Raw genomic sequence first — 57,085 nt, forward strand, 5'->3', positions numbered from 1 at the left:
TCCCGAACTCGGTCGTGAAACGTTCCAGCGCCAATGGTACTTCGTCTTAAGACGCGGGAGAGTAGGTCGCTGCCAGGTCTGCAAAGCACACAAAAATAAAACATCTTCTCAAAACAAACAGAATAATCGCCAAAAGGCGATCCAATACGCATAAAAAGCGCAAAAAATACATAAATGGTGATTAAATACCATGTTCAGGGGCCGAGCAGCTCCCGTTCAACCAAAAACAGCAAAGCTGACGAGGATGAACAAAAACAAAAATAGGGCTGCTAGCCCAAAGCTCAACAATATATCGCGGGGTGGAGCAGCCCGGTAGCTCGTCAGGCTCATAACCTGAAGGCCGCAGGTTCAAATCCTGCCCCCGCAACCAAAACAAAAAATCTATATCAACTGCTTATGTAAAAGCCCCGCTCACAAGAGACGGGGCTTTTTGTGTTTGGGACATTGTGTTCATAGACAAGTTTAATGCTCACGCGGCATCAAGAAGCCAACAAGTGAGAAAGGCTGGGGGCGACGAAAGCGAAAAGTGAACCCAAATCAAGAAGCGCCGAAGCCATTAAGAGCTGTGCGCAGATCTCAATGCCGTTCACTCTTACGTCAGCACAACGCTGATAAACTTGTGCGAAGCCCTTGTAAACGGCGGCTGGGTAGGCATCAGTTTTGCTCACGGCCTGAGGCCTCGTTGCGTATGCTTTTGACAAGAATGATTGATGCGCTCGGCAGAGTTCGCATTACGTTTTGGGAATTGCGAGGTTGAGCGGGTCGATCTCGCGTTTCATCTCAGCCTTTAAGCCGCATGGAAGATTCTGGCCATGATCGTCGTTATAATGCGGTGAATTTGGCTCGCGATCTTTAACAGTTTCGTTTTCGACGCATCCTTGAACCACGTACCCAATTTCGCCCCAGTTCAAGATATTTATAGAAAAGACATTGCCGGCGGTTGAGTGAGGAAGCACAAAGTCTGCGGCATAAAGCGGAAGGAGAAGGTTCTTCTAAGGATTGGGATCCGGGCCATACTCCACGCCGAGTGCGGTTATTTTGATGTTATAAGATACGAAGCTCATCAGCTAATGGCATGGGTGCCTTATGCAAATAAGCAAGGTAAATGCCCGAAGGCGAGCAAATGACTTTGGGTAAGTTAGATGTTTTTCATTAAACTCTTAGTATAACTAGGAATTATGATTTATTATACATCGCTTAAATCGAAAAGAAGAAATCGTGCATGTATAAGATATAATATTGTAATAGGTTGAAAGTCGAACGATGATATCATATCAGAGATATATAAAGGGCGGGTAAAAAATGGGGCTTATTGATGCAATTTCTGCATTGTCGGATCGAAGAACGTAAGTATTACGTTTGGCCAGCCAGTTTTCTAACTGACCCTGACACGCTAAATATTTGCTTGCTTTCTCTGGAGATATAAATGCAGGAAACATCTTTATCTGCCCAAATTGACTGCCCGTATTGCACTGAACCCATTAACGCTAAATCCAAGAAATGTCGCCACTGCGGAGAAATACTTGATCCGCAAATGCGGGAATTGGAGTTATTGAAGTCACAGCGCAACAATCCGAACGTTTTCATGAATGCGGGCGGCGGTGGCGGTGGCGCTGCTGCAGCTTCTTCTTCCTCTTCATCTTCTTCATCGGGAAATGAAGCAGGTTTGTTGCGTAGATTTCCTCACTGGTTACACATTTTATTGACAATATTTACGGGCGGTCTTTGGCTGCCGGTCTACTTATTATTGTTTATATTTAGAAATAAACGATATTATTATTAAGCGATGTTTCTCCGCCACATGCGGAAGACAGAAACGGGCCGCATTTTCTTGATGTGGCCCATTATCCACTGGTACAAGTAAAAAGATGTGATGGTTAGCTTCGTGCTCCAGCGTTCCGCAAGGTGAGGCGGGGAAAGCTAGAAATTAGCTACATGAGCATGGCGCTATGTCTGGCGCAGCGCTTGACGGCTTCGAGGTGAAGTAAAAGAGATCGTTGATTTTGTTCCATTGGTTTGATGCACTAGAGCGCACGGGGATACAGCAGCCGCGAATGGACGAATATGCTTGGGCTGTTCTTTGCGTAAATACGTAAAAAGTTCGTAATGGTGCTTTGAAGGAAGATATTTCGCTCCGAAAAGCGGATTGAGACGATTGTCAAGGCAGATGCTGGTGACGCTACACGTTCTGAGAAGGGATGGAGTCCGGCCAAGCCCAGACGCGAAGAAGTTTAATGGCAAGGGCAAAAATGCTGTTCCCGCGGGCGAGGGGGCGGCCGGGAGAGCGCCAAAGAGAAGAATACGAGAATGGTGAGGTGGTGTAAAAGGTCCAGCGATTATTAATTGCCAGCTGGTATGTTTAAGTAATAACTTTGCCATAGGAGGGGGATGACATGGCAGAGGTTTTTCATTCGGCAGTTCACACGCGAAAGAAGCGGGTCAGCCCTTTCAAGAGCGGTAAGGATGGCTGCAATAATGCGGGATTGCGTTTCTGGCTGGCCGTGATCCGTTGGCGCTCAGCTGTTCCAAATTAAAATCAAGCTGGTGAAGGTTCCGGCACCGCAAATAAAATTTCGCCCACGTACCCTGCCTTCTGAGCAGGTAGAGGTAATGGACAATGCTGGTTCGATTTCAGCCGTGGGCTTCAACACATCTGACCTCTTCAACCGCGGATTCCATATGCCAGGATAAAATAGAAGCCTTGCCTGCTGAGGCGGGCAGGGTTTTCCACAGTTATGACAAAGGGAGAAAAATGCGGAAAAAGTCAATGAAATCAATGGTCATGGCGGAGAGAGAGGGATTCGAACCCTCGATACGGTTCCCCGTATACACACTTTCCAGGCGTGCGCCTTCAACCACTCGGCCACCTCTCCGTAAGTTTGCTGACATAAGACTGCAGTGATAGCAGGCAGAAAGCAAAGCGGTACTGCTTTTCAAAATACGCAATGGTCAGTTGCAACAAGCAGTCTCGGCGCGCAATATAGCCATAATACGCACAGGATCAACTGATATTTCGAAGTTTGCCGTCTATTTTTTTCGATAATAAAATCAACATTATTTTGTAGGAGTATTTCGTTGCTTTGATCGGATTTTAAGGTGCGAGAAAGAGTCTTCGCCGCGCCACCATTGTTAGATGAGTTTTGATAGAGTTGTTCCGGCGGGAATGCGGCGGTCGAATGGTTGTATGTCCAATTTAAGGTTCAATATTCATGATCCGTTTTGTTTTACGCGGTTTATCGATCATCTCTTTAGCGGTGGGCGTGATTTTCGCCGTTCTTGATGGCGCTCGGTCAGTGGGCGCTTCTGAATTTGTTGCGAAACCATTATTGGAAATATGGATGCAGGGTTCTGCGCAATCTCTAGACGATGCAAAACATTTTGCGGTGCACTATATAGGACTTAGTGGGTGGGAAAATGTGGTGGTGCCATTTTTGGATCTGCCGGGTTGGGTTGTTTTCGGTCTGATAGCCCTGATATTCTATGCTCTCTCATATAAGCGTGAACGCAAACTGGGACGGTTCGCTGCGCGGTAAGGAAATTAAGAGGTAAGTCATGAACCTGTTCGACACCTATCGCAAAAAAATACAAATGCCCGCGCCTCACGAGGCTCTCCCAGGGCGCGACACACCCATCCCGACCTCAGCGACGCATTTCGTGTCAGGTCGGCCGCTGCAGGGACCGTGGCCAGCCGGATATAAGAAAATTCTTTTTGGTATGGGATGCTTTTGGGGAGCTGAAAGATTGTTTTGGCAGCTACCAGGTGTGTATGTGACCGCGGTTGGATATGCTGGCGGGATCACTCCGAACCCGACCTATGAAGAAACTTGTACTGGCCTCACCGGACATGCGGAAGTTGTTCTCGTGGTTTACGATCCAGAGGCCATCGACCTTGCTACCTTGCTGAGCGTGTTTTGGGAAGAACATGACCCGACGCAAGGGATGCGACAGGGCAACGACATTGGAACCACCTATCGAAGCGTGATCTATACTTTTGATGACGCTGATCGTAAGGCGGTGGAGCAGAGCCGAGATATATATCAGGCTGCGTTGGAGAAGCATGGGCTGGGGCCGGTCACGACTGAAATTGCCGATGCACCGATATTCTATTATGCGGAACCCTATCATCAGCAATATTTGGCAAAAAATCCTGATGGTTATTGCGGACTGAAGGGTACTGGGGTGAGCTGCCCCACGCCATCAGTGCGAACGGTCTGAATAACAGATACGCGCCTTTAGGCTGCGTGTTGGCCATCAGACAGAGACTTGCGAAGAATGGTCATGCCAGCCTGATCGCCTTCAAGGGCTTCAAAATTTGACCAGCCGATTTGCTCGTAAAATGATGCGTGATAGGTGTAAAGGTAAATTTGCCCGTGTTTGAGCTCAAAAGCGACCTGCTCAATGGCTTTGACGAGCCGTCGACCTACACCCAAAGAACGAAACTCTGGCGCCACATAAAGGCTGGCAAGCCAAGGCGAAAGATGGGGATGGGTATCAAGATCGCTATGAATGAGCAGTACCATTCCGGCCGGCTTTCCGTTCATCAAGCCTATGCGAGCGGCTTGTCCCTGAGTATCTTGGGCAATCTGGCCTAGAGCTTCTGCAATTTGCGTTTCTGATTTTCCCGCGGTTCGTCCCCATTGTTGATAATTCCAGTGAGAGCAAACCGATAAGAGATCAAGGCGTTGTGCGAGGTTGACGATATCCAGCATATTACCAGTGAGGAGGTTTGGTTACGGGGATATCGGGCGCCGTTTGCTCTTCAAGAAGCAAAAAGCGATTGGTCAATGCGGTGAGTTTTTTTGAAAGCTGATCAATGGTTTTCCACTGATCAGCAACGACCGAGGAAAGTTCCTCAATCGTTTTTTCCTGTTCGGCTAAGCGAACTTCCAATTCGACAAATCGGTCTTCTGCAGACATTTGTTACCCCCTTCGTTCGCCGTAGCTCTATAATGCGCTAAAAGCCACGCCCGCAGTCAAGGGCGTGGCTTGGGCATTAGGGAATTATTTCGTGCCGTACATGCGATCACCGGCATCGCCGATGCCCGGCAGAATATAACCCTGTTCGTTTAATCCATCATCGACAGATGCGGTAAAGACTTCCACGTCAGGATGCGCTTTGGTGAACCGTTCCACGCCCTCGGGGGCGGCAATAAGACATAGAAAGCGGATGTTGGTTGCACCGCGCTCTTTTAGTTTGTCGATAGCCGCAACTGCCGAGTGGCCAGTAGCGAGCATCGGATCAACAACAATAATAAGCCGGTTGACGATATCTTCGGGTGCTTTGAAATAATATTCAATCGGTTGCAGCGTATCGTGATCACGATAAAGGCCGATATGTGCGACCCGCGCTGCTGGCACCAAATCCAGCATGCCTTCGAGTAAGCCGTTGCCAGCGCGCAAGATGGAGGCAAAGACCAGTTTTTTGCCTTCAAGTATCGGCGCTTCCATCGACTTCATCGGTGTATCGATTTGCATTGTGGTAAGTTCGAGATCACGCGTAACTTCATAACAAAGCAGCAGTGACGTTTCTTTCAGCAGCCTCCGAAAGCTGGCTGTGGAGGTCTCGCGCTTGCGCATAATGGTGAGCTTGTGCTGGACAAGCGGATGGCTGACGACTGTAACGCCCATGTTCTTTCCACTTTTTCTTGTTATCTCTGCGATCTTAGCGGCCAATCGCGCCGAAGAAAATGCGTGGCATACTCACACGCACAGTTTTATATCTCTTTGACGATTTTTGCGAACTTGTGCAAGCCGATGCTACAAAAAGGCTATCAGTATTCGGTCTGTGCTTGTATCGTCTGGTACAAGCTTTATATGCATCAGGCAGACGGAAAACGAAGATCGGCTTCGTTTCTCGATGAAACGGCAGGACGAATTATGAGCCAGCAAAATGGCAATGCAGGCCGCATAGGCGCACAAGGCGGTATGGAACATTCATTCGGCTTCAAGACAGTTGACGAAGAAGTTAAGCAAACTCTCGTCAATGATGTTTTCCATAAGGTTGCCAAGCGCTACGATGTGATGAACGATCTCATGTCGGGCGGACTGCATCGGGTCTGGAAAAATGCAATGATTGGTTGGCTTGCTCCATCCAAGCGGCCAGGCTGGAAATCGCTTGATGTAGCGGGTGGAACGGGGGACATTGCTTTCCGCATTGTCGAAGCCTCAGATCGTCAGGCCCATGTCACGATACTGGATATCAACGGATCAATGTTGGGTGTGGGGCGCGAGCGTGCCATCAAAAAGGGCCTCGCAGACAATCTGGAATTTGTCGAAGCGAATGCCGAAGAACTTCCCTTCGAGGATAATAGTTTTGATGCCTATACGATAGCATTTGGCATTCGGAATGTTCCCCATATTGATAAAGCAATCTCCGAGGCTTACCGCGTATTGAAGCCAGGCGGTCGTTTTCTCTGCCTTGAATTTTCCGAAGTGGATCTGCCGCTTCTCGATAAAGCCTATGACCAATGGTCATTTCAGGCCATTCCACGCATTGGCAAAATGATAACCGGTGATGCTGATTCCTATAGCTATCTTGTCGAATCAATTCGAAAATTCCCCCGGCAAGATGATTTTGCGGCCATGATCAGATCTGGCGGGTTTGAACGCGTAAGCTGGCGCAACTTTACTGGAGGAATCGCGGCCTTACATTCGGGCTGGAAACTTTAATCGTGGGTTTGGTGAAGGAGTATCCCGGGGCGGGCAAATATGAGTAACTTCCTTGCAGCTTTCCGGTTGATGCGTGCCGGCTGGATCATGACCCGCGAAGGGGTTATTAGCGCTCTGCCGGTCGATGATCTTTCTGGCCTCCCGGCGATTGGGCGTAAGGTTGCAGCCTTACTGGCACGAAGGCGTGCAAAGGTTACGGTTCGTTCCGAACGCATTTCTCGTGCTATGAACAAGCTCGGGCCTTCTTATGTGAAGCTGGGGCAGTTTTTGGCCACGCGCCCGGATATTGTCGGAAGCGATGTTGCTGATGATTTAGCACAATTACAGGACCGTCTTGATTTCTTTCCGCAGGTAGAGGCGGTCAAAGCGATTGAGGGCTCGCTTGGCCGCAAGATCGATGATCTTTTTATCAAATTGGACCCGCCTATTGCGGCTGCATCCATGGCGCAGGTTCATCCGGCGCAAATCATGCGAAATGGTGCGCCGCATAAAGTGGCGGTCAAGGTGATTCGTCCCGGAGTACGTCAGCGCTTTGCACGCGATCTTGAAAGTTTTTTCATGGTTGCCAGAATGCAGGAGCGCCATGTTCCTTTCACGCGCAGGCTTCGCCCCGTCCAAGTGGTTGAGACGTTGGCGCAGACAACGCGCGTTGAAATGGATTTACGCCTTGAAGCGGCGGCGCTTTCTGAAATCGCGGCAAATATTGCGGAAGATGAAGGGTTTCGCGTGCCCACTGTCGATTGGGAGCGTACGGGCCGTGACGTGCTCACGCTTGAATGGATCGACGGCATTAAAATGTCCGACATCGGAGCATTAGCGGAAGCTGGTTTCGATCTCAAAAAGCTTGCCGAGAACCTCATTCAATCCTTTTTACGCCACACGCTTCGCGATGGCTTTTTCCATGCGGATATGCATCCGGGCAATTTGTTTGTCGATCCGCAAGGTGTGATTGTTGCGGTCGATTTTGGCATTACCGGTCGGTTAAACAAGCAACAACGCCGTTTCCTCGCGGAAATTTTATATGGATTTATAACGCGTAATTATGCGCGGGTTGCGGAAGTTCATTTTGAGGCGGGTTATGTGCCGCATACGCACGATGTGTCGAGCTTTGCTCAGGCTATTCGTGCCATCGGAGAGCCAATCCACGGTCAACCGGCAGAAACCATTTCAATGGCTAAGCTGCTCACGCTGCTGTTCGAGGTGACTGAGCTTTTTGACATGGAGACGCGGCCGGAGCTGCTGATGCTTCAGAAGACTATGGTTGTGGTGGAAGGCGTATCGCGCACTCTTGATCCGCATTTCAATATGTGGAAGGCGGCGGAGCCGGTCGTTGGGGATTGGATTCGTAAAAATCTTGGGCCTCAAGGAATGTTGCTTGATGCCAAAGATAGTGCGCATGCGCTTATTCATTTCACCCGTAAAACGCCGGATTTACTGCGTCGGGTCGAGCGTATTTCGGTGGCCTTGGACGATATGGCAGAGAATGGCCTTCGTTTTGATGCCGCAACTGCCGAAGCGATCGGCAAAGCGGAGGCCAGACATTCACGATGGGGCCGGATTGCTCAGATCGTAATTGCAATCTCGCTGGCTGCTATCGCGATCAAGCTATATATCTAAATTTCGCTATATTTTCCGTGACATGCGCAGTTCAATATGATTGCATTGATTGCACTTACAATGAGTTGGTGCAATCACATGGCCAGTATAACCATTCGAAATCTCGACGATGCTATTAAGGAACGATTGCGGGTCCGGGCAGCTAAAAACGGGCGCTCCATGGAAGAAGAAGCGCGGGTTTTGCTGGGTGCAAGTGTTGCAGGCATTGAGCGTGATTTTAAACAAACAAGCGTAACTGCTGGTCTTGAGGGTAAGCGTATTTTGCTCATTATTGGTGGCGGAATAGCTGCTTATAAGACGGCGGATTTGATTAGACGTTTGCGTGAAAGAGGCGCGCATGTGCGACCGCTAATGACAAAGGCGGCGCAGCAATTCATAACACCTTTGACGATCGGTGCGGTTGCGGCAGATCATGTTTACACTGATCTCTTCTCGCGTGAAGACGAGCAAGACGTTGGTCATATTCGGCTTGCGCGGGATGCAGATTTGATTGTTATTGCGCCCGCAACCGCTGATCTTTTGGCCAAAATGGCTCATGGGCTGGCAGATGATTTGGCGAGTGCGGTGCTTTTAGCGCGTAAAATCCCGGTACTGCTCGCCCCAGCTATGAACCCAGCCATGTGGGACAATCCGGCCACGAAACGTAACTGTCAGACCTTGGAAAAGGACGGTGTGCATTTTGTTGGGCCGGAAACAGGCGAGATGGCAGAGAGCGGCGAGGCGGGAGTAGGGCGCATGAGTGAGCCGCTTTCCATCGTTTCCGCCATTGAGAATTTGCTTGCGCCCAAGGCACAGCCACTAATAGGCAAAAAGATCATCATAACGTCCGGCCCAACCCATGAGCCGATCGATCCCGTTCGCTATATTGCAAATCGTTCATCGGGTAAGCAGGGTCATGCCATTGCTGCTGCGCTGGCCAGACTTGGTGCAGATGTGCATCTTGTGTCGGGGCCGGTCACCATGGCTGATCCGCAAAGTGTCCACGTTATTCATGTGAAGACCGCGCGAGAAATGAGTGCGGAGGTTGAGAAGCTTTTGCCTGCGGATGCGGCTGTGATGGTGGCTGCGGTGGCCGATTGGAGAATAGCTAATTCTTCAGATCAGAAGCTCAAAAAACAGCCGGGTGAGAACGCGCTCACGCTGAACATGGTGCAAAATCCTGATATTCTTGCAGGGGTGGGGCATCATATTAACAGGCCGCAGCTTGTTATTGGGTTTGCGGCTGAAACGCAAAATGTGGCCGAGAATGCGCAAAAAAAGCTGGAAAAGAAGGGGGCGGACTGGATTGTCGCAAATGACGTTTCAGGTGATGTGATGGGCGGTGACAAAAACCGGGTCCGTATATTGAGCCGGGCGGGCGTCGAAGACTGGCCGGAAATGAGCAAAGAACGAGTAGCAGAAAAACTAGCGGAAAAAATCGCAGCAGAGCTTTTGCAAACAAAAAGCTAACTATTGACGTGAAATGTCACATCACATGATCTATCGTGCGATCTATCTGGTCCGCCATCCGCAGGAGTTAACACATCTGCGGATGGGCAATCCTTAAATCACGCTTTGTCGCGGACCTGATAGTCTTTGATCGCTTCAAAGCGGATATCTTTCCAGCGTTCGGCCTCATAATTGAGTGAAAAGTCGTTTTGAGCGAGGAATACAGGGTCATTGTCGAGATCATGCGCGATATCAGCACGATGCGCAGCAATGAAACGATCAAGTTCTGCCGGATTGTCTGCCGTAATCCAGCGGCAAATCGAAAAGCGCGACATTTCAAAGCCCACGGGCAAGGAATATTCGATCTTAAGCCGTTCGGTCAGAACGTCGATTTGCAGAGCGCCCACGACCCCAATAATCGCTGGTGAGCCATCATCGGGAATAAAAAGCTGCACTACGCCTTCTTCGGCCATTTGCTGCAATGCTTCGCGTAGTTTTTTAGCCTTCATTGCGTCATCCAGACGAACTCGTCGCAGGATTTCAGGCGCGAAATTGGGCACGCCTCGGAATAGAATATCTTCTCCTTCGGTCAATGTATCGCCGATGCGCAATGTTCCGTGGTTTGGAATTCCGACCACGTCGCCTGCGTAAGCTTCATCGGCAATTTGACGGGAGCGCGCAAAGAAAAACTGTGGAGCCGAAAGGCTCATAGATTTGCCGGTGCGCACTAGCTTTGCCTTCATGCCACGCGAAAGCTTGCCAGAACATACACGCAAAAATGCAATACGGTCGCGGTGGTTGGGGTCCATATTGGCTTGGATCTTGAAAACAAATCCGGTCATTTTTTCTTCAACCGGGTCGACCAAGCGTGAGTCAGCCGGCTGGCCTCGTGGTGCCGGACCGAAATCGCAGAAAGCTTCGATCAGGTCGCGGACACCAAAACTCTTAAGCGCCGAGCCAAAATAAACCGGGGTCATATGACCTTCACGGAAAGACTCTAAATTAAACGGTCTACAAATACCGCGGGCGAGTTCGACGCTTTCAATCCATGCTTCGCGCTCATTTTCAGGGAGCAATTTGGCGGCTTCTTCCGGCCCGCTTACAGGGGTCGGTTGTTCCTGCGCGTCTTTCTCCCGGATAGTGGAATTATGCAGGTCATAAGTTCCGGCAAAGCTTTTGCCCGACCCGATCGGCCAGGTAATGGGGGCAGTATCTAATGCCAGTTTTTCTTCAATTTCATCGAGAATTTCGAGCGGATCACGTGCTTCGCGGTCCATTTTATTGATGAAAGTGACAATCGGTATGTCGCGCATACGGCACACTTCAAACAGTTTCAGTGTGCGCGGTTCGATACCCTTGGCGGCATCGATGACCATAACTGCCGAATCTACCGCAGTGAGTGTACGATATGTATCATCGGCAAAGTCTTCGTGGCCGGGTGTATCCAGCAGATTGAAAATGCAATCTTTATACTCGAAGGTCATCACCGAGGTAACAACAGAAATTCCGCGGTCGCGTTCGATGTTCATCCAGTCAGATCGGGTTTGGATGCGATCTTTCTTGGCTTTGACCTCTCCTGCCAGTTGAATAGCGCCACCAAAAAGCAATAGTTTTTCAGTAAGTGTGGTCTTACCGGCATCGGGGTGGGCGATGATCGCAAAAGTGCGACGTTTGGAAACAGGATGATGTTGAGCGGACATGAAAGAACTCGTAATGGCAAAGGTACGGGCTACGCGATAGGCGCGCCGCGAAGTTGTTGCGCTGCATCTAGCAGCCCTTGGCCAAAAGGTCGAGTTTAAATGAAAAGGCGGACTGTCCGCGCCCGCCTTTCATTGCATCGAAATTAGCTTTTAAGGCGCTTGGCACCTAGTCCGAAAGCGATAAAAGCCCAGCCCTGGAAAATTAGGTCAATGGCGAGAAATAGCCCGAGAATAAACAGGCTGTCGACCGGCCAATGGAAGGCAACGACCAAGCCTGCGAGTGTTGTGATGACGCCCGTGGCAATGATCCAGCCCCAACCGGCCGCTGGTTTGGATTTGAAGCCCAGCCAGATGCGAAAAATACCGGATCCAACCAGAGCTGCTGCTAAAAACAGTGTAAGAACGCCAGCGGCAAGAATCGGGTTCACAAAAGCGATGATACCGGCTGCGGCATATAGTAAGCCGCTCAATAGCCAAAAGAAAAATGTGCTCCAAGCTTTAACGCTAAAAGCGTGGATGATTTCCGCTACACCTGCAAACAGCATCATCAAGCCGACGTAATAGACTGACACAACCGTGGCTGCCAATAAATTACCGAATGCGATGCCACCGAGGATCAGAAGCGCTACCCCAAGAGCTACAAACCAGCCCCATTTGCTGGCAAGTTGGGATGGAAGTTCGGATTGATTGAGATCTGAATGTGCTGTTGCCATGAGACCCTCCGAGGGTTCAACTATTCCAGCTTATTATAAAGCAGTTTAAGGATTTTGCTAGCAATGCGACAACGCGTATGTTGTGAATTAGCGTGCGGGATATAACTATGCAGTCGCGGATAATTTTCACTTAAGGTTGCTGGATGCTCGACAAAATTTCCCAATATTGGCCGCATATATTGGCCGCACTTTCAATTACATTTGGAGCTATTGCAGCCATTCACGCTACCATGACCAAGCAGGAAGTCCGAACGGCGCTCGGCTGGGTGGGGGTTATCGTCTTGTCGCCGTTTGTTGGGGCCTTCGTTTATGCGATTGCCGGTGTTAATCGTATTCGGCGCAACACTCTGTCTCATCAGCGCGCCAATATTGGTAATATTGCACTTTATCATCTTTCTCATTTTGACACGACCAATGATCTCGTTCGGGCTGCATTTGGCCGGCAATTTGGAGCGATGAAAATTCTTGGCGACGCAGTGAGTCGTTACGATTTCACCAGTGGCAACATTATTGAAGTTCTGGAAACAGGAGACGAAGCCTATACTGCTATGCTTGAAGCGATCAGCATGGCAGAGCGTAGCATTCTGCTAGAAACTTACATTTTTGATCGTGATGCCGTGGGCAAGCAGTTTGCCGATGCTCTTAGCGACGCCACAAAGAGGGGCGTTGAAGTTCGGGTGTTAGTTGATGCGGTTGGCGCACGATATTCTATCCCGAGCATTGTACGACTTTTGAAGGAAAAAGGTGTTCCGGTCGATGTATTTAACGGAAATATTATTATCGGCCTTCGGCTTCCCTACGCGAATTTACGTACGCACCGCAAAATCCTGATCATCGACGGCAAGGTTGCCTTTACGGGAGGCATGAATATTCGAGCCGGATTTTCTAGGGCAGTGATGGGGGATGCGGTTTCATTAGACACGCATTTTCGGTTAGAAGGTCCAGCCATTGCGGATCTTTTTCATCTCGCGTCTGAAGACTGGCGTTTTGCCACTGGCGAGTTGCTCGCGGGGGAGGCATGGACGATTGCGCCGCCCAAAGCGCCGCCGAGCACGGGGACGCTGGTGCGCGTGGTTGGTTCCGGTCCGGATAAAAATGTGGAAACGACACATCGAATGTTGATGGGGGCGTTTTCAATTGCTGAGCAGTATATTTTGATTATGACCCCTTATTTGTTGCCAGATCGGGAATTGATCAGCGCATTGGTTACCGCCGCGCGACGCGGGGTGTCGGTGGATATTGTTGTGCCGGGGAAAAACAATTTGAAGCTGGTCGATCGAGCGATGCGTGCGCAATTTGATCAATTGCTGCAAGGAGGCTGCAGGATTTGGCGCTCCGGAGGGAGTTTCAACCATTCCAAACTAATGACGATTGATGGCGCGTGGTCTTATGTGGGATCATCCAATCTTGATCCCCGATCACTGAGGTTGAATTTCGAGGTCGATCTAGAAATACTTGATCACGATATTGCGCGGCAAGTGGAGGAACGCTTTGGCGCAGTGATTGAAACAAGCCGGGAGGTGCATTTGGGTCGCCTTAAAAGCAGACCGTTTTTGGAACGTTTGGTCGATCGAATAATCTGGTTAGGGTCCCCATATCTCTAAGCGATCTTTAGACTGTGAGACCGCCATTCTACGAGCCGCGACTGGGCAATCAATTGATAGATTTTACCTTGTTATGTTCGTATTCAGCAGGGAGGGGCCGAAATTTTCGAGCGAGCGGAGAGCGGATTGCAAATCCACGTGTGCCTTGATTGGGAGGTGATCGGAGGCCATGCGGGCAAGAGGGGTATTATGGACCTCAATTGCGGAGACAAGATTGTGCGGCATCCCCAATACCCGATCCAGCGCTAATACGGGAAAACGGGATGGAAAACTCGGTACGGCAGTGGCCGCATGGTCAAATATTGGTTGCAGCGACGATAACGAAGAGCGTTTGCCGATGCGCCATTCATTCAGGTCTCCGATGAGAAGTGTCGGTAAAGTTTCAGATTCTTGGAGTGTCGTAAGGATGCTTTGCGCTTGTTGCTCTCGGGAACGCTTTAACAAGCCAAAGTGGGCGGCGATGATACGCAAAGGACCGGACGGAAACTGCAAGTCTGCAACAAGTGCGCCCCGCGGTTCAACGCCTGGTAATGTAAGCTGACGAACATTTCGCACAATCCCTTCACGGAAAAGCAAGACATTTCCGTGCCAGCCATGTCCTTCGGGTGCTGTCGCGGTAATTGGTACCGGAACAAGTCCATGACGTTGTTGCAGCAATCCTAGATCCAAAAGTCCCAACCGCTGACCAAAGCGTTGATCTGCTTCCTGCAAGGCGATGACGTCGGCATCAATCTCGCTAATCACATCGGCGGTCCGTTGTGGATTAAATACTTTATCCACACCGATGCATTTGTGAACATTATAGGAGGCAATAACGATGTCACCGCCCATAATATTGGCATGAGAAGGTCTAAAACCGCGCCTTTTATGGATCGCCGTGAGCACTTTCTTTGAAAGTTGTTCTCTGGCTTTCTTTTTTTGCAAGTCACTGCCTCATATAGCTGTCGATCAACGCAGTATATATAGGACTAAGATTTGAACAGGACCAATGCGGGTTTTATTTGACGATGATTCATGGGCCGAATTTCCGCTAGATGCTTCACCTATGAGAGTGGAACAATCCCATATTGAGAGCAGACGGGAAAAGAGAAGACAGGCCCATTAGCAAAATACTCATGATATGAAATATCGTAACATCATTTATGTGAGAGTACTTAACAGATACTGCGTTGCCGCTGCTGAAAGCGCCAAACCAAAATGCTGATGCATCTCTTGCCGGCGAGACAAGCGATAGGGCAGTTTGAAACCAATGCTTTAAACTTCAGACAAATAGAACGGGCGGTTTGGTCCCGACGGTCTAAAAAACAAAAGCCAGCATTCGGGTTTTTTGAGGCGCTTCTAGACCTTGGTAGTGGTCTGAAGACTAAGGAATGGTGCCCAGAAGAGGACTCGAACCTCCACGCCCTTGCGAGCGCCAGCACCTGAAGCTGGTGCGTCTACCAATTCCGCCATCTGGGCGACGAGGTCCATCTAAGGGGTCGCTGTGCTTGTGTCAATCGGGTTTTCGATTTCTACAAGCATTTTTCAGAAGATCCACCGTTTATTTGGGATAGACCGTCTTCAAAACATCGGCGCGACACTATTGTGCCGCGCCAAAACAACTAAGCGGACAGGATTTCCTTCGAGGCAATAGTTGAGTCTGCATTGAGCTTGTAGATCACCGGCACGCCAGTGTTGAGTTCCTGTTTGAGAATTTCTTCAGGTGTCAGACCATCGAGTGCCATGATCAGTGCGCGCAGTGAATTGCCATGAGCTGCAACCAGCACTGTTCCGCCGCGCAATACATGCGGTTGGATATTGTGCAGATAATATGGCCAGACGCGCGCGCCAGTATCCTTCAGGCTTTCTCCACCCGGAGGAGGTACATCGTAAGACCGGCGCCAGATATGCACCTGTTCTTCGCCCCATTTTGCGCGGGCATCATCTTTGTTCAGGCCAGAAAGATCGCCATAATCGCGTTCGTTCAACGCCTCATTTTTGATCGTTTCAAGATCTGGCTGCCCCAATTCATTGAGGATGTGCTCACAAGTGACCTGCGCACGGGAGAGAACGGAAGTGAAAGCGATATCAAACTTGAGACCAGCAGCCTTCAGACGTTCACCGGCGGCTTTCGCTTCTGCGTGGCCCTGCTCGGTCAGGCCCGGATCGCGCCAGCCGGTAAAAAGGTTTTTAAGGTTCCATTCGCTTTGTCCATGGCGGACCAGCACGAGAGTACGGGACATATTCAATGCTCCATAGTGAGTGTGAAATCAGTCGTTGAGCCCGAGTACATCAAGCATAGAATAAAGGCCGGGCTTTTTGCCATGCGCCCATAGCGCCGCCTTAACCGCACCGCGCGCAAAAATACCGCGATCTTCGGCATGATGGGAAAGGGTTATTCGTTCGCCAGGCCCGGCCAGAATAACGGAATGATCACCAATAACAGATCCGCCCCGTAATGTTGCAAAACCAATGGTTCCTTCCTCGCGGGGACCGGTGTGACCTTCCCGAGTATAGACGGCGTTTTCGGACAGGTTGATTGATCGGCCCGCTGCCGCTGCATCACCCAACAAAAGAGCTGTGCCAGAAGGCGCATCCACTTTGTGCTTATGATGCATTTCCAGCACTTCGATATCAAAATCTTCTGGTCCGAGCGCTTGGGCAGCCTTCTGAACCAAGACCGAAAGAAGGTTGACGCCAAGGCTCATATTGCCAGACTTAACAATGGTTGCATGTCGAGCGGCGGCACGGATTTTTTCGTCATCATCTGCTGAACAGCCGGTGGTGCCAATGACATGCACAATGCGCGCCTGAGCAGCAAGCGCTGCGTAAGCAACGGACGCAGCAGGGGTCGTAAAATCAAGCACGCCATGTGCTTTGGCAAAAACTGGCAGTGGGTCATCGGTAATGGAAATGCCTAAAGATCCCACTCCCGCTAATTCCCCCGCATCTTTACCCAGCGCAGGCGACTGAGGATGTTCAATCGCTCCGGCCAGGCGCACACCGTCAATTGCATGGATGGCGCGGATGAGTGCCTCACCCATGCGGCCGCTCGCGCCAACAACAACCAGTTCCAATTCAGTATTACTGATCATTGGTTATTTCCTTTTGATCCGAAACATCCAGCAATGTTTCTTCATTTCCGCTTTGTAGCTGATAGAAGCGAGCATAAACGCCGTTGGGAATATTGATGAGGTCTGCGTGTCGACCCTCTTCAACGACATGCCCAGCTTCCATGACGATGATCCGGTCGGCGTTGACGACCGTTGAAAGCCGGTGAGCAATCACAATTGTGGTACGGCCTTGCATGATTTCGTCAAGAGCAAGCTGCACGCGCTTTTCTGATTCATTATCCAGTGCAGAAGTGGCTTCGTCCAATAGCAAAACAGGTGCATTGCGGATAATGGCGCGGGCGATTGAAAGCCGTTGGCGTTGGCCGCCTGAAAGCGTCACACCGTTTTCACCCACAGGCGTGTCATAACCTTGGGGTTGCTGGATGATGAATTCGTGAGCATGAGCCAGTTTCGCAGCCGCGATAATTTCGTCTTTTGTTGCGTCGGGACGGCCATAGCGAATATTATCCTCTATCGTGCCTTCAAACAAATATGGCTGCTGCGACACGTAAGCAATCGACCCACGCAGTGAATGTTTGGTGACTTCGGCAATATTCTGCCCGTCAAAGAGGATCTCGCCTTTGTCAGTATCATAAAACCGTTGCACGAGGCTGATCAGCGTTGATTTGCCAGCACCTGAAGCGCCGACAATGGCAGTTGTTTGGCCAGCTTTGGCGACAAAATTGATCCCATGCAAGACGGGGGCAGTTGTGCTGTAAGAAAAATGCACATCGCGGAAGACTATTTCGCCAGGGCCGGGCTTGAGTTCCTTTGCGTCAGGCGCATCGCTCTGATGCGGCTCAATATCCAACACTTCATAGATCATGCGCGCATTAACCAGAGCTCGCTCTAGACCAACTTGAAGCCGAGCCAGACGCCGGGCTGGGTCATAGGCGAGGAGAAGCGCCGTAATAAAGGCAAACATTGCGCCGGGCGGTTCCTGATTGAGGATGGCGCGATATCCGCTATAGGCAAGAACGCCGGCAATGGCGAAACCTGCCAGAATTTCTGCGATAGGCGTCGTGCGTTCTGAAACACGGGCGATCTTGTTGCTGCGGCCTTCCGCTTGCGTGATGAGCGTATCAATCTTGGATTTAAGCTGATCTTCCATCGTGAATGCTTTGACGATGGTAATTCCTTGCACCGATTCTTGCATTGCACCGAGCAAATGCGAATTCAGATTAACCAGCTCACGGGTTACCGCCCTGATGCGGCGGGAAATATAGGCGACTGCGAGAATAAGCGGCGGACCAATGAAAAATATGACCGCCGACATCACCGGGTCAGTATAGATCATCATGGCGACAAGGCCGACCAGCGCGACAAGATCACGCGCAATAGACGTGATCGTCATATTGAGCAGGTCGCGAATTCCATTGACGTTCTGATTGATCTGCGCAGCGAGGTGACCGGAGCGGGTATCATGATAGAAATCTAGCCCCAATTTCATGAGATGGTCAAAGATACGTCTTTGATAGCGGGCAACCAGATTATTGCCGATTTTAGCCAGTTCTACCGCCTGAATATAACTGGAAAAACCGCGCAGTAGGAAAATTCCAAATATCGCGCCGCAAATGACCCATATGAGACCAATATTCTGCTCATAGAAAATTTTGTCGATCATGGGTTTCATCAAATAGGCGAGAACGCCATTTGACGCGCCGACAATAAGGGACGCTATTACCGCAATTACATAATTTCTCTTATATTCATGGATGTTTTCCGCCAGCATGCGGCGGATCACGCGGGTGGCTTCACTCGGATCAATTTTTCTTTTTTTCTTTTTGAATAGGCTCACGTGCAAGGGCGCTTTTTTCTGTCAGCTCAGAGCTGGAGTTAATCCGAATTCCGGCCGATAAATATCGCCGAAACCAAATTGGCTTTCATGAGAAGATGAACACATCCATGCGCTTCTATAGCGCCAAGTTTGCGTTTTGACTATGTCTGACAGACAGTGGAGTTAATTAAAGCTACTCTGCCGACTTCCAGCGCCGCCCACTGGTTGAAACTTCGAACAGGGAAGGGAAACGGGCGAATGCTGACAATCCGGCAAGGGCTGCAAGTTGATATGTTATAACGTGAACGGGGATGTCCTGCACGATTAAGCGGTGAGGGGCTTTATCATCAAATGCTGCACGGAATGAGCCCGATTTAAGCGCAGGCAAAATGCGCTGTGGGATACCGCCGGAAAGATAGACACCGCCCTGCGCCATGAAAACGAGTGCTAGATCTCCGGCAAGCCGTCCTAGATAAGTCACAAAAAGATCAAGCGTTTCAATGGCCTGTGGATTGCTTTTATCCAGCCCCGCATCGGTAATAGCGGCGGGCGTGTCAAGTTCGGGGGTGACCTTATCTGCAGCACAGATTGCACGATAAAGATTGCGTAAGCCGCGCCCGCAAAGAATTTGCTCTGCGGCAACGCGCCCTTCGATACGCTCAATATGCGGGAAAATTTCATAGTCCCGCTGTGATCTCGGCCCGATATCTACATGGCCTCCTTCACCGGGTACGGGAAGCCATGTTTTTTGGGTGCGAATAAGTCCTGCAACGCCAAGACCGGTCCCAGGCCCCAGCACGACGCGGGTTGCCGTTAGTTCTTCGCTCCGTCCACCGATTTGCTCGAGATGTTCTGGCGAAAGTGAAACAATGGCCAGCGCCTGTGCCTCGAAGTCATTAAGCACTGTGACATCTTTGAAGCCGAGATTGCTGATAAGTTGCCGAGGGCGCACTACCCATGGTGAATTGGTGAGATCGATTTCATCACTGTCAACCGGACCGGCAACTGCAAGAATAGCAGTGCGGGGCATGACGGAAGCGTGATCGAGCACTGTTTGCTGAATTGCTGCATCAATCGTCGGAAAATCCGCAGTTTGAACAATCGGGAAATGTTGCGGGTCAATATTTCTATCAACGAGAAGAGCAAAGCGCGCATTGGTGCCGCCAATATCGCCCACGAGGACGGGGAATTCGAAGAGATGTTCATCGTCTTTCGTGGCGTGCATCGGTCGTTCCTGCTGCTATTGTTTTGGAAGTTTATGCGGTCTTGTTAGCGGTCAAGCGCTTTGATCAGTCTTTCGGCGGTGGCGCGGTTCAATGCCATAGGAATATCGTAAACGCTGCCCAACCGTGTGAGCGCTTTGACGTCTACGTCGTGCGGGAGTGGGGAAAGCGGATCAATAAAAAAGATGAGAGCTTGGACCGTACCTTCTGCGATCATGGCGCCGATTTGCTGATCGCCTCCGAGCGGCCCGCTTTTCACAAGGTGAATATTCAAGGAAGGGCAGGCTTCACTAATTAGACTGCCGGTTGTGCCTGTCGCCACAATCGCAAAATTTGATAAAGCCTGTTCGTGCATGCGCGCAAAAGCGACCATGTCATCCTTTTTAAGGTCATGGGCGATCAACGCTATGCGAGTACCATTTTCCATTTTTGACAACCTTGTCATTTATCTTAGGCCGTGTTCCGTCTCTGTGAATTATCTCAATATTTCATTGCGCGCCATATGTCACGTCAGCAATTGATTCTGGTCCTGGTCCTTTCAATACAGCAGCACAGCTTTTAGGCAGGTCAGATATCATGACTGTTTTTGGTTTTTTCGGGGGTTTTGAAGGCTTGGTAGGCGTCCAAGGTTCGTCGGTAAACCACCAAGCAAGCGAGCTGTCACAGCCATCGCCAGGGGCTACTTTGTCCTGTGGTTTGCATTGATTTGAGCCATCCAAACAGCGAAGCCGAATATGAAAATGGTAGTGATGACCCCAATAGGGCCTGATCTTTCTGAGCCAGCTTCTATCGCCTTTGACGGTGTCACAAAGCTGTTTTTTGATGCCGGGATGAACGAAAATACGTTCTACCTCCGGATAACTTGCCGCATGTCTGATTAAAGCTGTGCGACTTGCAGTCCATTTTTTCGGGTCAACATAGAGCGAATCTTTGGCAAGCATTGAAACCGCAGATACGGATTCGCGCTCCGCATCGGTAAAGCGCCTTTCGGGCATCGGAGTTAGCCAAATATCAGCGTCAAGGCCTATTTGGTGCGAAGCGTGACCGGTTAACATGGGGCCGCCGCGCGGTTGAGAAATATCGCCAATCAGCAAACCGGGCCAGCCATCCTTTGCTGCATCGCGTGACAGTTTTTCGAGTAGGGCAATAGTGCGCGGATGCCCCCAGCGCCGATTACGCGAAAGCCGCATGACCTGCCAATTTGGGCCATCGGTTGCAATTGCCACCCCGCCGGCGAGGCAGCCTTTGGAATAAAAGCCAATTGATTGTGGCTTTTTGGCTAATACGGGAAATGCCTGAGCACCAAATGCTTCTTTGGCTGGCATATCCTTTGCCTGCGCGAATTGATGAGGCAAGAGGGCGAGCGTCAGGGATAATGCGAAAGCAAATCGTTGCCAAAAGCGAAAGGAGTTATTCTTAGACATCGGCAAACTCCGATACGAGCTTCACGAATCATAAAGCAATTTGGGAAGTATGCTTTCACGAAAGCCAAACGACAATCAGCGCCAATTCGCATTGTTCCACATGGCAGAAAGTGCGATTCTATAGTCGGGATAGATAAAATCATATCCTAGGCTTTTGAGCCGCTGGTTGGAGACGCGTTTGTTCTCGCCGTAAAAGGAGCGAGCCATAGGACTCATTTCGGCGCGTTCAAAAGGTATTTCCTCTGGCGGTGTCACTGCCATGAGCTGTGCTGCATAAGTGACAACATCTTGAGGCGGAGTGGGTTCGTTGTCGGTGACGTTAAAGATGCCAGCAGCACCTCGCGCGGATAGGAACTGGAGTGCGCCGGCAATATCATCAACATGGATTCGATTAAATATCTGGCCGTTTTTAACAATGCGCCGGGCCGTCCCGCGCTCTAAATTAATGAAAGCATTCCGTCCGGGGCCGTAGATTCCAGACAGGCGTAAACGGGCAACGGGTAGGTCAAACCGTTGGCCTAATGCCTCCCAGGCCTGTTCTGCTTGCAGACGTTCAATCGAACGAGACGATATGGGATTGCACGGTGTGTCTTCATCTACCCAATGACCTTTATGGTCACCATAGACGCCCACTGTCGAGAGATAACCGATCCATTTGATGTTGTTTTCTGGGCGAGTGAGCGCCGATTCAACCACGGGAAGGGCAGGGTCGCCGTTTTTTTGCGGTGCAATTGACACCACAATATGGGACGCATCTGAAAGCGCTTCTAAGAGATCTGGCTGGAGAGTTTCTCCATTGAATAATATTGGCGTGATGCCAGCCTTCTTAAGGGATGCAAAATTTTCAGTACTGCGGGTCGTGCCGATGATCGATTGAGATTTATCTGCGATGAGGCGCGCGAAAGCTAAAGCAGAATAACCCGCGCCTAACAAGAAAATGCGCATATTATGCCTCCATATCCCATTCCGCACGGACGGCGGGGTCGTCCTCAAGTGGCTGATAGAATTTTCGCAGCTCTAAGATGCGTTGACGAGTCCCAAGTTGTTGCAATGCCCATATGGCTGCGCCGCGAACCACTGGGGCTGGATCCTCTAATAATTGCTCAATTAATGGCAGCAGTGATGGATCGTTGGAATTTCCAGCTGCGATCAGAGTATTTCGAATGAAACGGTCGCGGCCAATGCGCTTTACCGGAGAGGCGGAAAAAAAACGACGGAAAGCCGCATCATCCAGCTGTAATAATTCAGCGATGCGAGGCGATTTTAGATCATCCCGCGCGATAAGTTTCATTTCGCTTGCAGCCTGTGCAAACTTGTTCCACGGACAGGCGGCAAGGCAATCGTCGCAGCCATAAATCCGATTACCCATTGCTTTACGAAAATGAGACGGAATGGGACCTTTATTCTCGATTGTAAGATATGAAATACAGCGGCGTGCATCAATTTGATAGGGCGCGGGAAACGCATCAGTAGGGCATGCATTTAAGCAAGCGCGGCATGATCCGCAGTGATCGCGCTCTTCATCATCTGGTGGAATCTTTGCCGTGGTGAAGATCGAGCCGAGGAAGAACCAGGACCCCAATTCGCGGCTGACAAGATTGGTATGTTTGCCTTGCCAACCCAAGCCAGCCGATTGGGCCAGCGGTTTTTCCATGACGGGTGCGGTGTCGACAAAAACCTTTACATTCTCACCGGCGCGGGCCGCAAAGCGGCTGGCAATATGCTTGAGTTTGCCCTTGATGATATCGTGATAATCGCGATTTTGTGCGTAAACAGAAATCGCTGCCCGGTCTTTCTGTTCCAGAATAGCGCTGGGATCATGCTGGGGGCCATAATTCATTGCCAGCATCATAATGGAGCGGACTTCTGGCCAAAGTTCACGCGGATTGGACCGGCGCAGCTCGGTTTCTTCCATCCACTCCATATCAGCGTGATGACCTGCGGCTATATATTGACGCAGATGCTGGGGAGCATGCGGAATCCGGTCAGGTGTCGTGAAGGCGACAGCATCGAAACCCACCGCTTTTGCTTCTTCGATCAGAAAGCGTTTGAGCCGAAGTTCCTTTGGATTAGAAATCGAGGTCGCCATAATGGGCCACCGGAGCTAGGCCACGCACGCGCTCAGCCAGTAAGGGACGGAATGATGGGCGCGACTTCATTCGCATATACCAGTCGCGCGCGGCACGGGTGTCGTTCCATTCGATTTCGCCCAGATAATCGAGTACGGAAATAGCCGATGCTGCGGCCATATCTGCATAGCTGGGATAATTGCCGCCGAGCCAATCGCGTGTCGCGGCAAGCCAGTCGACATATTTCATATGTTGGCGAATATTGTTGCGCGCTGCGCGTATGGCGGTCGAATCGGGTGCGCTGCCGCCAAATTCGGCAGACATTTGCAATTTGAATACACGCTCACGTGCAATGTGTCGCGTCACCTCATTTTCGAACTTGATAAGAAACCAATCAACCAGACGGCGCACTTCCGCGCGTTCGATCGGGCTTTCTGGGAGAAGCCGACGGTTACGCTTGAGCGCGCCCCGCGTTTCATCCAGATATTCTGCGATAACCGTGGCGCCAACCACCGGAACATCGCGCTCTGCAAGCAATACGGGCAGGGTCGCAGCAGGGTTTAGGGCGAGAAACTCCTTGCGGCGTGACCACGGGCGCTCCTCAATCATTTCTGCTTCGACGTCATATTCACCGAGAATCAACCGCACATAGCGCGAGCCGGAAGACATGGGATGATGAAAAAGCGTTAGCATAATCGACGCGGTACTTTCGACTGACAAGCTTTAATTGATCTGCGTAGAGGGTTCATATGGCGTTCGCCTATCTATCAGGCTATTTCTGTGCCAGCGATTCGAGACACCTCAACGGAATGTTTAGTCTATAAGGGCTATAGTTGCGCGAGACAAGCAATCGCTTGGGGCTAAGTTATGATCGTAAATCCCCAACGGGCGGTCCGATTCATTCGTTCACATTATATTCGCATCTCCAAGGTATTGTCTTCATGGATGTTATAAAATTACTCGAAGCTGGCTTTCTGGGGCTGATTGAGGGTCTAACTGAATTCATCCCGGTTTCTTCCACAGGTCATTTGCTGCTTATCGGCCATTTTTTGGGCTTTGAATCGACCGGCAAGACGTTTGAAGTATTGATTCAGCTTGGCGCAATACTTGCAATCCTGACAGTTTATTCGGCACGTTTGATCAAAATAGCTCGGGATTTTCCACAAGATGCCCGTACTCGCCGCTTCGTAGGTGGAATATTACTTGCTTTCCTGCCCGCCGCAATAATTGGAGCAATGGCGCATGGATTTATCAAAAGTGTGCTTTTTGAAACGCCGATGCTGATTTGTATCATGCTAATTCTGGGCGGTTTTATCCTATTATGGGTGGATCAGCTGGATTTGAAACCGCGCTATAAGAATGTGATGGATTATCCGCTGCCAATTTGTCTTGCCATTGGGTTTTTCCAGTGTTTAGCGATGGTGCCGGGCGTTTCTCGTTCTGGTTCAACCATTGTCGGGGCGCTATTGATGGGGGCGGATAAACGATCTGCGGCAGAATTTTCATTTTTTCTTGCCATGCCGACTATGGCAGGCGCGTTCGCGTATGATCTTTATAAAAACCACAAAATGCTTTCGTTTAACGATGGGGCGATGATTGTGGTGGGCTTCATCATGGCATTTATTTCTGGCGTATTCGTGGTGCGTTATCTGCTGGATTATGTCTCACGCCATGGTTTCAAGCTCTTCGCCTGGTGGCGGTTAATCGTCGGGGCCGTAGGCATGGCTGCCTTGCTCGTCTGGGGCTGATGATAGATACAAAAAAGGGGCCTTTTGGCCCCTTAAGCTTAATCCTTTTAACCTAGGCAGTCTCGGTCTTGGTATATTGCCCGGCAAGGCGATAGCGCCACAGATAGGCGGGAATGATTGCATCAATGGTTTTGGGTGTGATGCCCATGGCTTGCAAAGTGCGACCTTCACGGATGGCTTGCTCTGAAACCACATTGTCAGATTTCAGCAGGGTCACCTGATCATTGGTGAGGATCGGATTGGGCAGTAAACCGAGAATAGAAGCCTGAACGCGCGCCGCCCACCAGGGCAGCGAGATGATGCTGCGCTTACGTCCAATCACGCGCAACATGCTTTGCAAGAGCTCGGTAAAGTCTTCGACATCCGGGCCGCCCAGTTCATAAATCTGGCCGGTTTGGAGTTCGCCCGACACGGATTTGGCGATTGCCTCTGCAACATCACATACATATACCGGCTGGAACTTCGTTTTGCCGCCACCGATGACGAACAAGAATGGAGAGAAGCGCGCCAGATTGGCGAAGCGGTTAAAGAAGCGATCTTCGGAGCCGAAAATAACTGATGGTCTAAGAATTACCGCTTCGGGAAGCGCTGTTAAAACGGCTTTTTCGCCTTCAGCCTTTGTGCGTGCGTAATCAGAGGCAGAATTCGCATCGGCCCCGATCGCAGAAAGATGGGTTAAACGAAGACCGGCTGCTTTGGTAGCCTCTGCGATATTTTTTGCTCCAAGTACATGGACATTGGAGAAGCGTTGCTTTCCACTTTCAGCAAGAATACCAACCAGATTGATAACGTGATCAGAGCCTATAACGGCGCGATCTACTGACCAGCGATGGCGAATATTCGCTTGCACCATCTGAATTTGGCCGACTTCCCCTAGGGGCTGCATATAATAAGCGATTTCCGGCCTACGCACGGCAACGCGTACTCGATAGCCACGTTTGGTGAGCGCGGCTACAACCGCGCGTCCGACAAAGCCAGAGCCGCCGAAAACAGTGACCAATTTTGGCCTGTTATGAACTTCATTCGGTTCGGTCTGCATTCTCAACTCCTGAATCAATGCGGATCGCGCCCTGAAATCGTGACTCGGACGCTGTTTTCTGAAGTTGATTTAATGCTTTTTGCTCGCAAGGCAAAGAGACTTGTTGTCACTATTCAGTTTAACACTGCTTTTCAGCCATGAAACGTGCAATAGCTCTTTGAGTTTTGGCTGGTAACTGGTAAATCGCGCGTATGAGCACTCCACTTGACCATATTCGTAACTTTTCGATTGTCGCACATATCGATCACGGGAAATCGACTCTTGCCGATCGCCTCATTCAAATGACAGGCGGGCTTCAGTCGCGCGAGATGAAGGATCAGATCCTTGACTCGATGGATATTGAACGTGAACGCGGCATCACTATCAAGGCGCAAACCGTTCGCCTGAGCTATAAGGCGAAGGACGGCGAGACTTATATTCTCAATCTGATCGACACACCGGGGCATGTGGACTTCGCCTATGAAGTTTCGCGTTCGCTTGCAGCGTGTGAAGGTTCGCTGCTGGTCGTTGACGCCTCGCAGGGCGTCGAAGCGCAAACCCTTGCCAATGTCTATCAAGCGATCGACAACAATCACGAGATTGTTGTTGTCCTGAACAAAGTAGACCTGCCGGCGGCAGAGCCTGAGCGCGTCAAGCAGCAGGTTGAAGAGGTGATCGGCATTGATGCCACAGATGCGGTGGAAATCTCCGCAAAGACCGGCATGGGTATTGAGGACGTGCTGGAAGCGATTGTCCAGCAGCTGCCCGCACCACAAGAAGGCGATCGCAATGCACCGCTCAAAGCGATGCTGGTTGATAGCTGGTATGATTCTTATCTTGGCGTAATTGTTCTTGTGCGCGTCATTGATGGTGTTCTCAAGAAGGGCCAGACCATCCGTATGATGGGGACTGGTGCTAAATATCCGGTTGAACGTACCGGTGTATTTACGCCAAAAATGCTCCAGGTGGACGAACTTGGACCGGGAGAGTTGGGTTTCATTACTGCTTCGATCAAAGAAGTAGCGGATACGCGTGTTGGTGATACGATTACCGAAGAGCGCCGGCCGACCCAAGATATGCTGCCGGGCTTTAAGCCAGCGCAGCCGGTTGTATTCTGTGGTCTGTTTCCTGTTGATGCGGCGGATTTTGAAGATCTGCGTGCAGCGATGGGTAAGCTGCGTCTTAATGATGCGTCTTTTTCCTATGAAATGGAAACGTCTGCGGCTCTAGGCTTTGGTTTCCGCTGCGGCTTTCTTGGCCTGTTGCATCTTGAAATCATTCAGGAACGGCTCGAACGTGAGTTTAATCTTGATCTCATCACGACAGCTCCGTCTGTGGTCTATCGTCTGCAAATGACCGATGGCACCGAAAAAGAGCTGCACAATCCGGCGGATATGCCAGATGTGGTGAAAATCGCTTCGATCCAGGAACCGTGGATCCGTGCGACCGTCATGACGCCTGATGACTATTTGGGTGCAATCATTAAGCTTTGTCAGGAGAGGCGGGGTATTCAGGTTGACTTGTCCTATGTCGGCCCACGTGCGCTGCTGACTTATGATCTGCCGCTGAACGAAGTTGTTTTTGACTTCTATGATCGGTTGAAGTCGATCTCGAAGGGATATGCTTCATTCGACTACGCGCTTTCCGAATATCGCGAAGGCGATCTTGTAAAGATGTCTATTCTGGTTAACGAAGAGCCGGTCGATGCTTTGTCGATGCTGGTTCACCGTTCTGCCGCCGAAAAACGCGGTCGTGTTCTTTGCGAAAAACTGAAAGAGCTTATTCCGCAGCATATGTTCAAAATCCCGATTCAGGCCGCTATTGGCGGGCGAATCGTTGCGCGTGAAACCATTTCGGCTCTGCGTAAGGACGTGACGGCAAAATGTTATGGCGGTGACGTCTCACGTAAGCGCAAACTTCTGGAGAAGCAGAAGGAAGGTAAAAAGCGGATGCGGCAGTTTGGCCGGGTTGAGATCCCGCAAGAAGCCTTCATCCAAGCCCTCAAAATGGGTGATGACTGATCGAACTATGAGGCGCTTCGGCGCCTCTTTTCTTTCGGTAAGATGCTTTTTGATGGTTTTAGAAAGTCGCATAATCACCACATAAGCGGGTCGCTAGGCCCAGAATAGGTGAGATGATATTGGGAGACTCAGATCAGATAGAAGAAAAACCCGCAATTAGCGGGTTTTTTGGTCATCTTTTAATCCTCATCAACCACACGCAGACGCATCTGGCCCGTCGGGTTTTCAGCAGGTCTTGATTGCGCAGGAGCCGTTTCATTTGCGTTTTTTTCGACAAATTCCAGCGCTTCGATTTTCGCGCCGCGCTTGGTTATTTTTCCTGATGAAATAAGGATATCGTCAATATCCTTATTGGCCTGTGCAAAATGGGTCTGAAGTTTTCTCACGCGATCATCAAGCCGCCCCACATCTTCCATCAGGCGGATGACTTCGCCTTGAATAATATGTGCTTGTTCGCGCATACGAGCGTCTTTCAATATGGCCTGAATGACCTGTATGGATAGCATCAGCAAGGAAGGCGAAACGATGACTACTCGGGCACGATGAGCGCGCTGAACAACAACCTCGAAATGCTCGTGTATATCTGCAAAAATTGATTCTGAAGGAACAAACAGAAAGGCCGTATCCTGCGTTTCGCCTTGTATCAGATATTTATCGGAAATATCCTTGATGTGAATTTCCATATCGCGACGAAATTGTGCGGCAGCCGTTTTGCGTGCTTCCGGATGTTCCGTCTCGCGCATGGTATTCCATGCTTCGAGCGGAAATTTCGCATCGATCACCAGCGATGGTGAATTATTGGGCATACGCACCAAGCAGTCGGGGCGGGTATTGTTGGAAAGTGTTGCCTGAAATTCATATGCACCTTGGGGCAAGCCATCAGAAATGATCGCTTCCATGCGGGATTGTCCAAAGGCTCCGCGTGTCTGTTTATTGGCGAGGATGGCCTGAAGCTGTACGACCTGACCGGCAAGCGATTGGATATTGTTCTGGGCCGTATCGATAACAGCCAGTCTCTCCTGTAGCTTGGCGAGGTTTTCATGGGTTGAACGGGTTTGCTCAGACATAGTTTGGCCGATGCGATTGGTCATTCCATCCAATCGTTCGCGGATTGACTGATTAAGCTCTGCTTGCCGAGAGCCGAATAGCTCGGCCATTGTTTGCATTCTTCCTTGCATCTCAGACTGTGCTTTGAGAATTTCGGCCATGCGATACTCGGCATCACGAGCCCGATCTTCAGCTTGAGCTTGAGCTACTGCACGTAGCCGCGCAGACCGGGCGGCAGATAAAAGAAAAATGACGAGACACAGGACCACCGACACAATGCCTGCCAGCAAAATGTCTGTGAGCGTGAATGAAGATGCGCCGAGCTGTAATATAGGCACTTGAAAGGGATTTAGATTTTCCATGCGCGCAGACTAGCTGATTCGCAAAGGAAAGAAGAGATCAAAACGAGAACATTTTTAATCTCCGTTGACGATTAATTCACAAGCGATTACGTGAAGCGCATGACAGTAAAACCGCTCATTATCCTTCCAGATCCCCTGTTGCGCCAACCTTCCAAAACGGTCGAGCGCTTTGATGATCAATTGCGCAAATTCGTGCAGGATATGTTCGACACGATGTATGATGCGCCGGGCATTGGCTTGGCAGCGATACAGGTGGGCGAGCCTCTTCGCCTGTTGACCATTGATCTGGCCAAGGATGACGAGGAAAAAGACCCTCATGTCATCATTAATCCGCAGATTGTTGCAGTTTCGGATGAGCGCAACACTTACGAAGAGGGATGTCTTTCAATCCCGGATTATTATGCGGAGGTTGAACGCCCGGCGAAGGTGAAGGTCGAATATTTTGATATTGACGGCAAGGCGCACACGATTGATGCAGATGGTTTGATGGCCACATGTCTTCAGCATGAAATCGACCATCTCAACGGTGTTCTTTTCATTGATCACATCTCCAAGCTCAAGCGTGATATGGTGATCAGAAAATTCAGGAAGCTTGCTAATCAGCGCGCGCCAAAGAAGGTTTTGTGATGCGAATCGTCTTTATGGGGACACCGGATTTTTCAGTTCCGATCCTCACAGCAATCATTGGGCATGGATATGAGGTTGCGGCTGTTTATACACAGCCGCCGCGTCCTGCTGGCCGGCGTGGGCTCGAACTCACCAAGTCACCAGTGCACGAAAAGGCTGAAGAATTTGGTATTCCTGTGTTCACTCCCACCAGTTTGAAGGGAGAGGAAGAGCAGGCGGCTTTTGCCAGCTTAGAAGCGGATATCGCAATCGTTGTTGCCTATGGCTTACTGTTGCCAAAAGCCATTCTCGATGCTCCGCGTCTGGGTTGCTATAATGGTCACGCATCGCTTTTGCCGCGCTGGCGCGGTGCGGCGCCAATTCAGCGGGCGATTATGGCTGGTGATTCTGAAACCGGCATCATGATTATGAAAATGGATGAGGGGTTGGATACCGGTCCTGTAGCCATGGCTGAAAAGATAGCAATCACTGCCGATATGACGGCAGGGGAGTTGCATGACCGGCTGAGCATGGCGGGTGCTGATCTGATGGTTCGGGCGCTGGGTGCGCTTGAGCGCGAAAGCCTGACATTACAGCCGCAGGCGCAGGATGGGGTGACCTATGCTGCCAAGATTGATAAAGCAGAAGCGCGTATTGATTGGTCGAAATCTGCAAGCCAGGTGCATAATCAGATCCGGGGTCTTTCTCCGTTCCCGGGTGCATGGTGCGAGATGGAAATTAATGGCGCTGTCGAGCGTGTAAAGTTGCAGCGTTCAACATTGGGGCAGAGCTCAGGCGCACGGGGCGCGGTGCTTGATGATGCTTTGACCATTGCTTGCGGCGAAGGCTCTGTACGATTGCTGACATTACAGCGCTCGGGCGGCAGACCGTTGCCCGCCACAGATTTCCTGCGCGGAGCGCAGGTGACGAAGGTGTTTTAACGCGTGCCTCGCTATAAGCTTACAGTTGAATATGATGGCACGCCCTATGCGGGATGGCAGAGGCAAATCAATGGGCCTAGCGTGCAAGGGGCCATTGAGCAGGCTTTTAAGAAATTTTGCGGCGAGGAATTGACGCTTGGAGCCGCAGGCCGGACCGATGCGGGTGTGCATGCTTTGGCACAGGTCGTGCATGTCGATCTTTCAAAAGATTGGGGTGCAGGCAAGATTCGTGATGCGGTTAATGCGCATCTGATTATGGCCGATGAACGCATCAGCATATTGAATGTCGAGAAAACAACGGAGAGTTTCGACGCGCGTTTTTCTGCTGTTGCGCGACATTATCTTTATCGAATCTACAATCGTCGTTCACCGCTTGCGATTAATTATCAGCGTGCCTGGTGGGTGCAAAAACCGCTGGATCACGAAGCCATGCACGAAGCGGCGCAGCGCTTGTTGGGTGAGCATGATTTTACAACCTTTCGAGCAACTCAATGCCAATCAAAAAGCCCGGTAAAAACGCTCGATCAACTCGATGTATCGCGCAATGGAGATTATGTGGAAATGCGTATTTCAGCGCGTTCCTTTTTGCATAATCAAGTTCGATCTTTTGCGGGAAGTTTGATGGAAGTTGGCAGCGGGCGCTGGTCGGCTGATGATCTTCAGGCAGCACTTGAGGCGCGTGATCGCAAAGCCTGTGGCCAAGTAGCGCCCCCTTACGGGCTTTATCTTGTGCGGGTAGACTATCGTTTTCCCTTTTAAAAACCGGCGGGTCATTACACATTTTCCGGCAATCAGTAATTATGGGTGTCGATCCCGATACCGAAAATCTGCTGCAAAATAAGCGTGAAAAAGAGCGTGCCCATAAATACTGAAGTAAAAAACGGCGCGACATAGCTATGGGGTCTTTGCAGCACTGCGAAGGTCAGACGATAGCTGAAAACGACTGTTATGCCGAACATCAGAAAGATAAAAATCATAGCAATTTCAAATTGGCTTGGAAAGAATAGCTGCAACAAAGTAATTGGGGCAAAAATCCATGCCAGTAGGGCGCTAGCCCAGTTTGTGGCGATGACATAAGCGGCATATCGTTTTGCAATTCCAATATATCGGGCAAGAAGTCCGATAATTATGAGCGGCACCACCCAGGCGGCAATATCGACAAAAGCCGCCCGTGTGACGATTGCTAGCCGGGTAGTGGCGTCCTCGCGTCCGGCTGTTAATTCCGCAGCATAGGCAACCCAAGTTCCAAACAATGGCGGCAATGCGATTAATATCGCATTAAATGATTGCCAGAAATCATCGGCAGAAATATCCAGATAGTTAAGGCCATCCTTGTGGCCCAGCATCATCCTCCAAACACCGGTAAAATATCTGAAAACATCATCCAGACTGGGCATGATCGTTTAAGCTTGACCTTCTGTTTGCGTCGCATGGTCGAAAAAATCAGAGATGAAACGCTGATATATTTGCGTAAGCTCTTCAAGTTCCGCAAGTTCAACGCATTCATCGACCATATGCATGGTTTTTCCAACAAGCCCAAATTCAACGACCGGACAATAGTCCTTGATATAGCGTGCATCGGAGGTGCCGCCCGATGTGGAAAGGTTGGGTTTGCGTCCTGTTACCGCTTCCACGGAAGCGCTCAGAGTGTTTATCAGTCTTTCATCGCACGTCAGGAAAACGTGACTTGGGCGTTCTCGCCAGACAAGATCATATTGAATAGGGTGCTGACGACCGGGCCGGAGCCGGGTGTTTTTTGAAGCTTCATCAAGGCGACGCAGTATTTCGGCTTGCAGGCTTTCAGCGGTCCAACTGTCATTAAAACGAATATTAAATGAAGCGGTTGCTTTAGCAGGAATCACATTGGTTGCTGTATTTCCAACATCAATTGATGTGACTTCAAGATTGCTTGCCTGAAAATTTTCGGTGCCTTCATCAAAAACGGGATGGAGCAAAGCATCGACTAGCGTGGTGATGCCCCGGACAGGATTTTCTGCCAGATGCGGATAGGCTGCATGCCCTTGGACACCATGGACCGTAATTGTGCCGGACAGCGAGCCACGACGACCGATCTTGATCATGTCGCCCAACCGATCAGGATTTGTGGGTTCTCCTACAATGGAAGCATCCCAACGCTCTCCGCGTTGTTTTGCCCATTCTAACAGTTTTACAGTCCCGTTAATTGCTGGGCCTTCCTCATCACCGGTGATCAGAAATGAAATATTGCCGTTGAGAGAGCCATGCTTTTCCAGAACTCGGGCGACCGCTGCGATAAAACAGGCGATACCGCCCTTCATATCGACTGCGCCCCGGCCATACATGATCCCGTCATGAATGGTGGCCGAAAAAGGTGGGTGTTTCCAATCGCTTTCATTGCCCGGTGGTACAACATCCGTGTGCCCGGCAAACATGAGATGAGAACCTTCGCCTGATTTTCGAGCATAGAGGTTCTCAATGTCGGGAGTGCCTTCTTCCTGAAAAACGGGACGCTCGACAGAAAATCCCATCAGTTCCAGCATGGCTTGCAGGGCTGAAAGGGCGCCGCCTTCTGCTGGCGTGACAGACGGGCAGCGAATGAGAGTAGCTAGATTTTCAACGGGATCGGTAGGAAGGCGCATTTTCGTCACTTATTCTAAGAATCAGGCAGGTATCAGACTAAAGACTGTGCAGGCAGGAAGAAACAATAATCGTAAAACCGCCTTTGCCTAAGCTATTTTGGTCCGCATATTTAGTGGTTGGTTCGATTTCTCTTGACCGCATCCCCCCTGTCATCGTTAGTTTATAAGAAATTTATAGAGATCCAAAAGGGTCCGTGGGGTTTTTAAAAATGGGATGGGCAAGATGCGTCCTTTCATCTGTATTGCTGCCTTCTTGGCGGTCATATGTGCTTCAGGATCCTCCGTTGAGGCAGCTCAATGGAGTGAGGCCGGTGGACAGACCAGTATTCCTTATGGACATTTGGATTATTGCAAACGCAATCCGCGGGACTGCAAACCGCACAAGGCCGATAGGCCAATACAACTGACCAATGCGCGATTGGCTTTGCTTCATGATGTAACCAAATCGGTCAATCGGCGTATCAAAGCGGTGTCTGACCAGAAGAATTATGGCTTGCGCGATCATTGGGTCATTCCCGAAAATGGTAAGGGCGATTGTGAAGATTATGTGCTCATGAAACGGAAGCTTCTTCTTGCCCGCGGTTTTTCTGCGTCACAACTTCTTATCACGCTGGTTCAGGGTCATGAACCACATGTGGTTTTGACAGTTCGAACCAATCAGGGTGATCTCATTCTTGATAATATGAATGATGATGTGCGGCCGGTGGAAAAAACACGTTATCGCTATATCAAAATGCAGTCGCCTGCGCATTCTGGCCAATGGTTGGCAATCACTGGAAGAGCCATGTCGATTGCCCGAAATTGAAGGCGACTAAAACCTAGGTTTGGGGTCGTCTGGGTCCTAATTCCTATTTAAGAAGATGATTTAATATGGGTGACACATTGTTCACTAATATAGAACAATAGCGGTGTTTTTTGAAATAAACCTTAATGGCGCTCTTTTGAGCAATTATAGGTCTTATGGATTAACTAATTGATACGAATATATTTTTAATCACAAATGCGTGAGGTCAAAAAAAGTTCACACAATTTTGTGTGAACAATATAACATTTTTGTGAACTGGAAATAACATTCGCTGTCTCTTATCTACGGTTCATCACAACGCCCAAATATCAAAAATTGATTGAAGGCTCTGGATTAGAACTTTATCCAAGGAGATAGATAATGAATAAGTTTGTTCTTGCTGCTGCCGCTTTAGCTCTGAGTGCTGGCGCTGCATTCGCGGAAAACCCACATGTTGGCGAGCCTCATAATCTTTATGCAAATGATCGCACGCCGGTTGTTTCGCAGGGAGTTGATTATACCGCTCCTGCTTCCATCAATCAGGCGCACCAGATTGACGGTTCCGCCAATCGTTTTGGTGATGCATCGCCTTCTAGCTATCGGAACTAATTCTGGTAAAGCCTATAAAAATAAAGGCGAAGCTTGTGGGCTTCGCCTTTTTTTATTCTGCAAAAACCTAAATTTTAATCGCGGAGCAATTCGTTGATGGACGTTTTTGAACGGGTTTGTTCATCGACGCGTTTGACGATTACAGCGCAGTAAAGGCTTGGACCAGCTTCACCATTGGGAAGAGGCTTGCCGGGCATGGTGCCAGCGACCACGACTGAATAGGGTGGAACTTCACCGTAGTAGATTTCACCCGTTGCGCGATCAACAATTTTGGTTGATTTGCCGATATAGACTCCCATTCCGAGTACCGCGCCTTCGCGTATGATACAGCCTTCCACCACTTCGGAACGAGCGCCGATAAAGCAATTGTCTTCAATAATGGTTGGTCCAGCCTGCATTGGCTCAAGAACGCCACCAATGCCCACGCCGCCGGAAAGGTGCACATTCTTGCCGATCTGTGCGCAGGATCCTACTGTTGCCCAAGTATCTACCATGGTTCCTTCGCCGACATAGGCACCAAGATTGACAAAAGAGGGCATGAGAATAGCGTTCGGTGCGATATAGGCTGAGTGTCGTACTACGCAATTGGGGACGGCGCGGAAGCCGGCCTGTTCAAATTCATTGGCGGTCCAACCATCAAATTTTGACGGCACCTTATCCCACCAGGATGACTCACCTGGGCCGCCCTTGATGATTTCCATCGGGTTGAGGCGGAACGAAAGAAGGACTGCTTTTTTGAGCCATTGGTTGACGTGCCAGTTGCCGTCTGCTTGCTTTTCTGCAACACGAGCTTCGCCGCGATCAAGCAGAAGCAAAGACTGCTCCACTGCGTCGCGAACTTCTCCATGGGTTGCGGTGTTTATGCCATCGCGCTCGTCAAAGGCCTTGTCGATGATCTTTTCAAGGGAAGTCAAATCTAGTTTGGACATAAAACAAACTCCGTGGATGGCAGGTAATGGCCGCTGAATTATTGAGCGCGGTATTCTGTGGAGTGATTAGGCGAAGCCGTTGTCGACGTCAATGTTGATACGAAGCGCAATGGTTGGGCAAAATTGCATCAAATTAAGATATGAGACGCATAGTCGTGCTAATGCGGATATGAAAAAGGATTAAAGGAGCCAAACAAAGCATGAATCCACTAGATAAGTCCGGCTGGACGCCTTTCCCGCGTTCCGATGAAGCTATCAAACAAGCCAAAACGGTGCCTCAAACGCCTCAGACAGAGGCTGCTGCCTATCGTTTGGCTTTTATCGATGATGATTTCATGACGCGGGAGGATCTGAGAGCAGTTCGTTTGCAACTCGAACTGTTGAAGCCAGAACTCATCCTTGCTGATCGTGGTATTCGTTCGACAGTGGTCATGTTTGGTGGCGCGCGAATTCCAGAACCCGGTGGCGAGGCGTGGGCTGCAAAAAATGAATTGCAGAAAAAGAACCTTGAAGCCAATGCGCGTTATTATGAAGAAGCGCGTCGTTTTGCGCGGATCTGTTCAGAATATTCGGCAACGACCTATTACCGGGAGTTCGTCGTAGTCACTGGCGGTGGGCCGGGCGTAATGGAGGCTGGCAATCGAGGTGCAGTAGATGTCGGTGCGCCGACGATTGGTCTTAACATTGTTCTGCCGCATGAACAGGCGCCCAATGAATATGTAACGCCTGAACTCTGCTTCAACTTCCATTATTTTGCGCTTCGCAAAATGCATTTTCTGATGCGCGCCAAGGCAATTTGTATTTTCCCAGGCGGCTTTGGAACAATGGATGAGTTGTTTGAAGCTATGACGCTTATCCAGACCGACCGAATGGAACGGATGCCATTGATCTTGTTTGGCAAAGAATTCTGGAGCAAGGCAATCAATATCGAATATCTGGCCGAACAGGGCACGATTTCACCCTCGGATGTCGATTTGTTGACCTTCGTCGACACGGCGGAAGAAGCATGGGAAGAAATTAAGAGCTTCTATAAGCTCTAATTGATCGCATTGGATGATAATCAGCCGGTCCTGAGACTGGCTGATTGTTCACGCGTTCTGCTTTCAAACGGTTTTGAGCGGGGCCCCGGGCGCAATCAAACTTTCCAAAAACTGGGTCAGATTGTCTGTGACAAAATCCACCTGATCCGTAAATTCAGGGTCACTTTCCCAAATTTCTGAAAAAGTAGGCTCAAAATTATTTGGCACAACTAAAACCGTTTTCATGCCGAGATTTTTGGGCACGACGAGGTTGCGCGCCAGGTCTTCAAACATCACCGCTTTTGTCGGATCTATGTTAAACGCGCCGAGGAAGCGGTCATAGGTGACGGGTTCCGGTTTTGGGGTCAGCCCCGCTGCCACAATGTCGAAAATATCATCGAAATCGTCCAAAATACCCAGTTGGCGCGCAGCTTTTTCAGCATGGCCCCGATCGCCATTGGTAAAGATATAACGTCGCCCTGGTAGAGCGCGAATGGCCTCTCCCAAAGCCGGATCCGGCTTTAGCCAAGTATAATCAATATCATGGACTTTCTGCAGAAAATCATCCGGATCAATCTGATGGCACTCCATTAGCCCTTTCAGAGTTGTTCCATATTCCAGATAAAACTGCTTTTGCAGTTTTCTAGCTTCATCACGAGGCAGCTTGAGCAGGGTTTCGACATAGTTGGTCATCCGAATGTCGATCTGAGAAAACAGGTCAGTATCGTGCGGATATAGGGTGTTATCGAGATCGAAAATCCAGTTGGTAACGTGTTCGAAAGCGTAGGGATCAGGTTTTTCAGTCATGAGTTCTTATGCCATGAAGATTTGAGGAAGGCGAGGCAAGAAAAAGCCGCCCAAAAGGCGGCTATCTCTGCACTATAAAACGGATTAAGGAACAATAAGTGTTCCCGCGCCATGCTCGGTAAATAGTTCGAGCAATACTGAATGGGGCGTCTTTCCACTGAGAATGACCACACCTTCCACACCGCGATTAATGGCATCGATGCAGGTTTCCACTTTGGGAATCATGCCGCCTGAGATCGTGCCATCGGCGATCAGAGCACGCGCATCCGCGACTGAGAGTTCTTTGATAAGGTTTTTATCCTTATCCAATACGCCCGGCACATCGGTGAGGAAGAGAAGGCGGGTTGCGGCCAAAGCGCCGGCAATCGCGCCTGCAAAAGTATCGGCGTTGATATTATAGGTGTGACCATCGCGTCCCGGAGCGACGGGCGCGATTACCGGGATCATTTCCGAACGCGCTAGCAGGTCAAGCAAGGTACGGTCGACCTCAGCGGGCTCGCCGACAAAACCCAAATCAAGCACTTTCTCGATATTGGAGTCTGGATCAACCACCGTTTTATGAGCCTTGCGGGCAAAAACCATATTGCCATCTTTACCGCAAAGTCCGATTGCCCATTCGCCTTCTGCGTTGATCAGGGCAACAATTTCTTTGTTGATGGACCCGGCAAGCACCATCTCAACAACTTCGACGGTCTTTTCGTCAGTAACGCGCAAACCGCCTTCAAAACGTGATTCAATGCCCAGTTTCGTTAGCATTGCCTGAATCTGCGGACCGCCACCATGCACGACGATGGGATTGATTCCTGATTGTTTAAGCAGAGCAATGTCGCGGGCAAAGGCTTTGCCCAGTTCAGGATTACCCATAGCGTGGCCGCCATATTTGACCACAACATTCTTGTTCTCATAACGCTGCATATAGGGCAGGGCAGCGGAGAGAAGTTGCGCTTGCATTTCAGGATTTTCAAGGGATTTCATCGCAGGCTCCATGGCAGGCGAGAGGCCAATCGGACAGTGATTTCTAGGCAATCAAGAGTGAGATGTACAATGATATTCAGTGTACGGACTTTAATTTATGGTGGCGGACCTATTCTTTGGCAACTAGTGCAATCGCTGCGCGCAATTCATCAATGCCACGCCCCTTTTCTGAGGAGGTGGAAATCAATTGCGGGAAGGCGGCCGGGCGTTTGGCTATTAGTTTCATTGTATCGTCCATCAATTTAGGAACGCCTGCAGCTTTGATTTTGTCAATTTTTGTTAGAACGATTTGATAGGAAACCGCCGCTTTGTCGAGCAGGTCCAAAACTTCTGCGTCATTTTTTTTGATGCCGTGACGGGAATCAATAAGCACATAGACGCGTTTGAGTGTGGTGCGTCCGCGCAGATAGTCAAAAACCAGACGCGTCCATGCGTCGACCTGTGATTTGGGAGCTTCTGCAAAGCCATAGCCGGGCATATCCACGAGCGCCAATGGTGGAAGGTCGCCGTTCTCACCCGAATAGCCATCCGGCACGAAATAATTGAGTTCTTGGGTCCGGCCCGGCGTGTTGGAAGTGCGGGCTAGGCCCTTTTTATTTACAAGTGCATTGATGAGCGACGATTTGCCGACATTGGATCGTCCTGCAAAGGCAATTTCTGACGGGCCTTCAGGTGGCAGAAATTTCATGGAAGGAACGCCGCGGATAAAAACCCACGACTTTGTAAAGAGCAATCGACCCTCTTCCATAAGCGCTGCTTGCGCTGCCTTTTGTTTGTCCTGTTCGCTCAATGTATTGTCCCTGCCTTACGGTCTTAAATTTGTATGAGGCATCAATCTTCGGAGCCGGAATGTCAACCATAGAGCGTTGCCCGGCTTTAAAAAACCCCGCCGGAGTTGCCTCAGGCGGGGTTAATTTTTATTTTTCTATTTCCTTGGGTTCTTTGGGCTTTCGCCTGAATAAATCTTTCAGATTATCCCAAAGTTCGATCTTCACACCCTGACGCTTCATTATCAGTGCTTGCTGCATGATGGAAAGCGTGTTGTTCCATGCCCAATAGATCACCAGACCGGCCGGGAAAGATGCCAGCATGAAGGTGAAGATGATCGGCATCCAGGTGAAAATCATAGCCTGGGTCGGATCTGGGGGCGTTGGGTTCATGCGCATTTGCAGGAACATGGTGATGCCCATAATAATCGGCCAAACGCCAATCATCAGGAATGCCGGTACTGCATAGGGCAAGAGACCAAACAGGTTGAAGATCGACGTCGGATCTGGCGCTGCAAGGTCGTGAATCCAGCCAAAGAATGGCGCATGTCGCATTTCAATCGTGACATACAAAACCTTATAGAGCGCAAAGAAGACCGGAATCTGGACCAATACCGGCCAGCAACCTGCAAGTGGGTTGATCTTTTCTTCTTTGTAAAGCTCCATCATCGCCTGCTGCTGTTTCATCTTGTCATCCGCATATTTTTCGCGGATTTCCAGCATTTTGGGCTGTACGAGCTTCATACGAGCCATCGACTTGTATGATTTGTTGGCAAGCGGGAAGAAAAGCACCTTAAGCAGAACAGTGACGACGAGAATCGCGACACCGAAATTGCCGGAGAATTTGTAAATCCAGTCGATGAGATAGAACATCGGCTTGGTGATGAAATAGAACCAGCCCCAGTCGATCAGAAGTTCGAAATTTTTAATGCCGAGCTTGTCTTGATAGTTCTGGATGTCGGTGACGACTTTTGCGCCAGCGAATAGATGGTTCTTCACAGACTGAGTTTCGCCAGCGCCGATGGTAATGGGGGCCGCAAGGAAATCAGACTGATAGCGTGGGCGCTCATTGGTGAAATGTGAGAAACGACCAGTATATTTTTCGCTCTGCGGGGGGATAAGCGTGGCAGCCCAATATTTATCGGTGATACCAAGCCAGCCTCCTTCAACATTATTGAAGGACAGGTCCTTGTCGTCTTCTACTTTCGAATAGCTGATTTCCTGTAAGCCATCCTGACCCATCACACCGATCAGCCCCTCATGAAGCACATAGGTTGCGCTTGCATGTTCGGGTTGGTTGAAGCGGGTAACGCGCCCGTAAGATGCCATAGATACCGGGGTTTCGGCGTTGTTTTCGATCGTATCCTCGACCGTAAACATATAGGCATCATCGACAGAAATCGTACGCTTGAACGTGATATTCTTGTCGTTGGTAAATGTCAGTGTCACCGGAGTTGAAGGCGTGAGCTTGTTATTGCCTTCGACAGTCCACACAGTGTTTGGACCCGGGGTTGCGCCGGTGGTTTCATTGCCGGTGAAGCCGAGTTCGACAAAATAACCCTGCCGGAGCGATGAAGGCGCCAGCAATTCGATATTTGGCGAATTCTTATCGATGGTCTCGTGATATTTCTTTAAATAAAGATCGTCGAAACGTGCACCGTTAAGATTGATCGAGCCGCGGAGCGACGGGGTGTCGATTTCGACACGTGGAGCCTGTGCCAGAACCGCTTCGCGCGAAAGGCTACCATTTGCCGAAAGGCCATCGGTCTGGCCCGGGATCGAGCCGGAAGTCGCTGGCAGCTGCGGCATGTCACTCTGGGTGCTAGCCTGCGGGGATTGCTGCTGATTTTGGCTTAGGCGCTGCTGCTCCTCAATACGGGCCTGCTCACGCTGGGCGTCGGTTTTCGGCCCCAGATAGAACACTTGCCATAGCGTCAATATGAGGATGGACAGGGCAATGGTGATGAAGAAATTACGATTATTTTCCATTGACGGGTCCTGATTCCGGTCTTTCCGTTCGGCGTTTCTTTTCGTTTCGCCGAATGCCTTTCCCCTGCAAGCGCTGAGAAAGCTCTTCGGTGAGTTGCGAGAAAGGTGCAGTTAGCACTTGCTCGCGCGCTACGATCACATAGTCGGTCGAAGGCGCCATGTCACGCCCTGCATGACAACGTACCGCTTCTTTTAATCTGCGGCGGATACGATTGCGTATCACTGCATTGCCATTTTTTTTGGTAACGGTGAAGCCCACGCGAGGATTATCGCCAATTTTGGCAGCTCGTGATGTCTCTTCACTTCGTGGGCAGACTTCCAGCAAAAAAAGCGGGCCACGCCTTTTTTCACCGTTTCTTACAGCTAAAAACTCCGCTCTCTTGCGAAGGCGGAGTATTTGTTTTTGCTCAATCACTTGTGGTTTACCGCGCATCATGCGCGGGAAATCAAGCGGAAAGCCGCTTGCGACCACGAGCACGGCGACTGGCGAGAACCTTGCGGCCGCCGACCGTTGCCATACGAGCACGGAAACCGTGACGACGCTTGCGGACGATTTTGGATGGCTGATAAGTGCGCTTCATTTATTTAATACCGCGGTGTGCGGCCCTTCTTGGTTCTGTCTTTGAACAGGAGCTGGTTCGTATGCAATATACGGATGGATACCATCCAACGCTACAATTACGAACGTGGGCGGCTTATAAGCGCAGCTATAAAAAGAGTCAATGCTAGCAAAGCTTCCAAAAAAGCTGGTTACACAGTCCTGCCATTGCCAAAGCAGGGTGGTTCTTACATAAGAATGCGCATAGTTTTATGTGCGGACGCAAGTTTGCAGATTTTATGAGGAGAACTTATGAGCATTCGTCGTATCGGAGTTGGCCCGCGTATGAGCCAGGCAGTTATTCACGGCAATACTGTTTATCTTGCCGGTCAGGTTGGAACTGCAGGCGCCAGCGTCACGGATCAGACCAAGGACATTTTGGCGGAAGTGGACCGTCTGCTTGCTGAAGTGGGATCAGACAAAACCAAAATTCTTCAAGCGATTATCTGGCTTTCAGACATGAATGATTTTGCTGAAATGAACGCTGTTTGGGATGCATGGGTTGACCCGGCTCATACGCCGGCACGCGCTACAGGCGAAGCCAAGCTTGCAACGCCAGAATATAAAGTGGAAATAATCATCACTGCTGCTATCGACTAATAGCCGGCCAAATTTACGAGAACCCCGGATTTCCGGGGTTTTTATATTTTAATTCCTTATCCGTTCAGAATAGTTTTCGCGACCTCCGGCTTGGGCCTTTTGATTGATTGAAGCTTCTTTGCGCAATTGCTCAAGCGGTTCGCTCTGGTCAAGCCAGTCATGATCGTAGAGATAACCCGGCAAATAGCCTGAGAGCACGACCCTATAATCAAAGGGAAAGGTGGGATCGAGCACTCGAGCCATTTTATAGATTATGGTGGTGCAATTGGCGGAAAGCGTATTGTAAAATTTTGGATTGGCCGCCAGTTCGTTGCCAAGCTCAACATAAGAGATGAATAATTCGCGCGCAGCTTCCGGCGAAATATCGATACGATAGCGGAAGACGTCTTCTTCGCGCACATTAGTGCGCAGAAAAATTATATCGCGTTCTTCTGCTGCGATCATTGCAAGTTCGAATTCACGAAAAAAGCCGCCAATGGAAGAAAATTCTTCGTGGTGCTCTTTTCGGATTTCGCCTGAAAATACAACATGGCGTCCATCTTCGAAGCCAAAGGAAACAAGCGTGTGAGCGATAGAGGGGCCGGCCCAATAGGAAAGGAAAGTGTCAACAGTCGTGAGTTTTGTTAAATCGTAGGTCTCTTCTTTCCAATGCGCTTTGTAACTGTCTGTTGTCGTCCATTCGAAATCGCGAACATTTGATAAGGTGACAAAATCTCCATCGATTTTGCCTTGAACAGTGCGGGATACTTCCGGTGCCCAGATACGGCTGAGGGAGGGTTGGATAGTCGACCACCAAATCAGAAGTATTGCTGCGACCGCAAGAAATAAAATTCTGCTCATTCGGCAGCTCATATGGCGCTGGCTCTGGATTACCCAAGTGATGAATAACAGCCATGCTCCGACCACGGAAGCGCGCACGGCATCTCCAAATGGTAATTGAAACCACATGGCCAAACTTGCCCAGACGGCAAAGATCACAGTGAATAATATGAACAGAAATTTCCCAGCAATGCGGGCAGTTCTTGATTTCAAAATAGACATAGACAATCCGTATGTGCCGCGAGCTGCTTATATGCGCAAAACATGGTGATACTGCCATGAATTGCCGGGCAATAAAATGTGATGACTGATTATATACAGAATTAAACCGGGTAAGGTCGGAATTTTAGATTGGGAGCAAAAAAACACGCGCAAGCATTAAGGATATGTCGGCAGTGGTATCATCGCCGAATAAGCTGACGAACAACGCGCCAAGCAAGAAGTGCAGCGACGATAAATGCGTATATTACTGGCTCCGCCTGCCATCCTTTAGTCGATAAGATAAAATGAAGCGCCCCTCCAGCGATGGCTATATAGACGAGTTTATGAAGGCGTGACCAACGCCTGCCGAGTTTGCGGATGGCCCAATTGTTCGATGTGAGCGCCAGGGGAATGAGCAGCGCGAGGCTTACCATACCAATAGTGATGAATGGTCGCCGGGTGATGTCTTGCATTATTGCAGGGAAATCTAGCGCCTGATCAAGCAGCATATAGGCTGCAAAATGCATCAGCGCATAGTAAAATGCTAAAAGACCCAGTGCACGCCGGTATCGAACGAGATTGAAGTTGCCGATCTGGCGCAAAGGTGTGATGAGCAGGGTTAAGATCAAAAAACGTAAAGCCCAGATTCCTAAAAGATGTTCGAAGCTTTTAACTGGATCTGCGCCAAGGCCTCCCGTCGCACCTTGATAAAATGCGACGCCCGCAGGAACGAAACCGAGCGCGTAAAGTGCCCAGATTTTCCACGCATGGCGACGTGTGTTCCGTTTTCCCTTAGAGGCGGTGACGGTTGGCATCAGTAATATTGCTTCAAATCCATGCCAGCATAAAGGGAAGCAACTTCTTCAGCATATCCATTAAAGAGCAAAGTAGGTCGGCGTCCGGAATTGAAAAAGCTATCTTCGCCAATCCGGCGTTCGCTTGCTTGGCTCCATCGTGGATGGTCTACATGCGGGTTAACGTTGGCGTAGAACCCATATTCATTGGGTGCTTGTTGTTGCCAGGAAGTGGGCGGCTGTTTTTCAACAAAGCTGATCTTGGTGATCGACTTGATACCTTTGAAGCCATATTTCCACGGGACGACAAGCCGGATTGGTGCTCCATTAGCGTTAGGTAGCGTTTCGCCATATAGTCCGACGGAAAGAATAGTCAGCGGATGCATTGCCTCATCAAGGCGCAGGCCCTCAATGTAGGGCCAGTTTAAGACTTGAAAAAGTCCTCTTTGGCCGGGCATCTCTTCCGGACGCACCACGCCAGTAAAGGCAATATATTTTGCTGATCCGAGTGGTTCGACCTCGGCCAGCAGGCTAGCAAGCGGAAAGCCGATCCACGGAATCACCATCGACCATCCTTCCACGCAGCGCATGCGATAAATGCGCTCTTCGAGGGGCATTTTGTCAATCAGTTCCGAAAAATCAAATTCCTTAGGCTCTTTGACCAACCCGTCAATTGTCAGACGCCAAGGAAGTGGCTTGAAATTCCCAGAGTTGGCCGAAGGGTCCTCTTTGCCCGTGCCAAACTCATAAAAATTATTAAAGGTGGTGATTGCCTGTTTGGGCGTAAGCGGTTCGTCCGTCTTATAGGCAGATGGTGCCGCTTGTAGCTCCTCGCTATAGGCTTTTGTTGCCATAGCGCTCGCTGTTAAAGCTCCCATTCCCACTAGGAATTCGCGCCGTCGAACATAAACAGATTTAGGCGTTATCTCGCTATAGGACAGATATGCGCTTGAAAGGCGGCTGGGCTTAAAATGCTGCATGATCATAACCCCGATAAGAACCGTATTTTGCGAGCCTGACAGCAGAAGGCGACAAAAGGATGGTCAAATTGCTCGCCAATATAAGATCACTATAAGTGGCGATGCAGGTTATAACAATAATGTTACCTGAGGTAATTTTTCGTGATTTCGTCACATTTTAGCTCAATCCGTCAGATTAAACACCAATTGCATCGCATGCGCTCTGCAGAATTGATCTCCAAAAATCGCTGCTCTCAAGCCTTCATTAATATCTCACTGGCAGATTGAAGTTATGGTAAAGAAGTCGTTTATAGCCGCCACTATGTTGGTGTTTGCAACTACCATGGGTTTTGCTCAGGCAGACACGCAGCGCATGGCGACCTTTAACCTTGAGAAAGCGCCGCAGGGATCGGTTAGAAACGGCATTACCGGTTCCATCAAAAACGAAACAGGTGCTCCCCGACCGGGTGAGGGGGTTACGATGCAAGATAAAAACACCGCTGATGAACCCACGGCCGCTGAAAACTTCTCGCGAAGCCGACGGTTTGTTTATCGTTTCTATACGCCACAGAACGCGTCTAACGAGCTTATTGTTTTAATGCACGGTTCGGGCGGCGATGAATCAAGTCTCGTGCCGCTGGCATCAAAAGTTTGGCCGCGCGCCAATTTGCTCGGTATTCGTGGCCGGGTGATGCAAGACGGTGGAACCCGTTGGTATAAGCGTATCACGCCAGTCAAATTTGATCAGAAAGATGTAAGGCTGGAAGCGAATGCTTTCGTGACCTTCATAACCCGTCTGGCCGAGCAGAAAGAACTCGATCTGTCGCATGCGACATTTGTGGGCTATTCTAATGGTGCTAATCTTCTTGCTGCCACCATGCTTTTGCATCCCGACATGGTCAAACGCGCTGTTTTGATGCGCTCAATGCCGGTTTTGGACAATACGCCGACGGCCGATCTGGGGAAAACACGTGTCCTGACGCTTACTGGCGCAGCAGACAAGCTTTATTCGCCGTTTGCGCCAGCGCTGTCGAGCTTGCTTCGCACGAGTGGTGCAAAAGTGGTTGCGCAGACGATTGATGCCGATCATATGCTGGGGGACAAGGATGTTTCAGCAATCCGCCACTGGGTGGCATCGCTGGGCGCTGACGGTCCAGGGGCTGTTTCGATGAATGCAGATTGAGGTTTGCAAGGCACCGGTGCGGCCGGTACCTTGAGGCGTTAACTAGTAAGATCGACTATGCCGCAATCGCCCGTTTCTGAACCGAATGCGAGCCGGTTGCCGTGATCGTCCCAACCCATGGTAGAAATTGCGCCCTTGCCGGGGCGGCGTAAGAGGACTTCTTTCTGATCAGCAAAACGGACCAGAAGGATCATGCCATCATTATAGCCAATGGCTACAAGCTCTTCGAGCGGGTGGCAGGCCACGGCAGTCACCATACTGTCACCGCGCAAGCCCAGTTCAAGCGGTGCTTTGCCCATTGGGCCATCCTTGCTTGAAAATGGCCAGACAATTGCAGCGGGAGCGCCGGAAGTGGCAAGCCACTTGCCTTTAAAACTCCAGGACCAATCTTTGACTTTCGCCGGATAGCCCGTCATTCGCATGTGGCGTGTGTCTTCCAAACGCCAGCCGTGAAGCGCATTTTCCTGCATCGAAGTGATGAGAAAGCGACCATCGGGCGAGAATATCACGTCGATATGAGCGCCCTTCCATTCCAATTCAGTCGGCTTTGCTTGGGTACCCGTCCAGATAAGCGTCGCTCCATTGTAGCGCGCTATAGCAAGGCGCTGGCCTTTTGGCGCGAATGCAAGACCTTCGACGCTGCGTTGTTGCTGAAACTCTTGCATATCTCCATTGGAGGTACGCACCCAGGCCGAACGGCCCGATCCGAATGCGATCGTACCGGCAGGACCAGCTGCGACCGTTGTTATCCATTTGCGGCCAATCGTGGCAAGTTCGGTGGCCGTGCCTTGCTTGTCGGTCTGGCAAATGCGGCCATCTTCGCCACCGGTTATGAGAGCTTTGCCGTCAGCAGTCAGTGCCGCGCTTAGAAGCCCGTCGTGAACGGTTTCAGACTTATGTCCATTATCGAGCCGGTGGATTGATCCATCGGCCTGAGCGAAGAACGGAATGCCGCCGATAAAGCGAGCAAGAATACAATGACCGTCAAGGTCCAGCGGGGCGATCGTGGGCATGTCGGTCCAATTATTATGCTTGGCAGTTTTCAAATTCGGCACGAAGAGCGGTAGCATCCAGCTCACGGCCAATAAAGACCAGGCGGCTTTCGCGCTTTTCTTCAGGCTTCCATGGACGCTGATGATCTCCTTCGATGATCATATGCACGCCTTGAACAACGTAACGCTCGGGATCGTCTTTGAACGCGATGATGCCTTTGAGGCGCAAAATATTTGGCCCCTGCGTCTGGGTGAGATTCTGAATCCAAGGAAAGAATTTCTCCGGATCAATTTCGTTTGCGCGCAATGAAACCGACGTAACCGTAATATCATGGATGGCGGAGGCGTGGTGGTGATGCTCGTGATCACAATCCGGTCCGCACACGTGCTCATGATCATGGTGATGATGGTCGTCATGGCCGTGGTGGTGATGGTGGTCATGATCGCAATCGGGGCCGCACACATGATCGGGATCGTCGTGATCAAGAAAATGCGGATCGTTCTCCAGAGCGCGTTTCAGATCAAAAGCACCGCGATCAAGAACTTTGTCGAGCGAAATGGACGCGCGCTGCGTGCGATGGATGATCGCATGCGGATTGATAGCGCGCACTGTGGCTTCAACGGCCGCGAGCTCCTCAGCATTGACCAGATCTGTTTTGTTAATCAGCACCACGTCGGCAAATGCGATCTGATCTTCTGCCTCGCGGCTGTCTTTCAGGCGCAGTGGCAGATGTTTTGCGTCGACAAGGGCAACAACTGCATCAAGAGCAGTTTTTGCGCGGACATCATCATCCATGAAAAAAGTCTGTGCGACGGGAACCGGATCGGCAAGCCCGGTTGTTTCGACCACGATGGCGTCAAAACGACCGGGGCGGCGCATCAGCCCTTCGACCACGCGGATGAGATCACCGCGCACGGTGCAGCAAATGCAGCCATTGTTCATTTCATAGATTTCTTCGTCGGATTCGACAATGAGATCATTATCTATACCGATTTCGCCAAATTCATTGACGATTACAGCGTATCGCTTGCCGTGATTTTCCGTCAGCATACGATTGAGCAGGGTGGTTTTTCCTGACCCGAGATAGCCGGTCAAAACGGTAACGGGAATGCGGCCAGCTTCTGTGGTCGCCGTAGCTTCAGTTTGGGCCTCAGCTTGGCTCATGGTGCAACGCCTCTTGAATTTGTCGCCTCGGAATATTGGCACAAAGCGCAGGACCGAGGCTCTGATCGGTAATCCATATAAGGGAAGCGCAAGTCGATTGCCATATGCAATGCTATATTATTACAGAGCAGATGATCACGATCCTGGCAATGATGATAAATTAAAACGCGTCAGGTCGAACCGGTCCACATCATAGAGCAATTCGATAAAGCCTGCTGTTGCGTGAGCCAATATTTTTTCACCAGCTTCCGCGGTGGCGAGACTTGCATCACCGGCGACGCCCATGTGGTTGAGATCAAGCATTTTCCACCCGAACGCATGCGGACCGTAGGCGCGCAAATGCTTAAACTCTTCGGCGAGAGCAGATTGCGCATTGGTGAAATTGCGCGCTTTCGACATATCAACCAGATCGGGGCGTAAAGCGAGCATCACAGAGGTTTCGATAAAGCCGCCATGAATGTCGAGTTTCTTTGCCTCATCAGAAATGAGACCTTCGGGAAGGCCGAACCGGGTCCAACTGGTGGCAACTGCGAGCATATTTAGCCGAGCGCGCAATTCTGTAGCTACTATGGTCATTAAGGGTGAATTTCCACCATGCGCATTGAGCATGACCAGCTTTCGAATCCCGCCTGCATGAAGGTTTTCTCCAATGCCGATCCATTGATTAATTGCCTCCGAAAAGGCCAGGCTGCGCGTACCATCCACATCCATATGTTCGATCGAATAGCCGATTGGCTGGGCGGGTAGAAAATTCACATTGAGGTCGGAAGGGAGGGCCTCGCTTATGCGCTGGGCAATGCCTTCGGCGATGATAGTGTCGGTTTCGAAAGGTAAATGCGGACCGTGTTGCTCGTGAGCCCCTAGTGGCAGAACTACTATCATGTCGCGGTTCTGGTCGTGCAGATCGGTCATGAATTTCTCCAACAACTTATGGTCTTAATCGCTTAGCAAGCTGGGCAACGATCTTCTTTCAATCCGTCTATACCGTATAATGAGGATAGCAAGTGGCTATGAGTAAGTTCATAAGACAATTGTTCCGTATCGATTGCAGTCTGTTCCACGACTAGCCTGACCTTATTAACGACACGATTGCTGGAATCGACGCTTAAAGCGCGCAAGGTGCAATCATATTGCCGCTTGCGTCGGAGGGCGGGTTGCTACTAAGCGTGTTAGCGCGGCTAGATGATGATGTCTCGGCTCAGGAAACTGTGGAAGACCAACATCCTCAGTGGTTTCAACGTTAAGCTTGATGAAAATCCTTCCATTTCAACAATCGGGGTGGCATAACCGTTGCAAGGTTATCGGACGGTTCCTTGTTTGCCCGGCAACACTTGCGCAGTGAAGGCAAGATCTCTTAGGGGAGGCGAATTGGCTCAGAAAATCAAGCTTTCAACCATAGCGGATGCGCTTGGTGTTTCAACAGCCACCGTTTCATTGGCACTCCGCGATAGCCCTCTTGTAGCGGATCAGACCCGCGAGAAGATCAAAGAACATGCCAGAGCTATCGGTTATATTTATAATCGTCGCGCGGCGAGCTTGCGCACGTCACGCTCAGGTATTGTCGGGGTCGTCGTACACGATATTATGAACCCATTTTTTGCGGAGATACTTCGCTCTATTGAAACAGAGCTGGATCGTTCACGCCAAACTTTCATCCTGTCTAACCATTATGACCAGCTGGAAAAGCAGCGGACCTTTATGGATACGCTTTTGCAGCTTGGCGCCGATGGGGTGATCATCTCGCCAGCTATCGGAACTCCGCTTGAAGACATCAAATTAGCGCAGGATAATGGTCTGCCGATGGTGTTGATCGCGCGCCGTGTCGAGGGCGTGCAAGCGCCCGTTTTCCGGGGCGATGATGCCTATGGGATCGGACTTGCAACCAATCATCTTATTTCTTTGGGGCATACCCGGATTGCGATGGTCGGTGGTACTGATCAGACTTCAACCGGGCGCGATCGCTATGAGGGCTATGTGCAAGCAATGGCAAAAGCCGGGCTTGAAGTTAAGCCGGAATGGCGGCTGCCGGGGCCGCGCACCAAGCAGGGTGGCTTTGAAGTTGCGCCGCAGTTTCTAGCATTAAAAGACAAGCCTACAGCTGCTGTTTGTTGGAATGATCTAACCGCGATTGGGCTTATGAACGGTATAGCCCGCGCAGGGCTTATTCCCGGTGAGGATATTTCTGTAACGGGCTATGACGACCTTGAGGAAGCCGCGATTGCGACACCAGCTTTGACAACGGTGTGGAATGGCCAGCGTGAAGTGGGGCGGCGGGCTGCAAGGGCTTTGCTGGATCAGCTCAATGGTGTTGAAGTGTCAACCACGCAGGAATTGATCAAGCCAGAGCTTCACATTCGGCAATCCACTTCCAAACCGAAATTCTGAATAATTATAACAAGTGGGATAGGTTTCGCCCTGTCCTTAGACTAATGGCCTATTGAGGGAAAAGTACCATGAATAAACGCGCAGCGACGATACTCGTGCTCGGCAATTTTAACGATTATGCCGTGAGTAGGCTTTCGGGAGAGTTTCCAATAAAGCGTATTGCTCGCGGCGATGTAGCGCTGGTCGAGGCAGGGTGGGCTCAGGATATTCGCGGTATTGCCAGCATGTCGAAAGTGGATGCGGTGCTGATTGATGCGTTGCCTAACCTTGAAATCATTGGAAATTTTGGTGTCGGCTATGATGCGGTAGATGCAAAACATGCTGGCACACGCAACATTATGGTCACCAATACGCCGGACGTTTTGACAGAAGAAGTAGCCGATACCGCTATGGGTCTGCTGATTGATACGGTGCGGGAATTGTCGAAAGCGCAAGCCTATTTGCGCGAAGGGCGCTGGGAAAAGGAAGGTAATTATCCGCTTTCGAGGCTTTCGCTGCGTGGACGTAAGGTTGGGATTTTTGGATTGGGACGCATTGGCAAGACGATTGCGCACCGGATCGAAGCATTCGGACTTCCCATTTCTTATCATAATCGCCGCAAGGCTGAAGATGTGAATTATGATTATTATCCAAGCCTGCTGGAACTGGCCAAAGCGGTAGACACGCTTATTCTGGTTGCTCCGGGCGGTGCGGAAACCACCAAAGCAGTCAATGCAGAAGTCTTGCAGGCGCTTGGTTCGGATGGCGTGTTGATCAATATTGGTCGCGGCAGTGTGGTGGACGAAGATGCGTTGGTGGATGCGCTGAATAATGGGACTATTGCGGCCGCTGGTCTCGACGTATTTGCCAATGAACCGCACGTGCCGCAGGCTTTGCTCGATGCACCAAACACGGTGTTGCTGCCGCATGTCGGCTCGGCCTCGCAGAAAACGCGTCAGGGTATGGCCGATCTGGTGATCGACAATCTAATTTCGTGGTTCGATAAAGGGGTGGCTTTGACGCCAGTCCCCGAAACCGAGCATGTAAAAGCGAAGTAATTTTCAGGCAGTGCGTTCGGCACGATGCTGGCGCACTGCATCTCCAAAGGCTCTGAAAATTTTCTGTGAGGGAGCATCTGTTCGGATCCAATATTCCGGATGCCACTGCACGCCGACGACAAAGCCCTTAGCGTTTTTGACTGAAACGGCCTCGATGGTCCCATCCTCCGCAACAGCTTCTATCGACAAATCGGGCGCGGGATTATCGATAGCCTGACGGTGGACAGAATTTACCTTTATCTCGTCTTTTCCTAAAATGTCGGCCAAACATGATCCAGCTGCGATCTTGACATTATGCGCGAGGGCGAAACGTTCGTCCTGGCTATCAGATTGTGGAGCGCGATGGTCGAGGCGCCCATCCAGATTCTGGATTTCAGTTGCGAGCGTTCCACCCAGAGCAACATTGAGCTCCTGAAGGCCGCGACAGATTGCCAATAGGGGAATGCCTTTTTCAATCGCTTTTCGGATCAGCGGAATGGATGTCGCGTCGCGGTCGTGATCATAAGGTTCATAAGCCGCATTGGGAGTAACGCCATAAAGTTCCGGGTTCACATTTGATTTTGAGCCGGTGACTAAGAGACCGTCGACGCTGTTTAACACGGTGTCGAGATCGATTTTATTAAGCGAGGGGACCAAAAGCGGTACTACCTCGGCAAATTCGATCGAAGCTAACAGATATTGGTCGGGTGCTGCATGCCAATTGTAGTTTTCTAAGGGCTTCACGTCGGTGGACACAGCGATGAGCGGGAATGATTGTTTTTTCATAATATAAAGCATCCGATGTTTAATGGTTGTTTTACCCTAAGGTGCGTGAAATCGGAACGGATTTCCGGAATCTCCAGATATTCTTCGATATGAACTGTGTATTGATGCGGATCGAATGTTTTTTCCCACTATTTACGGTTCAATTTCGGGCAATCATAAACTAGGAGAGTATAAAATCTGACTGGGAGAGATATATGCCTGACGATCAGCTATTTTCTGTTCGCGATAAAACTATCGCGGTGACAGGAGGTTCTTCGGGGCTGGGCCAGCATATGGTGCAACTGCTCGCCGGTCACGGTGCCCGTGTTGTCTCGATTTCCAGAAGCAATGAAAGCGAAAGCACTTGCCCATCAGGGGGCGAAGTTCTGGAAATTATCGCTGATATCACCCAAGACGATGAAGTTGCTAAAGCGTTTGATGAAGCAGAACGGCGCTTGGGGCCTATTACGACATTGTTTAATAATGCCGGTGTTGCGAGTATGGCGAGGGCGCTGGATACGTCGCGGGATATATTCACCCATATTTTCGATGTGAATGTTGCGGGTTCTTTCTTCGTGGCACAGGAAGCCGCACGGCGGATGATTGAACGCAAGCAAGGCGGGGCAATCATAAATTTGACGAGTATTTTGGCTGAGCGACCACAGAAGGGAACAGCGGCCTACGCCATGTCGAAGGCATGTGTGTCGCAGATGACGCGATGCCTAGCTATGGAATGGGCGCCCCATAATATTCGGGTAAATGCGATATCACCTGGCTGGTTTCCAACACGCTTAAACCGAGACCAACTTGATGGTCCGGCCGGTGGATATATCAAAGGATGCAATCCCATGCGGCGTTTTGGCGAAATGCGTGATTTGGATGGAGCGATATTGCTGCTCGCATCGGACGCAAGCCGTTATATGACCGGTAGCGTCATAACTATTGACGGCGGCCACAAGATTTAACCCATTTTTTTTTATTCCATATCATGCATGGTCAAATGTTCATTGGACCAAGCAAATCGATTTAAGTCGTCCGTTTGTTGGGGCTAACGTGGATATTTCGAATCCGACCCTAAATGACATTTAATTAGCTTGTGATTTCTTGATAGTTCAGCTCACGGGTCAATATAGGTTTGGGAGCCCGCCAATTTGTATTTATATAGTGAATATAATGGCTTGTGGTTTTTAGCTATGAAAGGTATTTTTAAAACATTAGTGGCATGTTCCCCTTGGGAGGGGGTAAAATATCAATATGTGGCGACGCATGAAACCTGAGATGCCAGCGGACGTACGGCTATCATTCTTACGTGCGCTTTATGGCAACCGTACAACGTTATGGTTTGGTGTGCTTGCGCATGTTGTGGCATGCGTTGTTCTCTATGCCAAAACTCAAAACGCACATTTTCTAGGATTTGCATGTGTTTTCATCGTTCTAATGTTAGGGCGATTTTACGACATGTGCTGTTTTGACCGAATAAAATATAGCGATCTTAGTCAAGCAGAATTGGATCGTTGGGAAGCGCGTTATCTGGTCGGGGCATCAGGTGTTTGCGCGACCCTTGGCATGATGTGCTTTTATTCAAGTTATATCTTGCGGGATTCTTTCGCCGAGCTGGTTAGCCTTACTGTTCTTTTGGCATCAGTTGTTTCAATCGTTGGTCGAAATTACGCTTCTGCTAAAGCCGTTTTTTTGATGTCAGCCTGTACGTTGGTTCCGGTGTTAGCCGGCCTTATACTTGCGGGCACGCCATTTCACATGGTGATTGGGCTTCTGCTCGTTCCTTATTTTCTTTCCAATATTCAAATGGCGAATGGCCTGCGCGAATTTCTTTTTGCAGCGGTCATGGGAGAGCGGCGGCTGTCCACCGTTGCCGCACGATTTGACGCAGCGCTCAATCATATGCCGCAAGGTCTACTTATGTTTGACGCTGAGCATCGAATTGCGGTCGTCAATAATCAGTTGAGAGTGTTGCTTAAAACTGATCGCGGAACACGGCTAAGAGGGCGTAAGCTTGATGTTTTGCTGCGATATTGTGTGAAAAGTGGGGTTTTCCCGCATAATGATCTGGCCAATATCAGTGCACGCATGCACGATCTCATCAATGGTAGCAAAAAGCGCGATATTTTTCAGCTCGCTAATGAGCGTTATATTGAATGTATCGGCAATATGACGTCCGATGCGGGCGCGGTGGTGATGTTTGAGGATGTCACCCAACGTGTCGAGGCGGAGGCGCGCATTCAGCAATTAGCGCGATATGACGGACTGACCGGGCTTCCGAACCGCAACTATTTTGAAGTGATGGTTCGTTCGATTCGTGCTCATCAACCGTCAAATACAATCGCCGCCCTCATCGTTATTGACATTAATCATTTCAAACATGTCAACGATACACTTGGGCATTATGCCGGAGACGCACTGTTACGGCTTTTTGCCGAACGGTTGAGTACGCTTGATCCGCAACGTTATGTTTCTTCACGCTTTGGTGGCGATGAATTTGTGGTGTTCGTTTTCAATCTTCTTAGTGTTGAAGAGGTGGCCGCTGTCGTTGAAAAAATTATAGCGGTGACGACCGGGCTTTATGAGCTCGATGGGGATCAGGTCCATATCGATATTAGCGCTGGCGTGGCTACGGCGGGTATAGACCAGTGCGATATCAGCGTTATGCATGTCAATGCAGATCTCGCGCTCTATCAAGCAAAGAGCGAACAGGGCACCCAATGGGCATTGTTTGCCAGCACGATGGAAACGATATATCGGAGCCGGCAGAAGCTAAAGGCGGACCTGCGCCAGGCAATCGACAGAAGTGAAATTAAGGTTGTCTATCAGCCGATTATGAGTGCCCAATCGTTGCGTGTAGTGGCTTACGAGGCTCTAGCTCGATGGGATCATGCAGAATTGGGATCGGTTTCTCCGACTGAATTCATTCCCTTGGCGGAAGAGATCGGCGTTATTTCGAGAATTACGCGCTTTGTATTGGAGCAGGCATGTAGCGACTGCAATAGCTGGGAAGATCGTGTTGGCGTGTCAGTTAATCTTTCGGCCATTGATCTGAAGAATCAAGATCTTGTAAACGACATCACCGGTGCATTGGAGAAGTCCGGCCTTCAACCCCGACGTTTGGAAGTTGAAGTGACGGAGAGCGCTATTATATCCGATCAATATCAGGCATCGCTCGTGCTTGAGCGTTTGAAAAGCGCAGGGATTAATATCGCGCTGGATGATTTTGGGACTGGCTATTCAAGCTTGAGCTATCTCAACAGTTTGCCCCTGACGAAAATCAAGATCGATCGTTCTTTTGTGCAGGATATTACCCAGGATCGAAGGTCACTTATGTTGCTTCGTGGCGTTACCCAGCTTTCGCATGAATTGGGGCTTGGCGTGACTGTTGAGGGGGTGGAGACAGAAGAGCAGCTAGCTTTGATTCGGGTTGCGGCGGGCGCGGATCTTGTTCAGGGTTTTCTGATGGGCAGGCCCATGCCAGCCGAAAATATCCGTTTAACGGGCATGCGACATTTGGCGCGGCAAGGCTAACACTGCGAGTCGCATAGTATTTCAAAAAAATCGACGTATGAAGAAAGCGAGTGCTAAAGGTCGCTCTTAAAAAGAGGCGTCTTTAATCCGGATGGTCGCGCAAACCGAGGCTTTTCGGATCACTTCGATAGATGGGTTAGAGCTTGAAACAGGGATAGGTTTTTGACGTATATACGACTAATTTGGGGAAGTCGCTTAAAAGCAAACTTAATATCTTTACAGGCTTATAAAGGCGCCTATCCTGCGCCAGGTTTTCAAGGTGCGGAATAAATATAAATGAGTGATGAAGCCGGCTCGAATGAGAGGCCACCGCTATCCAATTTTGCGCGGCAGCTCCTGCAATTTCTGGACCGGGTAGAATACCGACGTGTCGTCCATATGGAGGATTTGGAAACAATTGGTCGGTTGCGCTATCGCTCCTATCGTACGCGCAATGTGATGGATGAATCGGAAGTGCCGATGATTATCGACGATATTGATCGCGATAGTCACGCTTTTGTCTATGGGATCTACATTGA

Annotated in this window: 56 protein-coding genes, 3 tRNA genes and 1 rRNA gene (1 of these 60 cut by a window edge); 25 read left to right on the plus strand and 35 right to left on the minus strand. The window is 50.1% G+C overall.

Annotation, left to right across the window (positions count from 1 at the left end):
• From rrf to C7374_RS15960, 4 genes are all read left to right on the plus strand, one after another.
• A 5S ribosomal RNA gene (gene rrf / locus C7374_RS16575) occupies positions 1–78 on the plus strand; the annotation flags it as partial.
• Positions 79–293: 215 nt separating this feature from the next.
• Positions 294–370 (plus strand) — tRNA-Met (locus C7374_RS09810).
• 1,056 nt (positions 371–1,426) lie between these two features.
• Entirely contained in the window at positions 1,427–1,783 is a 357-nt protein-coding gene (locus tag C7374_RS09820) for an FYVE zinc finger domain-containing protein (protein ID WP_111575455.1), read from the plus strand.
• 610 nt (positions 1,784–2,393) lie between these two features.
• Positions 2,394–2,534, plus strand: a complete 141-nt coding sequence (locus C7374_RS15960; RefSeq protein ID WP_158527827.1) for a hypothetical protein — start codon at positions 2,394–2,396, stop codon at positions 2,532–2,534.
• 249 nt (positions 2,535–2,783) lie between these two features.
• Here the strand turns inward: C7374_RS15960 and C7374_RS09825 are convergent.
• Positions 2,784–2,873: transfer RNA gene (locus C7374_RS09825), tRNA-Ser, on the minus strand.
• 336 nt (positions 2,874–3,209) lie between these two features.
• On the opposite strand from C7374_RS09825, the gene C7374_RS09830 reads away from it, so the two are divergent.
• Both C7374_RS09830 and msrA read left to right on the plus strand, forming a co-directional pair.
• Positions 3,210–3,533, plus strand: a complete 324-nt coding sequence (locus C7374_RS09830) for a hypothetical protein (protein ID WP_111575456.1) — start codon at positions 3,210–3,212, stop codon at positions 3,531–3,533.
• A gap of 19 nt (positions 3,534–3,552) precedes the next feature.
• Positions 3,553–4,215 carry a peptide-methionine (S)-S-oxide reductase MsrA gene (msrA, locus tag C7374_RS09835; protein ID WP_111575457.1) on the plus strand — a complete coding sequence of 221 codons (663 nt, stop codon included), beginning with the start codon at positions 3,553–3,555 and terminating at the stop codon, positions 4,213–4,215.
• 17 nt (positions 4,216–4,232) lie between these two features.
• Here msrA and C7374_RS09840 read toward each other — a convergent pair whose 3' ends face one another.
• From C7374_RS09840 to upp, 3 genes are all read right to left on the minus strand, one after another.
• Positions 4,233–4,709 (minus strand): GNAT family N-acetyltransferase, encoded by a 477-nt coding sequence (locus C7374_RS09840; protein WP_111575458.1) that lies wholly within the window; start codon positions 4,707–4,709, stop codon positions 4,233–4,235.
• A 1-nt stretch (position 4,710) separates the two neighbouring features.
• Positions 4,711–4,917, minus strand: coding sequence for a SlyX family protein (locus C7374_RS09845; protein ID WP_111575459.1), 207 nt, complete (start codon positions 4,915–4,917; stop codon positions 4,711–4,713).
• Positions 4,918–5,001: 84 nt separating this feature from the next.
• A complete protein-coding gene (upp, locus tag C7374_RS09850) occupies positions 5,002–5,628 on the minus strand; it encodes a uracil phosphoribosyltransferase (RefSeq protein WP_111575460.1) in 627 nt (208 codons plus the stop codon).
• A gap of 249 nt (positions 5,629–5,877) precedes the next feature.
• Here upp and ubiE point away from each other — a divergent pair, with 249 nt between their 5' ends.
• The 3 genes from ubiE to coaBC all read left to right on the plus strand — a co-directional run bounded on the left by ubiE (position 5,878) and on the right by coaBC (position 9,735).
• Positions 5,878–6,669 (plus strand): bifunctional demethylmenaquinone methyltransferase/2-methoxy-6-polyprenyl-1,4-benzoquinol methylase UbiE, encoded by a 792-nt coding sequence (gene ubiE, locus C7374_RS09855; protein ID WP_111575543.1) that lies wholly within the window; start codon positions 5,878–5,880, stop codon positions 6,667–6,669.
• A gap of 39 nt (positions 6,670–6,708) precedes the next feature.
• A complete protein-coding gene (gene ubiB / locus C7374_RS09860; protein ID WP_111575461.1) occupies positions 6,709–8,286 on the plus strand; it encodes a 2-polyprenylphenol 6-hydroxylase in 1,578 nt (525 codons plus the stop codon).
• A gap of 78 nt (positions 8,287–8,364) precedes the next feature.
• Positions 8,365–9,735, plus strand: a complete 1,371-nt coding sequence (gene coaBC, locus C7374_RS09865; RefSeq protein ID WP_111575544.1) for a bifunctional phosphopantothenoylcysteine decarboxylase/phosphopantothenate--cysteine ligase CoaBC — start codon at positions 8,365–8,367, stop codon at positions 9,733–9,735.
• Positions 9,736–9,833: 98 nt separating this feature from the next.
• Here the strand turns inward: coaBC and C7374_RS09870 are convergent, their stop codons facing one another.
• Entirely contained in the window at positions 9,834–11,414 is a 1,581-nt protein-coding gene (locus C7374_RS09870) for a peptide chain release factor 3 (RefSeq protein ID WP_111575462.1), read from the minus strand.
• 143 nt (positions 11,415–11,557) lie between these two features.
• On the minus strand, positions 11,558–12,127 hold the full coding sequence (locus C7374_RS09875) for an HdeD family acid-resistance protein (RefSeq protein ID WP_111575463.1): 570 nt from the start codon (positions 12,125–12,127) through the stop codon (positions 11,558–11,560).
• A gap of 143 nt (positions 12,128–12,270) precedes the next feature.
• Between C7374_RS09875 and cls the strand changes: the two genes are divergently transcribed.
• Complete coding sequence (gene cls / locus C7374_RS09880) at positions 12,271–13,731, plus strand: cardiolipin synthase (RefSeq protein WP_111575464.1); 1,461 nt, start codon at positions 12,271–12,273, stop codon at positions 13,729–13,731.
• 63 nt (positions 13,732–13,794) lie between these two features.
• On the opposite strand, the gene C7374_RS09885 is transcribed toward cls, so the two are convergent.
• From C7374_RS09885 to C7374_RS09935, 11 genes are all read right to left on the minus strand, one after another.
• On the minus strand, positions 13,795–14,655 hold the full coding sequence (locus C7374_RS09885) for an endonuclease/exonuclease/phosphatase family protein (RefSeq protein ID WP_111575465.1): 861 nt from the start codon (positions 14,653–14,655) through the stop codon (positions 13,795–13,797).
• 447 nt (positions 14,656–15,102) lie between these two features.
• A tRNA-Leu gene (locus tag C7374_RS09890) sits at positions 15,103–15,189 on the minus strand.
• Positions 15,190–15,332: 143 nt separating this feature from the next.
• Positions 15,333–15,953 (minus strand): 2,3-bisphosphoglycerate-dependent phosphoglycerate mutase, encoded by a 621-nt coding sequence (locus tag C7374_RS09895; protein ID WP_111575466.1) that lies wholly within the window; start codon positions 15,951–15,953, stop codon positions 15,333–15,335.
• Between the two features lie 27 nt (positions 15,954–15,980).
• The gene (gene dapB, locus C7374_RS09900; RefSeq protein WP_111575467.1) at positions 15,981–16,805 is read right to left on the minus strand and encodes a 4-hydroxy-tetrahydrodipicolinate reductase; all 825 of its coding nucleotides are present in this window, start codon (positions 16,803–16,805) and stop codon (positions 15,981–15,983) included.
• Positions 16,795–18,621, minus strand: a complete 1,827-nt coding sequence (locus C7374_RS09905) for an ABC transporter ATP-binding protein (protein WP_111575468.1) — start codon at positions 18,619–18,621, stop codon at positions 16,795–16,797. Before C7374_RS09905 ends, dapB begins: the two co-directional genes overlap by 11 nt.
• A 172-nt stretch (positions 18,622–18,793) precedes the next feature.
• The gene (locus tag C7374_RS09910) at positions 18,794–19,825 is read right to left on the minus strand and encodes a glucokinase (protein WP_111575469.1); all 1,032 of its coding nucleotides are present in this window, start codon (positions 19,823–19,825) and stop codon (positions 18,794–18,796) included.
• Positions 19,826–19,869: 44 nt separating this feature from the next.
• Positions 19,870–20,250 carry a methylglyoxal synthase gene (locus C7374_RS09915; RefSeq protein ID WP_111575470.1) on the minus strand — a complete coding sequence of 127 codons (381 nt, stop codon included), beginning with the start codon at positions 20,248–20,250 and terminating at the stop codon, positions 19,870–19,872.
• Between the two features lie 61 nt (positions 20,251–20,311).
• On the minus strand, positions 20,312–21,148 hold the full coding sequence (mepA, locus tag C7374_RS09920) for a penicillin-insensitive murein endopeptidase (RefSeq protein ID WP_245412624.1): 837 nt from the start codon (positions 21,146–21,148) through the stop codon (positions 20,312–20,314).
• Positions 21,149–21,322: 174 nt separating this feature from the next.
• Positions 21,323–22,192 (minus strand): SDR family oxidoreductase, encoded by an 870-nt coding sequence (locus C7374_RS09925; RefSeq protein WP_111575472.1) that lies wholly within the window; start codon positions 22,190–22,192, stop codon positions 21,323–21,325.
• 1 nt (position 22,193) lies between these two features.
• Positions 22,194–23,336 carry a tRNA epoxyqueuosine(34) reductase QueG gene (queG, locus tag C7374_RS09930; protein ID WP_111575473.1) on the minus strand — a complete coding sequence of 381 codons (1,143 nt, stop codon included), beginning with the start codon at positions 23,334–23,336 and terminating at the stop codon, positions 22,194–22,196.
• Positions 23,317–24,009: a glutathione S-transferase family protein gene (locus tag C7374_RS09935; protein WP_111575474.1), complete on the minus strand. Its 693-nt coding sequence runs from the start codon at positions 24,007–24,009 to the stop codon at positions 23,317–23,319. Before C7374_RS09935 ends, queG begins: the two co-directional genes overlap by 20 nt.
• Before the next feature lie 248 nt (positions 24,010–24,257).
• On the opposite strand from C7374_RS09935, the gene C7374_RS09940 reads away from it, so the two are divergent.
• Complete coding sequence (locus tag C7374_RS09940) at positions 24,258–25,064, plus strand: undecaprenyl-diphosphate phosphatase (RefSeq protein WP_111575545.1); 807 nt, start codon at positions 24,258–24,260, stop codon at positions 25,062–25,064.
• Between the two features lie 52 nt (positions 25,065–25,116).
• On the opposite strand, the gene C7374_RS09945 is transcribed toward C7374_RS09940, so the two are convergent.
• Positions 25,117–26,103 (minus strand): complex I NDUFA9 subunit family protein, encoded by a 987-nt coding sequence (locus C7374_RS09945; protein ID WP_111575475.1) that lies wholly within the window; start codon positions 26,101–26,103, stop codon positions 25,117–25,119.
• Positions 26,104–26,294: 191 nt separating this feature from the next.
• On the opposite strand from C7374_RS09945, the gene lepA reads away from it, so the two are divergent.
• Entirely contained in the window at positions 26,295–28,103 is a 1,809-nt protein-coding gene (gene lepA, locus C7374_RS09950; RefSeq protein ID WP_111575476.1) for a translation elongation factor 4, read from the plus strand.
• A 179-nt stretch (positions 28,104–28,282) separates the two neighbouring features.
• Here lepA and C7374_RS09955 read toward each other — a convergent pair whose 3' ends face one another.
• A complete protein-coding gene (locus C7374_RS09955) occupies positions 28,283–29,512 on the minus strand; it encodes a DNA recombination protein RmuC (protein WP_111575477.1) in 1,230 nt (409 codons plus the stop codon).
• 99 nt (positions 29,513–29,611) lie between these two features.
• Between C7374_RS09955 and def the strand changes: the two genes are divergently transcribed.
• From def to truA, 3 genes are read left to right on the plus strand one after another with little or no spacing between them, the layout of a single operon-like run.
• Entirely contained in the window at positions 29,612–30,139 is a 528-nt protein-coding gene (def, locus tag C7374_RS09960; protein ID WP_111575478.1) for a peptide deformylase, read from the plus strand.
• A complete protein-coding gene (gene fmt, locus C7374_RS09965) occupies positions 30,139–31,059 on the plus strand; it encodes a methionyl-tRNA formyltransferase (RefSeq protein ID WP_111575479.1) in 921 nt (306 codons plus the stop codon). Before def ends, fmt begins: the two co-directional genes overlap by 1 nt.
• Before the next feature lie 3 nt (positions 31,060–31,062).
• On the plus strand, positions 31,063–31,818 hold the full coding sequence (gene truA, locus C7374_RS09970) for a tRNA pseudouridine(38-40) synthase TruA (protein WP_111575480.1): 756 nt from the start codon (positions 31,063–31,065) through the stop codon (positions 31,816–31,818).
• A gap of 32 nt (positions 31,819–31,850) precedes the next feature.
• Here truA and C7374_RS09975 read toward each other — a convergent pair whose 3' ends face one another.
• A complete protein-coding gene (locus C7374_RS09975) occupies positions 31,851–32,456 on the minus strand; it encodes a hypothetical protein (protein ID WP_111575481.1) in 606 nt (201 codons plus the stop codon).
• A gap of 6 nt (positions 32,457–32,462) precedes the next feature.
• Positions 32,463–33,677: a succinyl-diaminopimelate desuccinylase gene (gene dapE, locus C7374_RS09980; RefSeq protein WP_111575482.1), complete on the minus strand. Its 1,215-nt coding sequence runs from the start codon at positions 33,675–33,677 to the stop codon at positions 32,463–32,465.
• 253 nt (positions 33,678–33,930) lie between these two features.
• Here dapE and C7374_RS09985 point away from each other — a divergent pair, with 253 nt between their 5' ends.
• Positions 33,931–34,482: a transglutaminase-like cysteine peptidase gene (locus C7374_RS09985; protein ID WP_374850428.1), complete on the plus strand. Its 552-nt coding sequence runs from the start codon at positions 33,931–33,933 to the stop codon at positions 34,480–34,482.
• A 360-nt stretch (positions 34,483–34,842) separates the two neighbouring features.
• On the plus strand, positions 34,843–35,070 hold the full coding sequence (locus C7374_RS09990) for a hypothetical protein (RefSeq protein ID WP_111575484.1): 228 nt from the start codon (positions 34,843–34,845) through the stop codon (positions 35,068–35,070).
• 74 nt (positions 35,071–35,144) lie between these two features.
• Here C7374_RS09990 and dapD read toward each other — a convergent pair whose 3' ends face one another.
• Positions 35,145–35,999 (minus strand): 2,3,4,5-tetrahydropyridine-2,6-dicarboxylate N-succinyltransferase, encoded by an 855-nt coding sequence (gene dapD / locus C7374_RS09995; RefSeq protein ID WP_111575485.1) that lies wholly within the window; start codon positions 35,997–35,999, stop codon positions 35,145–35,147.
• Positions 36,000–36,199: 200 nt separating this feature from the next.
• Between dapD and C7374_RS10000 the strand changes: the two genes are divergently transcribed.
• Entirely contained in the window at positions 36,200–37,039 is an 840-nt protein-coding gene (locus tag C7374_RS10000; RefSeq protein WP_111575486.1) for an LOG family protein, read from the plus strand.
• 63 nt (positions 37,040–37,102) lie between these two features.
• On the opposite strand, the gene C7374_RS10005 is transcribed toward C7374_RS10000, so the two are convergent.
• From C7374_RS10005 to rpmH, 6 genes are all read right to left on the minus strand, one after another.
• Positions 37,103–37,825, minus strand: a complete 723-nt coding sequence (locus C7374_RS10005) for a pyrimidine 5'-nucleotidase (protein ID WP_111575487.1) — start codon at positions 37,823–37,825, stop codon at positions 37,103–37,105.
• A gap of 84 nt (positions 37,826–37,909) precedes the next feature.
• Complete coding sequence (gene argB, locus C7374_RS10010; protein ID WP_111575488.1) at positions 37,910–38,800, minus strand: acetylglutamate kinase; 891 nt, start codon at positions 38,798–38,800, stop codon at positions 37,910–37,912.
• A gap of 109 nt (positions 38,801–38,909) precedes the next feature.
• Positions 38,910–39,548: a ribosome biogenesis GTP-binding protein YihA/YsxC gene (gene yihA, locus C7374_RS10015; RefSeq protein WP_111575546.1), complete on the minus strand. Its 639-nt coding sequence runs from the start codon at positions 39,546–39,548 to the stop codon at positions 38,910–38,912.
• Between the two features lie 169 nt (positions 39,549–39,717).
• Positions 39,718–41,556 carry a membrane protein insertase YidC gene (yidC, locus tag C7374_RS10020; protein ID WP_111575489.1) on the minus strand — a complete coding sequence of 613 codons (1,839 nt, stop codon included), beginning with the start codon at positions 41,554–41,556 and terminating at the stop codon, positions 39,718–39,720.
• Complete coding sequence (rnpA, locus tag C7374_RS10025) at positions 41,546–41,971, minus strand: ribonuclease P protein component (RefSeq protein WP_245412625.1); 426 nt, start codon at positions 41,969–41,971, stop codon at positions 41,546–41,548. Before rnpA ends, yidC begins: the two co-directional genes overlap by 11 nt.
• Positions 41,972–42,002: 31 nt before the next feature.
• A complete protein-coding gene (rpmH, locus tag C7374_RS10030; protein ID WP_111575490.1) occupies positions 42,003–42,137 on the minus strand; it encodes a 50S ribosomal protein L34 in 135 nt (44 codons plus the stop codon).
• A 269-nt stretch (positions 42,138–42,406) separates the two neighbouring features.
• On the opposite strand from rpmH, the gene C7374_RS10035 reads away from it, so the two are divergent.
• Entirely contained in the window at positions 42,407–42,754 is a 348-nt protein-coding gene (locus C7374_RS10035; protein ID WP_111575491.1) for a RidA family protein, read from the plus strand.
• A 48-nt stretch (positions 42,755–42,802) separates the two neighbouring features.
• On the opposite strand, the gene C7374_RS10040 is transcribed toward C7374_RS10035, so the two are convergent.
• The 3 genes from C7374_RS10040 to msrP all read right to left on the minus strand — a co-directional run bounded on the left by C7374_RS10040 (position 42,803) and on the right by msrP (position 45,548).
• The gene (locus C7374_RS10040; RefSeq protein ID WP_170130237.1) at positions 42,803–43,795 is read right to left on the minus strand and encodes an Lnb N-terminal periplasmic domain-containing protein; all 993 of its coding nucleotides are present in this window, start codon (positions 43,793–43,795) and stop codon (positions 42,803–42,805) included.
• Between the two features lie 179 nt (positions 43,796–43,974).
• The gene (gene msrQ / locus C7374_RS10045) at positions 43,975–44,589 is read right to left on the minus strand and encodes a protein-methionine-sulfoxide reductase heme-binding subunit MsrQ (protein ID WP_111575493.1); all 615 of its coding nucleotides are present in this window, start codon (positions 44,587–44,589) and stop codon (positions 43,975–43,977) included.
• Positions 44,589–45,548, minus strand: coding sequence for a protein-methionine-sulfoxide reductase catalytic subunit MsrP (gene msrP, locus C7374_RS10050; RefSeq protein ID WP_111575548.1), 960 nt, complete (start codon positions 45,546–45,548; stop codon positions 44,589–44,591). Before msrP ends, msrQ begins: the two co-directional genes overlap by 1 nt.
• Positions 45,549–45,819: 271 nt before the next feature.
• Here msrP and C7374_RS10055 point away from each other — a divergent pair, with 271 nt between their 5' ends.
• Positions 45,820–46,710, plus strand: a complete 891-nt coding sequence (locus tag C7374_RS10055; protein WP_111575494.1) for an alpha/beta hydrolase — start codon at positions 45,820–45,822, stop codon at positions 46,708–46,710.
• A 38-nt stretch (positions 46,711–46,748) separates the two neighbouring features.
• On the opposite strand, the gene C7374_RS10060 is transcribed toward C7374_RS10055, so the two are convergent.
• The 3 genes from C7374_RS10060 to C7374_RS10070 form a co-directional block, all read right to left on the minus strand.
• Positions 46,749–47,723, minus strand: a complete 975-nt coding sequence (locus C7374_RS10060; RefSeq protein ID WP_111575495.1) for a WD40 repeat domain-containing protein — start codon at positions 47,721–47,723, stop codon at positions 46,749–46,751.
• Between the two features lie 13 nt (positions 47,724–47,736).
• On the minus strand, positions 47,737–48,867 hold the full coding sequence (locus tag C7374_RS10065; protein ID WP_111575496.1) for a CobW family GTP-binding protein: 1,131 nt from the start codon (positions 48,865–48,867) through the stop codon (positions 47,737–47,739).
• Positions 48,868–49,002: 135 nt separating this feature from the next.
• Positions 49,003–49,779: a creatininase family protein gene (locus tag C7374_RS10070; RefSeq protein WP_111575497.1), complete on the minus strand. Its 777-nt coding sequence runs from the start codon at positions 49,777–49,779 to the stop codon at positions 49,003–49,005.
• 456 nt (positions 49,780–50,235) lie between these two features.
• Here C7374_RS10070 and C7374_RS10075 point away from each other — a divergent pair, with 456 nt between their 5' ends.
• Together C7374_RS10075 and C7374_RS10080 are read left to right on the plus strand one after the other, a co-directional pair.
• Positions 50,236–51,252: a LacI family DNA-binding transcriptional regulator gene (locus tag C7374_RS10075; RefSeq protein ID WP_111575498.1), complete on the plus strand. Its 1,017-nt coding sequence runs from the start codon at positions 50,236–50,238 to the stop codon at positions 51,250–51,252.
• Between the two features lie 68 nt (positions 51,253–51,320).
• Positions 51,321–52,289, plus strand: coding sequence for a 2-hydroxyacid dehydrogenase (locus tag C7374_RS10080; protein WP_111575499.1), 969 nt, complete (start codon positions 51,321–51,323; stop codon positions 52,287–52,289).
• Between the two features lie 3 nt (positions 52,290–52,292).
• Here the strand turns inward: C7374_RS10080 and C7374_RS10085 are convergent, their stop codons facing one another.
• Positions 52,293–53,054: a gamma-glutamyl-gamma-aminobutyrate hydrolase family protein gene (locus tag C7374_RS10085; protein ID WP_111575500.1), complete on the minus strand. Its 762-nt coding sequence runs from the start codon at positions 53,052–53,054 to the stop codon at positions 52,293–52,295.
• Positions 53,055–53,248: 194 nt separating this feature from the next.
• On the opposite strand from C7374_RS10085, the gene C7374_RS10090 reads away from it, so the two are divergent.
• From C7374_RS10090 to C7374_RS10100, 3 genes are all read left to right on the plus strand, one after another.
• Positions 53,249–53,998, plus strand: coding sequence for an SDR family NAD(P)-dependent oxidoreductase (locus C7374_RS10090; protein WP_111575501.1), 750 nt, complete (start codon positions 53,249–53,251; stop codon positions 53,996–53,998).
• Positions 53,999–54,287: 289 nt separating this feature from the next.
• Positions 54,288–56,567 (plus strand): putative bifunctional diguanylate cyclase/phosphodiesterase, encoded by a 2,280-nt coding sequence (locus C7374_RS10095; RefSeq protein WP_111575502.1) that lies wholly within the window; start codon positions 54,288–54,290, stop codon positions 56,565–56,567.
• A gap of 276 nt (positions 56,568–56,843) precedes the next feature.
• Positions 56,844–57,085, plus strand: partial view of an N-acyl amino acid synthase FeeM domain-containing protein gene (locus C7374_RS10100; RefSeq protein WP_111575503.1) — the beginning only. It continues 505 nt past the right edge of the window; the window shows 242 of its 747 coding nt (coding positions 1–242); its start codon is at positions 56,844–56,846; the stop codon falls past the right edge of the window.

Source organism: Falsochrobactrum ovis, assembly GCF_003259955.1.
GTDB lineage: Bacteria > Pseudomonadota > Alphaproteobacteria > Rhizobiales > Rhizobiaceae > Brucella > Brucella ovis_A.

Excerpts from the sequence above, each read along its gene's own strand:
- C7374_RS09820 (WP_111575455.1), top strand. The coding sequence starts at position 1,427 with ATGCAGGAAACATCTTTATCTGCCCAAATTGACTGCCCGTATTGCACT.
- C7374_RS15960 (WP_158527827.1), top strand. The coding sequence starts at position 2,394 with ATGGCAGAGGTTTTTCATTCGGCAGTTCACACGCGAAAGAAGCGGGTC.
- C7374_RS09830 (WP_111575456.1), top strand. The coding sequence starts at position 3,210 with ATGATCCGTTTTGTTTTACGCGGTTTATCGATCATCTCTTTAGCGGTG.
- msrA (WP_111575457.1), top strand. The coding sequence starts at position 3,553 with ATGAACCTGTTCGACACCTATCGCAAAAAAATACAAATGCCCGCGCCT.
- C7374_RS09840 (WP_111575458.1), bottom strand. The coding sequence starts at position 4,709 with ATGCTGGATATCGTCAACCTCGCACAACGCCTTGATCTCTTATCGGTT.
- C7374_RS09845 (WP_111575459.1), bottom strand. The coding sequence starts at position 4,917 with ATGTCTGCAGAAGACCGATTTGTCGAATTGGAAGTTCGCTTAGCCGAA.
- upp (WP_111575460.1), bottom strand. The coding sequence starts at position 5,628 with ATGGGCGTTACAGTCGTCAGCCATCCGCTTGTCCAGCACAAGCTCACC.
- ubiE (WP_111575543.1), top strand. The coding sequence starts at position 5,878 with ATGAGCCAGCAAAATGGCAATGCAGGCCGCATAGGCGCACAAGGCGGT.
- ubiB (WP_111575461.1), top strand. The coding sequence starts at position 6,709 with ATGAGTAACTTCCTTGCAGCTTTCCGGTTGATGCGTGCCGGCTGGATC.
- coaBC (WP_111575544.1), top strand. The coding sequence starts at position 8,365 with ATGGCCAGTATAACCATTCGAAATCTCGACGATGCTATTAAGGAACGA.
- C7374_RS09870 (WP_111575462.1), bottom strand. The coding sequence starts at position 11,414 with ATGTCCGCTCAACATCATCCTGTTTCCAAACGTCGCACTTTTGCGATC.
- C7374_RS09875 (WP_111575463.1), bottom strand. The coding sequence starts at position 12,127 with ATGGCAACAGCACATTCAGATCTCAATCAATCCGAACTTCCATCCCAA.
- cls (WP_111575464.1), top strand. The coding sequence starts at position 12,271 with ATGCTCGACAAAATTTCCCAATATTGGCCGCATATATTGGCCGCACTT.
- C7374_RS09895 (WP_111575466.1), bottom strand. The coding sequence starts at position 15,953 with ATGTCCCGTACTCTCGTGCTGGTCCGCCATGGACAAAGCGAATGGAAC.
- dapB (WP_111575467.1), bottom strand. The coding sequence starts at position 16,805 with ATGATCAGTAATACTGAATTGGAACTGGTTGTTGTTGGCGCGAGCGGC.
- C7374_RS09910 (WP_111575469.1), bottom strand. The coding sequence starts at position 19,825 with ATGCACGCCACGAAAGACGATGAACATCTCTTCGAATTCCCCGTCCTC.
- C7374_RS09915 (WP_111575470.1), bottom strand. The coding sequence starts at position 20,250 with ATGGAAAATGGTACTCGCATAGCGTTGATCGCCCATGACCTTAAAAAG.
- mepA (WP_245412624.1), bottom strand. The coding sequence starts at position 21,148 with ATGCCAGCCAAAGAAGCATTTGGTGCTCAGGCATTTCCCGTATTAGCC.
- C7374_RS09925 (WP_111575472.1), bottom strand. The coding sequence starts at position 22,192 with ATGCGCATTTTCTTGTTAGGCGCGGGTTATTCTGCTTTAGCTTTCGCG.
- queG (WP_111575473.1), bottom strand. The coding sequence starts at position 23,336 with ATGGCGACCTCGATTTCTAATCCAAAGGAACTTCGGCTCAAACGCTTT.
- C7374_RS09935 (WP_111575474.1), bottom strand. The coding sequence starts at position 24,009 with ATGCTAACGCTTTTTCATCATCCCATGTCTTCCGGCTCGCGCTATGTG.
- C7374_RS09940 (WP_111575545.1), top strand. The coding sequence starts at position 24,258 with ATGGATGTTATAAAATTACTCGAAGCTGGCTTTCTGGGGCTGATTGAG.
- C7374_RS09945 (WP_111575475.1), bottom strand. The coding sequence starts at position 26,103 with ATGCAGACCGAACCGAATGAAGTTCATAACAGGCCAAAATTGGTCACT.
- lepA (WP_111575476.1), top strand. The coding sequence starts at position 26,295 with ATGAGCACTCCACTTGACCATATTCGTAACTTTTCGATTGTCGCACAT.
- C7374_RS09955 (WP_111575477.1), bottom strand. The coding sequence starts at position 29,512 with ATGGAAAATCTAAATCCCTTTCAAGTGCCTATATTACAGCTCGGCGCA.
- def (WP_111575478.1), top strand. The coding sequence starts at position 29,612 with ATGACAGTAAAACCGCTCATTATCCTTCCAGATCCCCTGTTGCGCCAA.
- fmt (WP_111575479.1), top strand. The coding sequence starts at position 30,139 with ATGCGAATCGTCTTTATGGGGACACCGGATTTTTCAGTTCCGATCCTC.
- C7374_RS09975 (WP_111575481.1), bottom strand. The coding sequence starts at position 32,456 with ATGCCCAGTCTGGATGATGTTTTCAGATATTTTACCGGTGTTTGGAGG.
- dapE (WP_111575482.1), bottom strand. The coding sequence starts at position 33,677 with ATGCGCCTTCCTACCGATCCCGTTGAAAATCTAGCTACTCTCATTCGC.
- C7374_RS09990 (WP_111575484.1), top strand. The coding sequence starts at position 34,843 with ATGAATAAGTTTGTTCTTGCTGCTGCCGCTTTAGCTCTGAGTGCTGGC.
- dapD (WP_111575485.1), bottom strand. The coding sequence starts at position 35,999 with ATGTCCAAACTAGATTTGACTTCCCTTGAAAAGATCATCGACAAGGCC.
- C7374_RS10000 (WP_111575486.1), top strand. The coding sequence starts at position 36,200 with ATGAATCCACTAGATAAGTCCGGCTGGACGCCTTTCCCGCGTTCCGAT.
- C7374_RS10005 (WP_111575487.1), bottom strand. The coding sequence starts at position 37,825 with ATGACTGAAAAACCTGATCCCTACGCTTTCGAACACGTTACCAACTGG.
- argB (WP_111575488.1), bottom strand. The coding sequence starts at position 38,800 with ATGAAATCCCTTGAAAATCCTGAAATGCAAGCGCAACTTCTCTCCGCT.
- yihA (WP_111575546.1), bottom strand. The coding sequence starts at position 39,548 with ATGGAAGAGGGTCGATTGCTCTTTACAAAGTCGTGGGTTTTTATCCGC.
- yidC (WP_111575489.1), bottom strand. The coding sequence starts at position 41,556 with ATGGAAAATAATCGTAATTTCTTCATCACCATTGCCCTGTCCATCCTC.
- rpmH (WP_111575490.1), bottom strand. The coding sequence starts at position 42,137 with ATGAAGCGCACTTATCAGCCATCCAAAATCGTCCGCAAGCGTCGTCAC.
- C7374_RS10035 (WP_111575491.1), top strand. The coding sequence starts at position 42,407 with ATGAGCATTCGTCGTATCGGAGTTGGCCCGCGTATGAGCCAGGCAGTT.
- C7374_RS10040 (WP_170130237.1), bottom strand. The coding sequence starts at position 43,795 with ATGTCTATTTTGAAATCAAGAACTGCCCGCATTGCTGGGAAATTTCTG.
- msrQ (WP_111575493.1), bottom strand. The coding sequence starts at position 44,589 with ATGCCAACCGTCACCGCCTCTAAGGGAAAACGGAACACACGTCGCCAT.
- msrP (WP_111575548.1), bottom strand. The coding sequence starts at position 45,548 with ATGCAGCATTTTAAGCCCAGCCGCCTTTCAAGCGCATATCTGTCCTAT.
- C7374_RS10055 (WP_111575494.1), top strand. The coding sequence starts at position 45,820 with ATGGTAAAGAAGTCGTTTATAGCCGCCACTATGTTGGTGTTTGCAACT.
- C7374_RS10060 (WP_111575495.1), bottom strand. The coding sequence starts at position 47,723 with ATGCCCACGATCGCCCCGCTGGACCTTGACGGTCATTGTATTCTTGCT.
- C7374_RS10065 (WP_111575496.1), bottom strand. The coding sequence starts at position 48,867 with ATGAGCCAAGCTGAGGCCCAAACTGAAGCTACGGCGACCACAGAAGCT.
- C7374_RS10070 (WP_111575497.1), bottom strand. The coding sequence starts at position 49,779 with ATGACCGATCTGCACGACCAGAACCGCGACATGATAGTAGTTCTGCCA.
- C7374_RS10080 (WP_111575499.1), top strand. The coding sequence starts at position 51,321 with ATGAATAAACGCGCAGCGACGATACTCGTGCTCGGCAATTTTAACGAT.
- C7374_RS10085 (WP_111575500.1), bottom strand. The coding sequence starts at position 53,054 with ATGAAAAAACAATCATTCCCGCTCATCGCTGTGTCCACCGACGTGAAG.
- C7374_RS10090 (WP_111575501.1), top strand. The coding sequence starts at position 53,249 with ATGCCTGACGATCAGCTATTTTCTGTTCGCGATAAAACTATCGCGGTG.
- C7374_RS10095 (WP_111575502.1), top strand. The coding sequence starts at position 54,288 with ATGTGGCGACGCATGAAACCTGAGATGCCAGCGGACGTACGGCTATCA.